The organism is Bacteroidota bacterium, from assembly GCA_030706745.1.
In the GTDB taxonomy this organism is placed as follows: domain Bacteria; phylum Bacteroidota; class Ignavibacteria; order Palsa-1295; family Palsa-1295; genus PALSA-1295.
Map to the genome: position 1 here is coordinate 1 of JAUZNX010000014.1, position 57,671 is coordinate 57,671.

At 53.1% G+C, this 57,671-nt stretch carries 50 protein-coding genes and 1 tRNA gene (1 of these 51 running past the window's edge); 29 read left to right on the forward strand and 22 right to left on the reverse strand.

Features of this window, described 5'->3' with window-relative positions:
• The coding region (locus tag Q8902_13185) for a hypothetical protein (GenBank protein MDP4200511.1) at nt 1–289 on the reverse strand (289 nt) is incomplete at its 3' end.
• Nucleotides 290–304: 15 nt separating this feature from the next.
• On the opposite strand from Q8902_13185, the gene Q8902_13190 reads away from it, so the two are divergent.
• The 6 genes from Q8902_13190 to Q8902_13215 all read left to right on the forward strand — a co-directional run bounded on the left by Q8902_13190 (nt 305) and on the right by Q8902_13215 (nt 4,137).
• Entirely contained in the window at nt 305–571 is a 267-nt protein-coding gene (locus tag Q8902_13190) for a GlsB/YeaQ/YmgE family stress response membrane protein (GenBank protein MDP4200512.1), read from the forward strand.
• A complete protein-coding gene (locus tag Q8902_13195; protein ID MDP4200513.1) occupies nt 549–1,217 on the forward strand; it encodes a hypothetical protein in 669 nt (222 codons plus the stop codon). Before Q8902_13190 ends, Q8902_13195 begins: the two co-directional genes overlap by 23 nt.
• A gap of 4 nt (nt 1,218–1,221) precedes the next feature.
• On the forward strand, nt 1,222–1,569 hold the full coding sequence (locus tag Q8902_13200) for a DUF971 domain-containing protein (protein MDP4200514.1): 348 nt from the start codon (nt 1,222–1,224) through the stop codon (nt 1,567–1,569).
• Nucleotides 1,570–1,622: 53 nt separating this feature from the next.
• Nucleotides 1,623–2,423 carry a hypothetical protein gene (locus tag Q8902_13205; protein MDP4200515.1) on the forward strand — a complete coding sequence of 267 codons (801 nt, stop codon included), beginning with the start codon at nt 1,623–1,625 and terminating at the stop codon, nt 2,421–2,423.
• 86 nt (nt 2,424–2,509) lie between these two features.
• A complete protein-coding gene (locus Q8902_13210) occupies nt 2,510–3,181 on the forward strand; it encodes a peptidylprolyl isomerase (GenBank protein MDP4200516.1) in 672 nt (223 codons plus the stop codon).
• Nucleotides 3,182–3,249: 68 nt separating this feature from the next.
• Nucleotides 3,250–4,137 carry a deoxyribonuclease IV gene (locus Q8902_13215; GenBank protein ID MDP4200517.1) on the forward strand — a complete coding sequence of 296 codons (888 nt, stop codon included), beginning with the start codon at nt 3,250–3,252 and terminating at the stop codon, nt 4,135–4,137.
• 142 nt (nt 4,138–4,279) lie between these two features.
• Here the strand turns inward: Q8902_13215 and Q8902_13220 are convergent, their stop codons facing one another.
• Genes Q8902_13220 through rsmI form a run of 6 tightly spaced genes read right to left on the reverse strand, consistent with a single transcriptional unit; the run spans nt 4,280 to nt 13,208 of the window.
• Complete coding sequence (locus Q8902_13220; GenBank protein ID MDP4200518.1) at nt 4,280–4,624, reverse strand: histidine triad nucleotide-binding protein; 345 nt, start codon at nt 4,622–4,624, stop codon at nt 4,280–4,282.
• 22 nt (nt 4,625–4,646) lie between these two features.
• On the reverse strand, nt 4,647–6,299 hold the full coding sequence (locus Q8902_13225) for a hypothetical protein (protein ID MDP4200519.1): 1,653 nt from the start codon (nt 6,297–6,299) through the stop codon (nt 4,647–4,649).
• 6 nt (nt 6,300–6,305) lie between these two features.
• On the reverse strand, nt 6,306–8,045 hold the full coding sequence (gene hutU / locus Q8902_13230; GenBank protein ID MDP4200520.1) for a urocanate hydratase: 1,740 nt from the start codon (nt 8,043–8,045) through the stop codon (nt 6,306–6,308).
• Nucleotides 8,045–8,776 (reverse strand): SDR family oxidoreductase, encoded by a 732-nt coding sequence (locus Q8902_13235; GenBank protein ID MDP4200521.1) that lies wholly within the window; start codon nt 8,774–8,776, stop codon nt 8,045–8,047. The genes hutU and Q8902_13235 overlap by 1 nt, the downstream gene beginning before the upstream one ends.
• A gap of 21 nt (nt 8,777–8,797) precedes the next feature.
• On the reverse strand, nt 8,798–12,514 hold the full coding sequence (locus tag Q8902_13240) for a hypothetical protein (GenBank protein MDP4200522.1): 3,717 nt from the start codon (nt 12,512–12,514) through the stop codon (nt 8,798–8,800).
• Nucleotides 12,483–13,208: a 16S rRNA (cytidine(1402)-2'-O)-methyltransferase gene (gene rsmI / locus Q8902_13245; protein ID MDP4200523.1), complete on the reverse strand. Its 726-nt coding sequence runs from the start codon at nt 13,206–13,208 to the stop codon at nt 12,483–12,485. Before rsmI ends, Q8902_13240 begins: the two co-directional genes overlap by 32 nt.
• Nucleotides 13,209–13,324: 116 nt before the next feature.
• On the opposite strand from rsmI, the gene Q8902_13250 reads away from it, so the two are divergent.
• A complete protein-coding gene (locus Q8902_13250; GenBank protein MDP4200524.1) occupies nt 13,325–15,127 on the forward strand; it encodes a hypothetical protein in 1,803 nt (600 codons plus the stop codon).
• Between the two features lie 5 nt (nt 15,128–15,132).
• Here Q8902_13250 and Q8902_13255 read toward each other — a convergent pair whose 3' ends face one another.
• Nucleotides 15,133–16,884: an ABC transporter permease subunit gene (locus Q8902_13255; GenBank protein MDP4200525.1), complete on the reverse strand. Its 1,752-nt coding sequence runs from the start codon at nt 16,882–16,884 to the stop codon at nt 15,133–15,135.
• 61 nt (nt 16,885–16,945) lie between these two features.
• Nucleotides 16,946–18,400 (reverse strand): cellulase family glycosylhydrolase, encoded by a 1,455-nt coding sequence (locus Q8902_13260; GenBank protein MDP4200526.1) that lies wholly within the window; start codon nt 18,398–18,400, stop codon nt 16,946–16,948.
• A 300-nt stretch (nt 18,401–18,700) separates the two neighbouring features.
• On the opposite strand from Q8902_13260, the gene Q8902_13265 reads away from it, so the two are divergent.
• The 7 genes from Q8902_13265 (at nt 18,701) to Q8902_13295 (ending at nt 24,959) form a co-directional block, all read left to right on the forward strand.
• A complete protein-coding gene (locus Q8902_13265; protein ID MDP4200527.1) occupies nt 18,701–19,021 on the forward strand; it encodes an MTH1187 family thiamine-binding protein in 321 nt (106 codons plus the stop codon).
• 14 nt (nt 19,022–19,035) lie between these two features.
• The gene (locus Q8902_13270) at nt 19,036–19,713 is read left to right on the forward strand and encodes a phosphoribosyltransferase (GenBank protein MDP4200528.1); all 678 of its coding nucleotides are present in this window, start codon (nt 19,036–19,038) and stop codon (nt 19,711–19,713) included.
• A 23-nt stretch (nt 19,714–19,736) separates the two neighbouring features.
• Nucleotides 19,737–20,390: a dienelactone hydrolase family protein gene (locus tag Q8902_13275; GenBank protein MDP4200529.1), complete on the forward strand. Its 654-nt coding sequence runs from the start codon at nt 19,737–19,739 to the stop codon at nt 20,388–20,390.
• Between the two features lie 28 nt (nt 20,391–20,418).
• Complete coding sequence (gene hprK, locus Q8902_13280) at nt 20,419–21,459, forward strand: HPr(Ser) kinase/phosphatase (GenBank protein ID MDP4200530.1); 1,041 nt, start codon at nt 20,419–20,421, stop codon at nt 21,457–21,459.
• A gap of 55 nt (nt 21,460–21,514) precedes the next feature.
• Complete coding sequence (locus tag Q8902_13285; protein MDP4200531.1) at nt 21,515–21,799, forward strand: rhodanese-like domain-containing protein; 285 nt, start codon at nt 21,515–21,517, stop codon at nt 21,797–21,799.
• Nucleotides 21,800–21,975: 176 nt separating this feature from the next.
• Nucleotides 21,976–24,036 carry a hypothetical protein gene (locus tag Q8902_13290; protein MDP4200532.1) on the forward strand — a complete coding sequence of 687 codons (2,061 nt, stop codon included), beginning with the start codon at nt 21,976–21,978 and terminating at the stop codon, nt 24,034–24,036.
• A 161-nt stretch (nt 24,037–24,197) separates the two neighbouring features.
• A complete protein-coding gene (locus tag Q8902_13295; protein MDP4200533.1) occupies nt 24,198–24,959 on the forward strand; it encodes a DedA family protein in 762 nt (253 codons plus the stop codon).
• Here the strand turns inward: Q8902_13295 and Q8902_13300 are convergent.
• Entirely contained in the window at nt 24,951–26,042 is a 1,092-nt protein-coding gene (locus tag Q8902_13300; protein MDP4200534.1) for a DUF354 domain-containing protein, read from the reverse strand. The genes Q8902_13295 and Q8902_13300 overlap by 9 nt on opposite strands.
• A complete protein-coding gene (locus tag Q8902_13305) occupies nt 26,035–27,030 on the reverse strand; it encodes a hypothetical protein (GenBank protein ID MDP4200535.1) in 996 nt (331 codons plus the stop codon). The genes Q8902_13300 and Q8902_13305 overlap by 8 nt, the downstream gene beginning before the upstream one ends.
• A 284-nt stretch (nt 27,031–27,314) precedes the next feature.
• Between Q8902_13305 and Q8902_13310 the strand changes: the two genes are divergently transcribed.
• A complete protein-coding gene (locus Q8902_13310; protein MDP4200536.1) occupies nt 27,315–30,602 on the forward strand; it encodes a T9SS type A sorting domain-containing protein in 3,288 nt (1,095 codons plus the stop codon).
• Nucleotides 30,603–30,658: 56 nt separating this feature from the next.
• On the opposite strand, the gene Q8902_13315 is transcribed toward Q8902_13310, so the two are convergent.
• Nucleotides 30,659–30,730, reverse strand: a tRNA-Glu gene (locus Q8902_13315).
• Nucleotides 30,731–30,828: 98 nt separating this feature from the next.
• Entirely contained in the window at nt 30,829–32,427 is a 1,599-nt protein-coding gene (locus tag Q8902_13320; GenBank protein MDP4200537.1) for a tetratricopeptide repeat protein, read from the reverse strand.
• A 656-nt stretch (nt 32,428–33,083) separates the two neighbouring features.
• On the opposite strand from Q8902_13320, the gene Q8902_13325 reads away from it, so the two are divergent.
• The 4 genes from Q8902_13325 (at nt 33,084) to Q8902_13340 (ending at nt 36,407) form a co-directional block, all read left to right on the forward strand.
• Nucleotides 33,084–33,644, forward strand: a complete 561-nt coding sequence (locus tag Q8902_13325; protein ID MDP4200538.1) for an AraC family transcriptional regulator — start codon at nt 33,084–33,086, stop codon at nt 33,642–33,644.
• 64 nt (nt 33,645–33,708) lie between these two features.
• The gene (locus Q8902_13330) at nt 33,709–34,317 is read left to right on the forward strand and encodes a YceI family protein (GenBank protein ID MDP4200539.1); all 609 of its coding nucleotides are present in this window, start codon (nt 33,709–33,711) and stop codon (nt 34,315–34,317) included.
• A 189-nt stretch (nt 34,318–34,506) separates the two neighbouring features.
• Nucleotides 34,507–36,150 carry a hypothetical protein gene (locus Q8902_13335; GenBank protein ID MDP4200540.1) on the forward strand — a complete coding sequence of 548 codons (1,644 nt, stop codon included), beginning with the start codon at nt 34,507–34,509 and terminating at the stop codon, nt 36,148–36,150.
• 29 nt (nt 36,151–36,179) lie between these two features.
• Nucleotides 36,180–36,407 carry a hypothetical protein gene (locus Q8902_13340; protein MDP4200541.1) on the forward strand — a complete coding sequence of 76 codons (228 nt, stop codon included), beginning with the start codon at nt 36,180–36,182 and terminating at the stop codon, nt 36,405–36,407.
• Nucleotides 36,408–36,610: 203 nt separating this feature from the next.
• Here the strand turns inward: Q8902_13340 and Q8902_13345 are convergent, their stop codons facing one another.
• Entirely contained in the window at nt 36,611–36,925 is a 315-nt protein-coding gene (locus Q8902_13345) for a hypothetical protein (GenBank protein MDP4200542.1), read from the reverse strand.
• Between the two features lie 462 nt (nt 36,926–37,387).
• On the opposite strand from Q8902_13345, the gene Q8902_13350 reads away from it, so the two are divergent.
• The 9 genes from Q8902_13350 (at nt 37,388) to Q8902_13390 (ending at nt 47,455) form a co-directional block, all read left to right on the forward strand.
• Complete coding sequence (locus Q8902_13350) at nt 37,388–37,693, forward strand: cupin domain-containing protein (protein MDP4200543.1); 306 nt, start codon at nt 37,388–37,390, stop codon at nt 37,691–37,693.
• Between the two features lie 43 nt (nt 37,694–37,736).
• Entirely contained in the window at nt 37,737–37,892 is a 156-nt protein-coding gene (locus Q8902_13355; GenBank protein MDP4200544.1) for a lmo0937 family membrane protein, read from the forward strand.
• A 26-nt stretch (nt 37,893–37,918) separates the two neighbouring features.
• Nucleotides 37,919–38,176 carry a YtxH domain-containing protein gene (locus Q8902_13360; GenBank protein ID MDP4200545.1) on the forward strand — a complete coding sequence of 86 codons (258 nt, stop codon included), beginning with the start codon at nt 37,919–37,921 and terminating at the stop codon, nt 38,174–38,176.
• A 574-nt stretch (nt 38,177–38,750) separates the two neighbouring features.
• A complete protein-coding gene (locus Q8902_13365; protein ID MDP4200546.1) occupies nt 38,751–39,977 on the forward strand; it encodes an OmpA family protein in 1,227 nt (408 codons plus the stop codon).
• Nucleotides 39,978–40,010: 33 nt separating this feature from the next.
• Nucleotides 40,011–42,740 (forward strand): ice-binding family protein, encoded by a 2,730-nt coding sequence (locus tag Q8902_13370; protein ID MDP4200547.1) that lies wholly within the window; start codon nt 40,011–40,013, stop codon nt 42,738–42,740.
• A gap of 278 nt (nt 42,741–43,018) precedes the next feature.
• Nucleotides 43,019–44,299, forward strand: coding sequence for a hypothetical protein (locus Q8902_13375; protein ID MDP4200548.1), 1,281 nt, complete (start codon nt 43,019–43,021; stop codon nt 44,297–44,299).
• A 41-nt stretch (nt 44,300–44,340) separates the two neighbouring features.
• The gene (locus Q8902_13380) at nt 44,341–44,814 is read left to right on the forward strand and encodes a response regulator (protein MDP4200549.1); all 474 of its coding nucleotides are present in this window, start codon (nt 44,341–44,343) and stop codon (nt 44,812–44,814) included.
• Nucleotides 44,811–45,356 carry a response regulator gene (locus Q8902_13385; GenBank protein MDP4200550.1) on the forward strand — a complete coding sequence of 182 codons (546 nt, stop codon included), beginning with the start codon at nt 44,811–44,813 and terminating at the stop codon, nt 45,354–45,356. Before Q8902_13380 ends, Q8902_13385 begins: the two co-directional genes overlap by 4 nt.
• A complete protein-coding gene (locus Q8902_13390; protein MDP4200551.1) occupies nt 45,353–47,455 on the forward strand; it encodes an ATP-binding protein in 2,103 nt (700 codons plus the stop codon). The genes Q8902_13385 and Q8902_13390 overlap by 4 nt, the downstream gene beginning before the upstream one ends.
• A 50-nt stretch (nt 47,456–47,505) precedes the next feature.
• On the opposite strand, the gene Q8902_13395 is transcribed toward Q8902_13390, so the two are convergent.
• The 6 genes from Q8902_13395 to Q8902_13420 all read right to left on the reverse strand — a co-directional run bounded on the left by Q8902_13395 (nt 47,506) and on the right by Q8902_13420 (nt 53,280).
• Complete coding sequence (locus Q8902_13395; protein ID MDP4200552.1) at nt 47,506–47,823, reverse strand: hypothetical protein; 318 nt, start codon at nt 47,821–47,823, stop codon at nt 47,506–47,508.
• Nucleotides 47,824–48,075: 252 nt separating this feature from the next.
• Nucleotides 48,076–48,861 (reverse strand): carboxypeptidase-like regulatory domain-containing protein, encoded by a 786-nt coding sequence (locus Q8902_13400; GenBank protein ID MDP4200553.1) that lies wholly within the window; start codon nt 48,859–48,861, stop codon nt 48,076–48,078.
• Nucleotides 48,862–48,945: 84 nt separating this feature from the next.
• On the reverse strand, nt 48,946–49,917 hold the full coding sequence (locus Q8902_13405; protein MDP4200554.1) for a hypothetical protein: 972 nt from the start codon (nt 49,915–49,917) through the stop codon (nt 48,946–48,948).
• Between the two features lie 38 nt (nt 49,918–49,955).
• Nucleotides 49,956–50,435, reverse strand: coding sequence for a hypothetical protein (locus Q8902_13410; protein MDP4200555.1), 480 nt, complete (start codon nt 50,433–50,435; stop codon nt 49,956–49,958).
• Nucleotides 50,432–52,414 carry a M12 family metallo-peptidase gene (locus tag Q8902_13415; GenBank protein MDP4200556.1) on the reverse strand — a complete coding sequence of 661 codons (1,983 nt, stop codon included), beginning with the start codon at nt 52,412–52,414 and terminating at the stop codon, nt 50,432–50,434. Before Q8902_13415 ends, Q8902_13410 begins: the two co-directional genes overlap by 4 nt.
• A 74-nt stretch (nt 52,415–52,488) precedes the next feature.
• The gene (locus Q8902_13420; protein ID MDP4200557.1) at nt 52,489–53,280 is read right to left on the reverse strand and encodes an arylamine N-acetyltransferase; all 792 of its coding nucleotides are present in this window, start codon (nt 53,278–53,280) and stop codon (nt 52,489–52,491) included.
• Nucleotides 53,281–53,377: 97 nt separating this feature from the next.
• Here Q8902_13420 and miaB point away from each other — a divergent pair, with 97 nt between their 5' ends.
• Nucleotides 53,378–54,910 (forward strand): tRNA (N6-isopentenyl adenosine(37)-C2)-methylthiotransferase MiaB, encoded by a 1,533-nt coding sequence (gene miaB / locus Q8902_13425; protein MDP4200558.1) that lies wholly within the window; start codon nt 53,378–53,380, stop codon nt 54,908–54,910.
• A 24-nt stretch (nt 54,911–54,934) separates the two neighbouring features.
• On the opposite strand, the gene Q8902_13430 is transcribed toward miaB, so the two are convergent.
• Both Q8902_13430 and Q8902_13435 read right to left on the reverse strand, forming a co-directional pair.
• Nucleotides 54,935–57,529, reverse strand: a complete 2,595-nt coding sequence (locus tag Q8902_13430) for a T9SS type A sorting domain-containing protein (protein ID MDP4200559.1) — start codon at nt 57,527–57,529, stop codon at nt 54,935–54,937.
• 104 nt (nt 57,530–57,633) lie between these two features.
• Nucleotides 57,634–57,671: the end of a T9SS type A sorting domain-containing protein gene (locus Q8902_13435; GenBank protein MDP4200560.1), read on the reverse strand. The gene runs 3,154 nt beyond the window's last position; only the last 38 of its 3,192 coding nucleotides appear in the window; its start codon lies beyond the right edge, outside the window; its stop codon occupies nt 57,634–57,636.

Genomic DNA, 57,671 nt, shown 5'->3' on the forward strand with positions numbered 1-57,671 from the left:
TGAATCTTTCCGGTATTCCGAGACAGGACGTGCGCGGCACGTCCCTACGGCTGGACCGGAATGTCTGAGGTATTCCGAGAAAGGACGTGCGTAGCACGTCCCTACGGCTGGACCAGAATGTCTGACCTATTCCGAAACAGGACGTGCGCAGCACGTCCCTACGGCTGGACCGGAATGTCTGAGGTATTCCGAAGACAGGACGTGCGCGGCACGTCCCTACGGTTGCACCCCAGAGCGGCCGGGTGACGATTGCCGGGATGAATACGCTGGATTCGATTGTTAGGATCATCTAACCTAAATTGTAATGGGACTTTTCGGTTACCTTTGGCTTGCATTCATCGGTCTTGTGATCGGTGTCATCGCGAAATTTCTGACTCCGGGCCGCGATCCGGGCGGTTGCATTGTGACCATGCTGATCGGACTCGTCGGCTCCGTGCTCGGCGGCGCGCTCGCCGACGCACTTCACCTCAGCACTTCCGGCGAGACGATGTGGTTTGTCATGTCCGTTATCGGCGCCATAATCTTGTTACTCATTTACCGTTTGATCATTGGACCCCGTAAAACTCCGTAAGTACGCCGCACTCGTTCTGCTTGGACTCGTTGGCCTGGGATGCCACCGTTCCGGCGCTCCGGGTAGCGATGGGTTTCATCCGTATGGCATTCGTCATGCGCATTTGCATTTCGAGTATTTCGGTAATGCCCGTGGCAATGAAGATCTCTGGTTCGATAGCCTCGGGGTGATCGAAGCCCGGTGGACGCATTCCGATTTTGGAACGGATAAAGGCTTTCAGACGTCGAACACGTACACGGTGAAACACCGCGCACAGGTCACGATCGTCGATTCGATGCGCACTATTGAACTGCATATCCTCGATGCGCGACTCGATAGTATGTATCACCTGCAAGGCGGCGACGTTCCGGATCCGGAGCAAGTATTCCGCGAATACTTTTCGAAAGTCGGCTATCATCTAATCGGCGACACGATCGTGTGTGGCCTTCACGCAAAAAAATGGCAACAGGGTGACCAAATGGTCTATCTGTTGGAGTCCGACGGACTCATCGTTGGCAGCCAGCAGGGACCCATCGGCGTTGGAGTCGAATTCCGCCTGATCTCCGCGGATACAGTATCCGCGATCGATCCATCCAGGTTTGTGGCCACCAGCAATTATCCCATACAGAACATTCGGGGCGGCTCAAACCGAACACCGACGCGATAGCACCATGAACGCAAAATCAGTTCGGCGTGAGAGCAGCGGAGCCATCACGGTTATCTGGAGCGATGGCCATAGCTCGAGCTTTCCACTGGCCTATCTGCGACAGGAGTGTCCATGTGCAGTCTGCAAAGGCGAAACGCTCTTTGGGCAAGTCTATCGCGCTCCGAAACTACAAATGTTTACTCCCGGAATGAATGAGCTGGTATCGCTCACGCCCATGGGCCATTACGGCGTCATGGCAAAATGGAAAGACGGACACGATACCGGTATTTATTCCTGGGACTACCTTCGGATGATCTGCCCGTGCGCGGAATGCACGAAACTCCGCGAAGCGATTCAGGAATCATCCTCGTGAAACAAACACTCTGTGCATCAGCGTTTAACTGGCTCACAAAGCTCTCATCTAATATGAAACACACACTTCTCCTATTTCTTGTTTTCGTTGTTGCCTCCTGCGGCAAAAAGACCGAGCAGACCGGCACGGTAGATACCGCCACGGTGCAGAAGGTTGCGATCGAGCCGGCGACTGGCAGCCCGGCTTATCCCAACGCAAAGTTGGTGATCGTTTCGCCGCGCGAAGGCCAAGTCCTGAAAAATGAAAAAGATTCTGTCCTTGTCGTGATGCAGGTCACCGGCACCCAGCTCGCCGTTCCGACCGGCGGTGACAGTACCAAGGGAATCGCATATTCCAAGCAAGGCCAGCACGTCCATGTTATCGTCGACGACAAACCATACATGGCTGATTATAAGAACGGCCAGCCATTCAACGTGGGATTGCTTCCAGCGGGACTTCATACGATCCGAGCGTTCCCATCCTACTCGTGGCACGAGAGCATCAAAGCACCGGAATCCTTCGCTGCGCGAACATTCTATGTTGGCACTGAAGCGAAGGAAAAAACCGCTGCGGCGAACGACCTGAAGGGCCCGCTTCTGACATACTCCCGGCCCAAGGGCGAATACACCGGCAGCGACACCGGACGGGTGCTGCTCGATTTCTTCGTTGCCAACGCTGTGCTCGGGCCGGATGCCTACAAAGTAAAGCTCTGGATCGATGACGCGGCCATGCCGGACATTGTGAAGTGGCAGCCCTATTTCATCACAGGACTTTCGCATGGGAAGCACACCATTAAATTGCAGCTCGTCGATCCGAAAGGCAACGCCGTTCCCGGCAGCTACAACAATCCAAGTCAGGAGATTACTGTTGGTTAATGGTGGCGGACAGATGGGAACTGAAGGGGCCTTCAAGGACTATCTACTCCTTCCATATTCAATCGTTCTTGCCAATTATTTCATCCATGAAGCATAAGACATTCTTTTCGGTCGCGTTAGCCACGCTTGCTATCGCAGCCATCTCCATTGCCTTTGTTACCCATACCACATCCGCTATGACTCCAACGAATGGCTATAAGCCGCCCATCACCGGTACCAATCTCGATAAGTACACGTCGCACCCGAAGCGGCATCTGGTCATCGTGACCAAGCAGGGCACGATCAAGTGCCAGATGTTCGAGAAAGTCGCTCCGAACCACGTGGCCAACTTCATGGATCTCGCGAAGACGCATTTTTACGATTCCACCTACTTCCATCGCTGCATTCCCGGCTTTATGATTCAGGGCGGCGATCCGAATACCAAAGACAACGATTACACCAACGATGGCTCCGGCAATGGCCCACGACGCATCAATGCCGAGTTCAACGAAATTCACCACGCCCGTGGTATTCTTTCGACTGCTCGCACACAGGATCCGAACTCGGCCTCATGCCAGTTCTTCATCATGCACGGCGATGCCGGTTTCCTCGACCGCCAGTATACCGTCTGGGGTCAGGTGATCGAAGGAATGGATGTCGTCGATAAGATCATGGCCCTGCCAGATGTCACGAATCGCCCGAAGGCTCAGATCGATCAGCAGGGACCGAATCCCGGTAAGGCTGCGGAGATCCTCAAGATGTACGTCGAAGGCGAGTAAGCTTAGAGATGATCGATGATAGTGGAGAGTGGATCGTGTATCCACTCTCCACTTCTCGTTTTACGGATATGGCAAAGAAACATCTGGATTCCTCAGAGCCGCTGCTCGGCGTGCACGTCTCCACCGCTGGCGGGCTCGTGACCGCATTCGAGCGAGCCGAAAAGTTGGGCATCAATACCTTCCAGCTCTTTGTCAAAAATAATAAGCAGTGGTTTGCTCCGGCGGAGTTGAGCACAGAAGAGATCAACGCATTCCATGCCCGGCGCAAGGCTTGGAAACAGAAGGGGCCCCTCGTGGCACATGCGTGTTACCTGCTGAATCTTGGCTCATCCAATCCTGAAATTCAGGAGACTTCTCGCAAGAGTTACTTGCAAGAACTAACTCGCGCCAATGCCCTCGGCGTCGATCATTTTGTCTTTCATCCAGGCTCGCACAACTCGCATGGAGAAGAGTCGGCAATCGGAAATATTGCGACGGCGCTCGACTGGATACACGAGCGGACAGTGGGATTTACGACGAAGTCCGTGCTGGAGATTACGGCGGGCCAAGGCTCTTCGGTCGGCAATCGCTTCGAGCATCTGGAGCAGATTATCGCGCGTGTTGAGCAGCCCGAGCGTGTCGCTGTCTGTCTCGACACGTGCCATCTCTTCGCCGCAGGCTACGACCTTCGCGATCAGGAGGTGTGGGACAAGACCTTCGCGGAATTCGAGTCGCGCATTGGGTTTGACAAACTCGTCTGCATCCACACCAACGATTCGAAGAAAGGTCTCGCGAGCCGTGTGGACCGGCACGAGCACATTGGCAAAGGCACGATCGGCATCGAAGCCTTTCGCTTGCTAATGAACGATAAGCGTTTCAAGCTCGTCCCGAAAATCCTCGAAACCCCGAAGGATGAGAAGATGACGGAGGACTATACGAATCTGGCGCTACTGAGAGGACTCATAGGGAAATCCTGAATAAGTCATTGCGAGGCGTGCGAAGCACGACGAAGCAATCCCGAACACGAAGTCCCAGCCTATCCTGCAAGGGATTGCTTCGTCGCTCCTCCCAATGACGACCATCTGGTAGACTTAATCAGGGTTAACTCGCAGTGCTTAATCACCCCGGTGGCCATCTCATCGCGCGCCCACCGAGCAGATGCAGGTGAAGGTGATCCACAGTCTGTCCCCCATCTGGCCCGCAGTTAAAGACCAGCCGGTAGCCGGACTCCGCAACTCCAAGCTCCTTCGCTACTTCCTTCGCAACCAACACGAGCTTGCCAATCAACTCGGCATCCATCGTCGTAATATCGTTGACCGATGGAATCGCGCGCCGAGGAATGATGACCACGTGCGCCGGCGCTTGCGGGCTAATGTCGTAAAACGCGACGATCTCTTCATCCTCATGGACGATCTTCGCCGGGATTTCATGATTTGCGATCTGCTCGAAGAGTGTCATAGCCAACTGACAATGAGTTAAGCTGAATTTATCGCGCAACAGCCATCTCGATCGGATGACCGGCCTTCAGTTTGCCAATCATCAGTCGATAATTTGCTTCGCCTTTATCGATCATCATACCGGCATCTTCCGTCAGATAAAGACTAAATGGTCCGAAACTTGGGCTGATGTGCGAGCTGTCATTCATCGCAGCCAATATCCGCATGGTCGAATCCACATATCGGTCTTCCGATCCGAGCTGCATCGGAAACACTGGGCTGGCATTCGCTGCCGCAGTGTTGGTGCGGACCATCCCGCCGCGCGGCTGGAAAGCCGAGGGCTGCGCGAGCAAGTCGTGCTCACCAAACAAATACATGGGTGCGGTGCTCGAATATGAAAGACGCCCCACGAGGCCGGATTCCTGCGTTGCCACCAACGCCGAATCGAGTACGAACCGGATTCGGATATTATCGAGATGCTCGTCTTCAAGCGCTTGCTGCCGCTCCTGCGCGATGAGCATTCGCGATGATTTCAAGACATCACTCGCCGCCGAACTTCCGACCGCAATGGAAAAGGCGTTCAATCCGAGGCTGGCGATAATGGCAATGAGTGCGCCGGTATAGAGTAAGCGATCTGCCGGTGTCCTTCGAACCGCCGGGCCACCTGAGTAGGAGCCCGCCAGCACAAGCACCGTTGCCAGAATAAGACCCGACGAGGTTTCAATCCCGGATGAAGCGAACAGTGGACCAAGGAGCGCAAGGACAAGCAAAACATACCCCGCGGTACGCAGAGCACGCGATTGCCATGTCACCTCTTCGATGGCCAGCAAATACGCGCGAGCGAAGCAGCCCAGGACAACGATCCCGAATAGAACTGTAAGGAGCAGGTGAACTATATTCTCATACCGAAAAGTCGCTTCGATGACATCTGGCGCGGGTGTTAGAAGAAACAGCGATCGACGCAACCCATCCGGAAGCAAATGACTGCTCGATAACTGCAGAATCGGCTCACCGCCAATGAAGCCAAGCACGACCAATACCACACCCGGCAGCAATAGGCTCATGACTGCGCGAGGCTCCGAGAGCCAACCCTGCGAAAGATGGACACTCCGCGATTGCTCGCGCATGACCATCAGGATCACGACTACAAGTAAAAGAAACACCAACGCATGAAACCATGCGACGAGGAGTAATCCCAGACTAATGATCCAGAAGGCCACGCTATGCGGATGCTCTTGCGAAAGAAAGAATGCCAGGACCCAGAACGCAGCGGTCTCCGCGAGCAATAATGGCAATGCGCCGCTAAACCATACGCCGCTCATGACCAAAATCGGTACCAACAGATACACTGCGATATCGCGGACATGCAGCACCCGGAACAGCATCACAATACCCAGACCTCGCAGGAAAATGCCGCCAAATGTTAGCAATATCCGGGTGGCAATCTCACCGGACATGATCGAGGTCATCAATGCGCCAAGAAACGGTGCACCCATATTCGCAACAGGAAATGGAATGACCCTCAGCGCATCGTGCGAACTTCCAGAAAGATGAGTTCGTACCAACTCGGACTGCAATGCCCAAAGGCCGGCATCGAGTGGAAGATATTTGAACAGAAACGCCCACACGGCTTGCGCGAAGAGGATCACGATCACGACCGTCCGCGCGCGGCGCTCGCCAAGGCCAGTTGATTCGTCCAGCATGCGTTTTTAATCTGACGACATTGGAATATGCAGGCGATGCGCCTTTGCTTCGGCGGTTGCCGTTTCATAACCTGCATCTGCATGCCGGAACAGCCCCATCGCTGGATCGTAGTTCAGTACGCGCTCCAACCGACGATCTGTATCGGCAGTGCCATCGCAGACGATCACCATACCAGCGTGAATTGAATTGCCGATGCCAACTCCCCCGCCATGATGAAGCGAAACCCAGGTCGCGCCACCAACTGCATTCATCGCGAAATTTAGGATCGGCCAGTCGGCGATCGCATCGCTGCCATCTTTCATTGCTTCGGTCTCACGGTTGGGACTTGCAACGGAGCCCGTGTCAAGATGATCACGCCCAATAACAATGGGTGCCTTCACCCTGCCTTCGCGCACTAACCGATTGAATAGAAGGCCAGCCTTTGCGCGGTCCCCCATGCCCAGCCAGCAGATGCGCGCCGGCAAGCCCTGAAAGTGAATGTGCTTTTGCGCCAGCGGAATCCAGCGATGCAGCGTGGCATCATCCGGAAACAACTTCAATAACTCGCGGTCGGTCGTAAGTATGTCTTCGGGATCGCCGGAGAGCGCCACCCATCGGAACGGCCCTTTGCCTTCGCAAAAAAGTGGACGAATATACTCCGGTACAAAGCCCGGAATCTCGAAGGCATCCTGCACCCCGTTAGCTTCGGCCTCGCCACGAATGTTGTTGCCATAATCGAAAGCAATCGCGCCGCGGCGTTGCATGGTGAGCATTGCCTCGACATGCGTCACGATCGAGCGGCGCGCTTCACTCATATAGCGGTCGGGATCGTTCACGCGAAGTTCGTCGGCGTCCTGCTTCGTGTAACCCGCGGGATAATATCCATTCAGAACATCATGCGCGCTGGTTTGATCGGTCACGATGTCCGGCGTAAAGCCTCGCCGAACCAACTCCGGATGGATCTCCGCCGCATTGCCGACCAACCCGACAGTGACCGCTTCGCCACTCGCTTTTGCCTGCGTGACGATGTCGAGAGCCTCATCAAGATCGAACGCAATTTTGTCGCAATATCCGGTCTCGATTCGCTTGCGGACTCGGGCTTCATCCACTTCGACCGCAAGCATTGCGGCCCCGGCCATCTTTGCCGCGAGTGGCTGCGCTCCACCCATGCCTCCAAGCCCAGCCGTCAGCACAACGCGGCCTTCGAGCGAGCCTCCAAAATGCCTCTTGCCACACGCAGCAAACGTTTCGAACGTGCCTTGTACGATCCCCTGGCTACCGATGTAGATCCAGCTTCCAGCGGTCATCTGACCGTACATCGTGAGACCGAGGGCTTCCAGACGACGGAATTCGTCCCATGTCGCCCAGTGTGGTACAAGCTGTGAATTGCTAATGACGACGCGTGGCGCCTCGGGATATGTGCGAAGAACGCCGACAGGCTTGCCGGATTGAACCAGCAATGTCTCGTCGTTTCCAAGCGATTTGAGTTCTCGGATGATAGCATCATAACATTCCCAGTTGCGTGCCGCTTTGCCGGATCCGCCATAGACGACCAAGTCTTCCGGCCGCTCAGCCACATCCGGATCGAGGTTGTTCATCAGCATCCGCATCGCGGCTTCCTGTTGCCAACCCTTGCAGACAATCTCAGTACCGACAGGCGCGTGGATTGAATTACGAATGACGAATGACGAATGACGAATGTCCTTCACTTCACCATTCGCAATCTTCTTATTCCTAATTCGTAATTTGTCATTCGTAATTTCCATCAAAGGTCTCCAAGCTGCGGGCGCAGCACAAGTTCTTCCATCATTGCGCGAGCTGGCAACTTCAGCGCACTGACGATCGCCTGAGCGATGTCCTCTGGTTGCATCATACGGTCGTGATATTGTTCGCGCGCTTCCGCGTCCCAGATCTCGGTCTCGGTCGCGCCCGGAAAAACAGCGATCACGCGAACTCCGTGCGCCCGCGCTTCCTCGCGAAGCGCATTCGTGAACCCGAGCGCCGCGAATTTGCTCGCGACGTATGCCGCACCGTTCTTGAATGCCTTGATCCCGGCGATAGAAATGAGTTGGACGATGGCGCCAGAACCGCGCTCGTACATCGCCGGGAGGACTTCCCGCGAGGTCAGGAACATCCCGCGTGTGTTCGTCGCGATCACCGAATCGAACTCCGCCAGAGGGGTTTCCGTGAATGTGGTCCAGGGCGAGACCCCGGCGCAATTGAGGAGAAGGTGTGGCGTCGAGCCAAATTCCGCTGCAATCATGTGATACGTCTCCTGGACTCTTGCCTCACTTTGGACATCGCATGGAAACGCTTTGGACGACACACCGCGCTTTGTCAGAGCGAGTTGAGCCGCTTCGAGCGCATCGCGATTGCGTCCGCTGAGCGCGATCTGGTAGCCCTCGCTGCCAAGCGCCTCAGCGCAGGCAAATCCAATTCCGTGCGAGGCGCCGGTGATCCAGGCAATGCCATCGGCCACGATGGGTTGATCATTCATGAGGGCAAAAATACGTCAGCATTAGAAATTCGCCCTGACTTCCGCTCTTGCGTTGTGAACGGTGACCCGCTCCCCTGCCGTGCTAAGGAGACCTCCGGCTTCGTTGCGGCCATCATATGAAAGCGTCGCGATGATGCCGCTGCCGAACTGGTAATCGAGCGCGAGCTTCCAGAGCCAGGTCGTACCCAGTGAGCGGCCATTCGTCAGCGAGTATGGGAGCGTGAGAACATCACTGGGGAGTTCTGATAAGGTCAATTCATCGCGCTCAATCTCCCCTCTCAGGCGCGCGCGCGTTTCGAGCGCATAGCTGGAGCGAAGCGTGACCGCATCCGCAAATGCCGTCAGCTCGGGCGAGAAGCTGTGTTCAATAGCGCGCGAGAGCTCGATGCGGGCGCCATAATCCAACGCCGAACCAACAGGATGGTAACTGATGTCGGACGTAACGGCGAGCTGTGAAGTACTATGGGGCCGGACAACTGAGAGCGTGTCGCTCGTCGCCTCGTCCGTCGTCGATGTCAGCGTGGTTTCGCTGGACAGTTCAAAGAATGGCCGGAACCGCGCCCGAATGGAGCGCTCGGCAAGGAATGTCCGTTCGAGACCCGTGTTGTATTGTGAGGCCGAACGCCGCTCGCGGTAATGGAGACGATACGACTGGCCCGGATCGTTTTCGAGAATGTTAAAGTCCTGCTCTGCTTCCAAAAGTCCGCTGATGGTGGTGGAGTCGTTCTGAAAGTGCGATAGGCGAAAGAAATAGATATCGTTGGGATCTGGATCGCGACTCGTCTCTTCGATGCGAAGATAAGACTCGCTCGAAACAGCGCCGACAAAGCTTGCCCAAAGGCTCGAATCGGTTCGAAGATGAAACATCTCGCGTGGAGCAACCCGCAACCGGAAGCTCGAACGAAGATCGGTCGTCGGAAAGAGCTGCTCGGTAGGAATCGTGATGAGAATGAAATCGCCCTGATCGGTATACCGCGCCGGAGCAAACTCTTCGGGATCGGGCCGGCCGTTATTATTGAGATCGCCAACGTAATAATATCCTCCAAGCCCCTTCTGGACAGGCAGGAATATGCGCTCCATTCGTGCCGTTCGCTCATTCGAAATCTCGTACAATACGTCCGCGCTGAGTCCCTGCGAAGCCATCGCATAGCGAGGCTCGAACCGGAGCAGCAAGGTCGATTGATCGCCGCCGTTCACGACTTTGGCAATAGAATCCGTATACCGCTTATCGCGCCACGTAACGTCAAGGGTGGAGCTGAACCCGGCAAGATTTGCGAGTGAGGCCGTAGCACGCGTCGTCTTTGCGTCGCTGATCGGCACAAACTGACCGAACCGTGCGCTGTCTTCCGTTCGCGTCGTGTATTCGCCTCCAATAGTCAAGAGATTGCCGAGATGCAATTGCGCGAGTGGACCCAACGTCTCGTATCGAAAGCTGCGACCGGTCAGAGAATCGGTTGGAAGTGCTGGCGATTCAAACGGCGTGGCTACTTTCGATTCGCGGCCATAGCGCCCGCCCAGGGTGAGGGCATTCGATCCGATTCGCAGAGTCTTCGAAAGCTCACCGCTCAGCCGATTCCAGAGTGCCTGCTCGTGCTGCGACGAATCGTATGTTGGCAGATGCTCGATGCTCGCCGAGATGTGCGGCAGAAAGCCGGTATCTTCGTATACCTCCGCATGACCGTAGAGCCGCGTTGAAGCAAATTCGAGTTCGCGGTGCTTGAGCGCCCCATATCCTCCTTCCAGTAGCAATGGCCGCAGCGGATGCATTCGCAAGCTTGCTTCGCGGTTGAGTTCGCTGGTCGGTGCCAGTTGCGTGAACGTTGTCGCACTCGCAGCATCATCGCCGTATCGCCGCTCAAACTCGACATCCTGAATGCGGTCGATTGGGGTGAATTGCCTGCCGATGAATCGTTGTGTTCCCTTTAGCTCCGTGTAGCCGAGAAGTGGCAATGTGTCGGCGAAGAGCGCACCCGCGCGATAGGCATTGTCGGTAATCGAGGGTAGTGCCGCAAACCGATTGGGGTCGAGCGCGCTCGTGGCGAACTCGCCCGTGAGTCCGAAGTTTTTGGACACACGGAGATTCCCGCTCATCGCCATGACCTGATGCAACTCCGGCAGCGGCAAGAACGAAAGCGTATCATAATCGCCATGACCGTGACCAACATACTGATACTGTCCGATCGAAAGCCGCGAGTACGCACCCTGATTCGTGCCTGCATATCCAAAGCTGACATTGTACACCGCTTTCACGGTGTCGAACGGATCGTACCGATACATGATGGCACGACCGCTATCGGTCACGGTATCGACTCGCACATAGCTGCCGAGCGCGTGACCGGTTGGACTCACGCCGGCAAGTGTCACTGCAGATTTCGCGGCAAGGTCCAGATTTGTCCCGGCCCTCGCCAGCAGCGCTCGGTCGCTATCCGAAAGCGTTAGATCGAGTGGAGCATCCGGATTGTCACCTTCGCGAAGATAGGTCGCGGAAAGCTGAAATGCACCATCGAACAACTCTCCCTTCCCATTTGCAGCCAACAGAGACCGGCTGTATTGCTGCGTCGAGTATTCGAAGTCGATCGTAATACGCGAGTCCGATGTGATTAGCCGTCGCGGCTGAAAGCGGATCTCACCCAGCGCATAATCAATGATGTAATCATTCTTCTCGCCGCGCGTCTGAAGCGTGCCATCCACATAGACATGTTCGGTGCCGGCAACGATGATGATCGCGCGTTCGCCAGCCTTGCCGGCAAGGCGATAGGGTCCCTGATACGCTTCCTGACCCTGAAACGTGTTGCTTGTGAATTGCCCGCGCGGCGATGCACCGGCGACGGTGACAGACCCCGGATCGAACATCGCGGACGCCTCGGCACCAATTAGCTTCCGCGAAACGACATCAAAGGTACTCTGACTGAACACTTTGAATGCGTCATCCGGACCACTTGTGACTCCGAGGGGCGAATTCGATTGGAACAGACGTGCCGGATCCGTTGGCGAATTCATGTCGAGCACAAAATCACCAAGCGTCGATGTAAAATGATCGGTCGCCTTGATCTTGATAAAGACTTTGTCGATCTCATTCAGCGTCTGCGTCGTGCCTTCCGGCTGGATGGGCGTTTGCTCCTCCGTCAGCGCGCCAGTGATGTTAACATCTTTTGCTACGTCACCGGAGAACTGCAGATTGAATCCACTGGTCAGCCCGAGATCGCGATTCGATCCGGCCTGGAAGCCCCGGCTGATCGAGCCGGACTTCTGGAAATTGTTGAGTATGTCGGCGTGACTCTCGGCAGGTTCGACTGTTGTGATGCGCCGTGGTGCCCGGCCCGTTGTATCGAAGAGTGCTCGCAGGCTGTCGCTGGCACGAGTCTGATCAAGCCCGTGACGCGAAAAATCGAGCGGTAGCTCAATCGGTAACGCGTAATAGCTGACCGTGAGATTGACTGTCGCACTCGACTGTGAATTAGCCGGAAACAGGACACTTCGAAATGACTGGGCAAGAAACAGCGACCGGTGCAGGGTGTCGATTCGATAGTCCTCCCCGCTTCTGAGCTGCGACGCGTCGAGGCGGACATGGAGCGACGAGAAATCGGGAAAGTTATCCGGCAGAACGAGGGCAGAATCGGCAGCCGAATGGAGCGTGACCGTCAGCGTTCGCTCTTGTGCGTAAACCGAGGAGCCAATGGCAAGATAAAGCGAAACAACAAATATGCTAACGCTCGCGATGAGGAGTCCGCGCAGCAACTCGGCGTGCCGCACCCGGGCGCTGCGCGCCCTGGATAACGACGGCGAACTCCCCTTTGAATGGCCGGGCGCGAAACTGGTCACGCAGTGCTAAGAGCGTCCCGCGGTCAACGCGTTCCTGATCCGTGGTCAATTCTGAGGCCACACACGCTTCGCGCGCCTCTCCAAAGCCCGCAACGAGATCATCCAGAAGCTGCGCGAGCCGATACGGCGCTTCCAGCAGGACAATCGTCTCCTCGCGCGCGGCGAGCTTACGGGCCGCCTGCTTTCTCTCTTCCCGCTCGCGTGGCAGGAAGCCGGCAAAATTAAATCGGCTCGACTCGAAGCCACTCACCGCAAGCGCCGCAAGTATGCTCGACGCTCCGGGCACAGCGGTCACGCGCATACCATTCGCAATCGCGAGCCGCACCAGATGCTGTCCCGGATCGGCGACGAGCGGGGTGCCGGCGTCCGAGATCAGCGCAAGGTCCTTGCCAGCGCGAAGCAGTTCGAGCGCCTCGGCGCTGGCCGTCTTCTCCGTATGCTCGTTGAGCGGCAGAAGTTCTTTCTCGATCTTTAAGTCATGCAGCAACCGGCGCGCGGGCTTCAGGTCCTCGCAAAGGATGATGGTTGCGTTGCGGAGCGTTTCGATCGCGCGAAGCGTAATGTCGCCACTGTTCCCGATGGGGACGGAGATGATGGAAAGTGTTGCCACAGGGCGGACTAATTAGATTGGATGGAATTTCGTTCGGCAGCTGAGTGGCATATTGTTCGAGCCATTCCGAAGCATCACGCGTTTTGAAGTATTACTAAACAAGAAACCGCTCGCTCGTGGCAGGTATATTCGGAATTCGCTCCTCAAATCACGTTCGAGACCTGCATGAGGATAGCTCGAAGCTCTTGCACGCGGCGCAGCAGGGATTCAATCATCCTCACACCATACACTTCTTCGAGGATTCGGCGATTGGGTGTGCCACGCCTCATCATTACTCACAAACGAAGTGGCCGATCCTCTCGTCCGATCGCCGCTATGCGCTGGCGGTCTTTGGCGAAATCTATTTGCCGGATGGATCGCCGCTTCGGAGCGAGAATTTCGAAGTGGGCTTCCTTAGACCATTTCTGAAGTCGAAGCAAGAATTCCTTCGGAAGCTCGATGGCGCGTTTGTCTTTGCGCTGATGAACGAGGATGAATGCACGATCGCGAATGATCCATTCGGTAACTTCGCACTCCATTACGCGCTGCTGCCCGACGGCTTCGTATTTGCATCGCAAATGGAAGGGCTCCGTTCCCTTCTGGCAAACAGAGTCCTCGATAAGACTGGGATTCAACAGTATCTCGGTCTTGGGGTGACGCTTGGCGGGAGGACTACCTTTGAAGGTATCACCCGACTAGCCGGAGGTTCGTACCTCGTCATATCCCGAAATGGTATCGAGCGATGCCGGTATTTCAAGCCAACATATCGCGAAGAACCGAGCGATGCCACTAACACTAATCTCGCTACCATCGAGGAAGCTCTCCAAACTGCTGTCAAGAAGCGAACGGCATATTCCAAGGTCGTGGCTGGCTTTACCGGAGGGTTCGATAGCCGTGCAACCTGGAGCATCATATTGAACCAGAAGCGGCAGGTTGCCGCTCATACGCATGGTTTGCCCGATTGCACCGACCTTCAGCTCGCGAATCGGATAACGACTGAACTCGGAATACCGCTCGACCGGATCCCGTTCGATCGCGAGTTTCTTCGAGCGGTACCAGACCGCTGGAATGAGATTGTGCGGCTGACCGAGGGAGGTATTTCCATCGCACACGCGCCGACAATCCAAGTATGGCACGAGTTGGGCAGCCGGTATTCCGTTGAGATCGATAGCTATGGCGGCGCATTCTATCGGCGGCAGCGTATGAAAGTCGCGGAACGGCTCATTGATGCCAAAAAAGATCTCATTTTGGAACTCCTTCGCTTCGAGCAGTCTCCCCTGCTCTCATCATCTTTGTTGAAACCGGATGCCCGCCACGCCGTGCACGAGTCAGCGATGGATGCTTTGCGCGAATATTACGACTCGATTGCGGACACGATGCTGCTTGGCGACAAACTCGATCGTTTCCACTTCGAGCAAGTAGATGCGATGAAGGACTCGCTCGGCGGGAATGCACAGATGAACTTCATTGGTCTCGCACATCCTTTTCTGAATCTGACTGCTATCGAAGCTGTAGGCAAAATACCACTCGCGCTTCGCCGTCGTGATGCTATTCATAAGCACATAGTACACTCGCAGTACCCATGCCTCGAAGATTTCCCGGTGGATAGTTCCGGTTTCGTCCTGCCCTACCGGGGATTTACGACACTCCGGTATGCGCCAATAATCTCAGAACGTGCGCTCCAGACTGCGGCGAGGCTGCTTCCTTCGGTCTTTGGGAATCTCAGTCTTCGACGGCCGACGATGGATACCGAACACATGCTAAGACCGGGCCTTTCCAAGCTCCGTGAGAGACTGCTGGCACCACACCCGGAATATGATACATACGTGGACCGGCGAGCGGTAGAGACAATGATTGACCGATTCAATGTTGGAAGCGACGTGGGAAGTCCTCTCGTGCAACTCCTGACATTCCGATTATTCCTCGACCTCTTTGGCTGAGCAAGTCACACATTCAGCGCGAAGCGGTCCTGCGCCAGCGTATAGAGCCTGCGCCAGACGAACTTGTTCAGCAACACGACCATCAGGCATAGCGTGAAGATGCCAGCGCCGAGCAATGCGAACTGGCCCTTATTGTATGCAATCGAGAGAAGTGCACCAACACCGTGCGCGGCATACGTCTTATCTTTGAACTGGACGAACTCGCTGACGATACTAGCATTCCAAGCACCACCTGCGGCGGTGATTGCCCCGGTTACGATGGCGGGAAAGATCGCCGGAAGCGCAAGCTTCCACCACCACATTTTGCGCGGAATCCGGTAGCTTGCAAACATCTCCTGCAGATCGGTCGGCACCGCGCTGGCACCGGCGATCACGTTAAACAGCATGTACCATTGTGTCCCGAGCAGCATGAGAAAGATCGAGCCGTACTCGATCGAAACACCCCAGGCTTCGAAGAAGAAGATAAAGATTGGAAAGAACATCGGGGCGGGAAAGGACGAGATGAACTGTACGATCGGCTGCATCCTCTGTGCATATCGCGGATTCATCCCGATAATTACACCGACTGGGATCGTCCATGCGGCACCGAGAAGAACGGCCGCGAGGGTGCGTAACAATGTGAGTCCAGAATCGCCAACAACGACAAGCCATTGGTGCGCGGTAACATCGCGGGTAAAGACCCGGAAGAGTTCAAATACGCCATACGCGAGCAGCAACCCCATGACTCCAACGAGCGCCAAGCTCAGCCCCTTTCGCACATGCGACTCTTCTTCGATCTTTTGTTCGAACGCTTCGCGATCGAGTTCTTGGCGCGTCGCGCGAAATTCCTGCTCGGTATGCTCCTGTGCATGCGCACGCCGGCGGGCCACCCACGTGCGCATCGTCGCAACGAACGCAGAGCGGCCGAGAATATCGAGTACGAACGACTTCCCTTCCGGCTCGGAGCTCAATTCTTCGACACGGAACTTGCGGCTCCAAATGACGAGGGGTCGCCACAGCAGGCGATCAAGGAGCAAGATCATCACTCCCATCGCCACAATCGCGCCGATCATCGCCGGCACATTCCCCTGCGATAGTGCCGCGGACATGTAACTTCCAATCCCCGGAAGTTTGAAGTCCTTCCCGCCGAATGCAATCGCCTCGCTGATCGACAAGAAGAACCAGCCCCCTGCCATGGACATCATGGAATTCCAGACCAGCGGAATTGCACTCGCCGGAAGCTCCAACTTCCAAAGTTGCTCACGTTTGCTGAGATAAAAACTTCGCGACGCGTCACGCAGATCGTTTGGAATTGCCTTCAGTGAGTGATAAAATGCAAACGTCATGTTCCAGACCTGACCGGTAAAGACAGTCAGTACGCTGGCAATCTCAAGTCCGACATAGGAATGCGGAAACAGGTACACCCCGACAACTACGAGTTCCGGCAGGAAGCTAACCACTGGTACGCTCTGCAGGATGTCGAGGATTGCGAGCATCGTCTTCTCTAATCTGGGCGAGTGCGCCATGGTGTAACCATAGCCAATGGTGAAGAGCAGCGAAATCACATAAGCCGAGAGTCCTCGCGAAAGTGAATAGAGCGTATAGATCGGAAGATAGGCGAACTCCGTATGGATCACCGAATGTGGCTGCAATGCCGAGGACCACTCACGGCTCACGAGAATCAGCCAGTAGAGCACTCCGCCGAGCGCGGCAAACACGACCAGATCGGCAAGGCCGATCCGTCTCGGGATGCTCAGAATGTCGCGGACGAAGCTCACAGATCTCTAACGGGTAAGGAATGATGAGTAACGAGTAACGAGTGAGAGGCCTCAGAAGTCCCTAAGATTTTGGCCGGATAAAGATTCTGTGCATATCCAGTTCCGGGTCAAGGGTAATCGAAAGCTCGTTCAAAATCATTGACTGGGAGTGACGTCCACTATATTCCAACTCAAAACCGCCCGGATAATGCACGGGCTGCAACGGATGTAATTTCTCAACCGGCACGTAAATCACCGTTGGGCCGGCCATCGGGCGACCTCGGAGAAGAAGCTCAAACTCCTTTGAGCGAATATTGAATTGCATATGCACGGGTTCCGCGCTCGCCGCCATGACGTAGGGCCGACACGCGATGTCGAGATTGCGCGGCTCCTGGTTCACACCCAGCAGCGAAAAATCCTCGCGCATAAATCCGTCGAACGTTTCCGGTGTGTTATAGAGATTCACATTCCAATATGTCGCGCTGACGAGCGCTTGCTCGATCGCTTCGTATTGCCAGTTCATTTGGCGGCGCACAACGGGCCGCATCCAGTTCTGCCTCGCACCAAACTCGGTCAGGAAGGGCGCCATCCCCTTGCTCCGAGCACTCGCCACTCCTGCCCGTTGCGCCGCAACGTACTCATCCCGCTTGGAATCGTGGAAGATATAGCCGCCGAAGCCAGTCAGTAGCGAATCATAATAATGATAGGCAAATACGGCGCGATGGTCCCTCGATGCCATGCGAAGATATGATTCCTGCTCTTTTCCACCGACATTGACATTCCAGTCACTTTGCGGTGCGAGGAGTGCAAAGGTTTGCTGAGAGTGCCTGCGAATGCGCTCGGTAGCACCCTCATAAAATTTGGGCAGGATCTCTTCTTCGAATTCCCGGCTCTCGATGGTAGCTGGGTGCGGCTCATTGAAGATTTCGATACCAAAGACTCCGGGACGTGTAGCCGCTTCTTCGGCAACACGCTCGACCATATCGAGATAGCGATCGCGCACAGCAAAGTGAACGAGCGGCGGCGTGACCGCAGAGTTCGTCAGATCGTTGGACCAGAAATCGGTGAACGTCCGGCGCAAGTGACGATTGAACAGGTAGTTTAATCCCCAGAGCGCCGTATTCGGCAGCAGCGTTTGATCGGCGGCTTTATCCGACCGCACCCAGTCGGGCATGCCGCTACCACCATAGGCCTTGCCGACAAGATCCTGGTGAAGATCGAGAATAATCAGGAAGCCCTTTTCGATTAAGAGATCGACGTATTCGAAAAAGCTTGCCATGTAACTTTCATCGTATTCCGGCGATTCCGGATTACACGTTGGCTCGAGTGCCGACCAAATGAACGCAAGTCGTAACACTCGCCACCCGCATGCCCACAGGAGATCGACGTATGTTTCGAAGCGCGGCCAGTCCTCCCGCGAACGGAGTGGCGTATGAGGAGGCTCCTTTGCGGATGGGCCAAAGCAAATCCCACGCAGGAGCGCATAGCGCCCATCCGTGAGCCGAAACCACGCCCCATCACTGTAGATATCTTCCACGTGCCACGTCATTGCGCGGCCAGAACGTATTGCAGGCCTTGCGCACTCCCTCGTGCCCACCTGAAGATCATTGCTTTTCTCGCAAGATCGGCCGCATAATTACCCGGCAAGAAGATTACGCACCGCTATAAGCTATTCTTACGCCGGAGATGCGCTTACATGAATTTCCGGCGTCTGCCTCAGGGAACGGCTGGAATCTACCCTGTGGTGGCCGAATATTTCCAGCGGCTGATCAGATCTGGTGTACCCTCGGCACGGTACGAGGTTTGAGGTCGATAAGTCAGAAAGGGGCACTCTGCCATGTTAGTCGATTATACACTCGTACCATTGGGCTCAGGAACGCACCTGAGTTCTCACATTTCAAAGATCGTGGATATCATCGATGCCTCCGGTCTGCCATATCGCTTGACTCCGTCCGGAACGTGCATCGAAGGGGAATGGGATGATATCATGAACGTACTTCGTGACTGCCAGGATGAAGCACGGAAGCGATCATCGCATATCATGTCGTTTATTCAGATCGAGGACGAAGTCGGCGAGCACTCAAAGCTTACTCGCAATATCGCTTCGATCGAAGAGAGCCTGGGCCGCGCCGTAAAGCACGACTTAATAGAAGCATGAGGAAGGAAACCTCAATGTTCTCTCGCCACAGACCTGCACTCTACCACGATCGCAGAGAGGCCGGACGCAAGCTCGCACAACTTCTATCCGCATACAAGGATCGGCCGGACGTAATTGTTCTGGGGTTGACGCGCGGTGGCGTGCCCGTTGCCCATGAGGTGAGCGAAAGTTTACATGCCGCATTCGACGCACTTATCGTTCGAAAACTGGGAGTACCGGCTCAGTCTGAACTTGCGATGGGCGCAATTGCATCAGGCAATGTGACTGTTTTGAACGATGATATCATTGCCGACCTCAATATCTCCATCGCGGAAATCGAACGTGTGCGAGCATGCGAAGCCAAAGAAATCTCGCGGCGTGAAGCCCTTTATCGCAATAATCGCCCCTTCCCCGTACTCAAAGGCAAAGCAGTCATCGTAGTTGATGATGGAGTTGCCACAGGCTCTACGATGCGGGCCGCACTGCGAGCGGTCCGCCTGCAAAAGCCGGCACGGATAATTATGGCAGTCCCCGTGGCATCCAGGCAAGCGTGCGATGAACTCCGAACGGACGCCGACGAAGTCATTTGCCCGAACAAACCTGAACCCTTCTTCGCCGTCGGGATCTGGTATGAGGAGTTCTCGCCGGTCGCCGATCGTGAAGTTCGCGAGATGCTCTCAGAAGCCATAGAGGCAGAACCCGCAGCAGCATAACGAACATGCGACGAAACATCAACATGGTAATCGGTGCCACAACCCACGCCGGATTTCTCGATCTGCCGGCAGGCCTACCAAAGGGCATCATTATCTTCGCACATGGCAGTGGCAGCAGCCGATTGAGCAAACGCAATCAATTCGTTGCTGAGACTCTCGTAAATGAAGGCTTTGCGACGCTGCTCTTCGATCTGCTAACTGAGGATGAGGATCAAACGTACGAGAACCGCTTCGATATTCCGTTGCTCGCGGCACGTCTCACTCAAACAGCAAAGTGGGTGATGCAACAAGACGATCTGCACGATCTTCCGATCGGCTACTTTGGGGCAAGCACTGGTGCGGCGGCTGCACTTATTTCCGCCGCTAATAATCCGGAGCCCATCGGCGCGGTCGTCTCGCGTGGCGGTCGACCGGATCTCGCCCTCGAGAGCCTGCCGCGAGTGAAGGCACCAACGCTCCTCATCGTAGGCGGCAGGGACGAGCCGGTGATCGGGATGAATCAGGTCGCACTCCGGGCATTACAATGCGAGAAGAAACTCGTCACCATCCCCGGCGCGACACATCTCTTCGAAGAACCAGGGACCCTGGAACAAGTTGCGGGACTAGCGCAAGACTGGTTCACCTCTTTCTTAACCCGGCAAATCAGCCACATGAGGGCCAAAACTTTTATTGCATGAATTAGCTGGCTCGTGCGTTTACTGTCCAATGGCGAACGAGCAACGAGCAGGCTGGCGGAATACGCAGCCGATCCAGCGTGAATCAATTACAGTCCAGCGGTTCTACGACGCGATGAAGGACCGATTCCGGCTGACCCTGGTGGCCGGTCAGGAGGGACTGCCAAATCTTATCACCGATAAGAATCTGCATCGACCCGGTTTGGCCCTGGCCGGCTATGTCGGACTTTTTACTTATCATCGAATTCAGGTCTTCGGAAATACGGAGATCTTTTATCTGCGGAGTCTGAAACTCGACGAGCGAGTGAAGGCATTCTCGACACTTGCATCATTCGCAATCCCGTGCATCATTGTTACAGGTGGCAACACGATCGATCGCGAACTTCTCGAAATCTGTAACCAGCAAAAGATCCCGCTGTTCGAGACGCCGTTCGAGACAACAAAGGCCGTCTTCCTCCTGGGCGATTATCTGGAAGATCAATTCAACCCGCAGACAGTCATCCATGGCGCGTTCGTCGATGTCTACGGCGTCGGAGTCTTATTCGTGGGGCGGAGCGGGATCGGGAAATCCGAGGTCGCTCTCGATCTCATCGAGAGAGGACACCGGCTCGTCGCCGATGATGTCGTCATGGTCACTCAAAAAGGTGAGAACATCCTGATGGGAGCCGGGACCGATTTGGTCCGTCACTTCATGGAGATTCGAGGTCTCGGTTTGATCAATGTCCGAGAAATGTTTGGCATTCGTGCGATCCGATTCCAAAAGCGTGTCGAAGTCGTCGTCGAATTAGAAGAATGGCGCCCGGATGGTGAATATACCCGGACCGGTCTTGACGAAAAGACGGCGTCGATCTTAGGGGTCGACTTGCTACATGTGAAACTCCCGATCATTACCGGCAAGAACATCACGGTCATTGCCGAAGTCATCGCGTTGAATTACCTTTTGAAGCACTACGGCTACGACGCCAGCAAGGAGTTTGCGTCAAAGCTCGAGCAGGTATTATTGCAGCGAGGCAACCAGCGGCTTGCGGGCGGCGACAGAGTCATTCCTTATTTTGAGCACGATTTCGAGTAGTTCTCTCGGAATCACAGGCGTCCGTTGGCGCAATGATTGCGCGCGTGATGGCTACATGCTGTCACAAGTTACTATGGATGAGCTTCGGCGGTCGCTTTCCGGCCCACGCCCGCCAAAACTGATTGATGTTCGGGAGGCGGAAGAATTTGCCAAAGGCCACCTGAAAGGTGCGGAATTGATACCACTCTCCGATCTTGCCCGCGAAATCAAGAATCGACTGCCAAACCCTCAGGAGCCGGTCGTTCTCTATGATGATCTCGGTGTTCGATCGCATCATGCTGCACGTTTGCTCCGAGCAATGGGTTACCGGAATGTCAAAGAAGCGATTGGGATGATTTAGGCGTTGAAAGTCCACCACCTCCCAGAGGCTGGCGCTTCTGAATTTCTGGCGCTTTTTGACAATTGCGGACGAAAAGTTTCGTATATTTACAGTCTGAACTATGCACATTTTCCGTGATGTGCGCGTGTTCTGAGGCCGCGACTTTTCAAAGTCCTTTAATTTCAATGAAGTATATCATGATGAAGAGAGTACTATCGCTGAGCGCAGTAGCGCTTGTTGTCTGGTCTGTGATGGTCGTCGTGCCATCTGGAAAGGCCATCGCACAGAACAAAGTATTAATTGAAGAATTTACGAGTTCGACTTGCCCGCCGTGTGCGGCGACAGATCCGATGGTTCGCCAAGTGGTATCGGATCTCCATGACAGTGTCGTCATCATTCGATGGCACCAAAATTATCCAGAGCCAGGTGATCCGAGCAACCTGATGTTCCCGGCAGGAAGAAGCCGTGGCGATTACTACGGTGTGCAGGGAATTCCCGCGGCATCAGTGAATGGCGGCATCAATTTCAATCCTGGAATTGGAGTCGCGGCATTCGAAGATAATGTTAATACTGCGCTCAGTGAGATGCAAAATTATTTCACCATGTCAGTCAGTCAAAGCACGACTCCGGATAGCGTCATCGTGTTAGTGACGGTGAAAACAGGTCCAACAGTACCAACTGACCCAGCCATGCGCTTAGCTGTTGTTGTTTGCGAGCGCTTTGCTGTTTATGCGGGATCTAATGGATTGCCGATGCATGACTATATGGCCCGAGCGGCGATTCCTGCGCTCGCAACGAACGGCAGCATTCCAGTATCAGCGGCATTCAACCAGGCTGCGAATACCACTCAAACCTACCGTTACGCGGCACAGATTAAGTCAACCTGGAATCCTGCCATGCTCGAAGCGGTAGCCTTTATTCAAAGTGAACAAGCCGCAGGAGCTATTGTCAAGCCTGTATATCAAGCTGCTTGGACTGAGAATGTAAATTTGGATATTTCACCAAACGCTACGACCGGCATTCTAATGGGTGATGGCAATACCCTCGATTACACCGTTACGAACAATTCTTCGACTCAGCAAAAAGTCTTTTTGTCCATCGCTCCTTCGGCCTCGGTGGCGCCAAATGTTCTGACACTTAAAGGCGATAACCTGAATGCAGATGGCTCGATCACGCTCGCGCCAATGACATCTGCCCAGGTTTCGGTCGTTGCTCCAACCTCCGGCCCATATACTGGTTGGGGTTTCTTCGGACTGATGGCCCGCACTGCTGACAGCATCGGAATTGGTGGAACGTACGGATTAGCAGTGGGTAAAGATGTAAAGACGCTCATCCTCGATAACGGAGCTGGTTTTGAAGGCATGGGGGCCGCACAGCTTTCACCCCCAAATACTCTAAAGTCGCTGAACAATATCGGTATTCCAGCGGCATTGATTCGTTATGAGAACATGACCGCTGCATTTAGCGATGATTGGTCTAATTTCAACAATGTGATTATTGACGGTGGTCCATATTATACAGGTGTGTTCACCAACGATGGCAGCATGGACCGGATTACTCAGCACTTAGCCGGCGGAGGCAATTTGATCCTCGAGGACGCGCCATTTGCCGCCGTTTATTCTCGACCGAGTGTTGGCATGATTGATTTTGTCGAAGGTACATTCCATTGTGATTCTGTCAAAAACAATAGTACCACTTGGACTTCGATCAATGGTGTAGCAGGCGATCCCATTGGCGATGGCTTGTCATCAGTAAGCGTGTCCTCTGTTACGGGCACTCAGTCCTTGAAATCATTCGATGCAGGTGGTCATGCGATTTTCACGACCAACCGAGGGGATACTGTCGGAATTCGCTCTGAGAGTGGTCCGGGCAAGGCGGTCTATACGACATTTGAGCTTGGCAATATCTCTAGCGGCGGTGGGAAACGAGACACCGTTTTCAAGCGCATTTTTAATTGGTTTAATTCAGCGCCATCGGCAGTCGCGACTGCTCCGGACGTTCCGAGTAATTTCGTTGCGGCGCCGAATCCATTCCACGGTATCACGCAGATCGCCTACACCCCGTCCAAGGACGAGCATGACGTATCATTCTCTGCTTATGATCTATTGGGCCGCGAGGTTGCGAAACTGTCAGCAAAGCCGACCGGTGCATCGTATGAAGCAACGTTCGATGCAAACAGCCTTTCTGCTGGCTCGTATGTGATCGTCGTTCATTCGTCCACTGGCTCCAGGGAGCTGAAAGTACTTAATCAAGAGTAACGCCTATCCAAAGTAATTATTCATGGCCGGAGCGGAAACGCTCCGGCTTTTTGTTTGAAATACCGGCACTTATGACTCGCAACGCAACTCCTCCCGCGTCCGTTAAGATAACCGTGAGTCCCCAAACCGATTTCCAAAACCCACCCGAGCTCCATTAGCAGATGATCCTCACTCCTGATGTATTTGTGAGCACTGGGCTGCTTGGTTGGCTTCCCCTCGCACATCCGCTTCTCCATTCGCTCGGACACCCAGAGACTGCGAAGCTCTTCGACGGCGTTTTGACCTTTCTTCAGGGCGCTCTCGAAAGGTACGGGTATATCATTGTGTTCATGGCCATCATGATCGAAAGCATGGGCGTGCCGTTCCCGGGCGAGACCATGCTGCTAATCGCTGCGGCCTATGCTGCGTCATCAAGCGAACTCTCCATTTTCGGCGTTATCGGCAGCGCTGCAGGTGGTGCGATCCTTGGCGATAGTCTTGGTTACTGGATTGGCCGCGAAGGTGGCCGCAAACTCATCCGCAAGTATGGTAAGTTCGTCGGACTGACCGATGATCGCTACCAAAAGGCACAGGATTACCTAAAAAAGCACGGTGGCAAAGCGGTATTTTTTGGCCGGTTCGTATCGATTGCCCGCACCTGGATTGCCGTGCTTGTGGGGGCACACCATTTCAACTATCCGCAATTTCTTGTTTATAATGTGCTCGGCGGAATCGTATGGGCGACACTTTATGGGACGATCGGCTATGTCTTCGGCACAAATTTGCCGCTCGTCGAGAAGTGGGTCAGCCGCGCCGGGATTACACTGACCATTATTGCTGCGGCGGTCCTCGTGTATCTGTGGTATCTTCGAAAGAAGCGCAAGGAAGCGAAGGAGTTGGCAGAGCCGACTGCGATAGTAGACGGCTCAGACGAATCACTGTGATTGCTTCAGCAGCTTCTCCGAGTGCTCTTCGACAAGTTTGAGGATTGTATTGACGATCGTAGCCAGCCCTTTTCTCGAGACATAGCGCGACGGACTATCCCTCTCTCGTTTGTGAACGAGTGGGAGAATTTCCGCAGCCTGTTTCACTTCGAGCATCCGGCGCTCAGAGATCAACCAGCGATCGACAGCACCTTCAGGTCCTTTGAAAATGGTAACAACCGGTACCCCGAGCGCGGCAGCCTCACGATTCACTGTGCCGCCTCCACCGATGACCAAATCAGAGGCAGCGAGCAGGTCGAGACCCTCAACCGCCGCTCGGGGGATAATGATGGTCTCGGATGTCCCCCATTTTTCAATGAGTTCGGCTCGTTGCTTGCGAGTGCGTGGCAGTAGCACGCTCAGAACGTCACTGCGGTTGGACAGCAGCGACAGAATATCGTTAAACAACTTAAAGGATTCCTCACTACGATAGTGCGCAGAATGTGAAGGCGGTCGGATGGTCACGACAATTTTGGAAAAGTCCCACTGTTGGCCCATCCCCCTCTCGGTATCTATGATTGGACTTGGCGTGGTCGGTTCGAATTCGCACGCGTATATCTCCTCTTTCAAACCCGGATAGGTTAAATGTTTGGAACGCGCGAGACCAAGGGCGGCTAGAGATTCGAACGGTATGACTTCCGGAGTCATCACCCAGGTACTGAGGCGATTGAATAACCGCACCGAAGCCCCCTCATAATCATAGAGCGTCAGCGAAGGAACACGCATAAGCTTTGCGGCCAGGACGAGGCCACGAGATCCATGACCGACCGCAAGCGTGGGTTTCACCCGTTTCAGGTGCAATGCAAGTCGAATTGCGCGCAGGAGAATACCCATGACTTTCGGCAGAGTTGTATTGCCGTATTCATGGCCAATGAAGGTCGCTCGCAAGCGTGACTTCTCGATCAGCTCGCGGGTTTGAGCAAAATCGCGGGCGGTGATAACGACGTTACAGCCGGCATGTTCGAGATCGCGAATGATCGGCATGAAGAACGGCACATGTGGTGTGTTCTCGAGGTCGATCCAGATCCTTGGCGTATTACTCATGCGATAGAACCTCGCATAATCCACGAAACATCCATGCATTCGACCAGCGCATATACCCGATTCGATTCGTGAGAAGGCGGCGCCGCTGATAATAGAAATATCCCGTTTCAGAACGCATGTGCTCGCAAGACCATCGTGCAACGTTCCGGGCCGTGTCGACATCACCGAACACGCACAGCGTCACCATAGCCTGTCCAAGTGCGTGGGAGTCAATCGGGTAACGACCATTTGGAAAATATCGAACCGCGAAATCCGGTTCGATAAAATTATTGCGATAATACTCGAATCCCTGAACTGCTGAGTCATGCAGGACATCATCACCCACAACGTCCGCTATCGTCTTCAAGGAGAGTACGGTGTATCCGGTGTGAAACGAGTCAATCCAGTGCTGCGATGGCTCGAGTCCATAGGGCCATGAACCATCGGTGCGTTGATGGTTTACAACAAATCTAGCGGCGCGGTGTGCAAGTTCTATATAATCGGTGCGTTCCAGCAATCGACCGGCCTGAACCAGAAACTCCGCACCAAGCAGGGAGGCATTGAACACGATTTGGGGATCACTCTCGGCATATCCGAATGCGACGCCGTCCTGGTCCAATCTTGGGATTCGATTCACGATATACTCTGCAGCCCGACCGATCGGGACTCTGCCATCGGGCATCAAGCTCAGACGTTGCCACTCTAGTAACGCCATCCCGGCGAATGAAGTCGTTACGATATTCGGCGTATTGGATCCGAGGAAATGCGTTCGTGACTGCCAGGGAAATGGATAGCCCCAACCGCCCGAATCTAGGCTGACATCCGCCAAGCGCATCGCTAGTCTTGAACTCTCCGTGGCCCAATTGGCAGATACCCGCTCGTTCGCTCGGATGAGTCCCATCAAAAATAGGGCAAGCGCCTTCGGATTTTCCGATTTCGGTACGTGGAGTAGCGTTCGAAGATTAAGCACCGATCGGCGGCCCAATTGAAGCAACAGCAGTCGAGCCATCGGGCTTTCAATTCCGGACAAAATTGGTGAACTCAGCAAGTCATGCGGATCATGCCCCGCGAATTTCGTCTCCACAGCCCATTTCAGGACTCCCCGGGCAGCATCTGCGATATCACTCATTCCCATTCTTGGCAAAATACGGAAATTTGACGACGGCCTTGTTGAATCCGTCGGCGCCATTCTCACGCGAGAATCTATTTTTGGTGTTATATTGCAGGGTATTAATGTGCTCGAAACTGACCGGTCACCAGCACAAGTCGTTCGATAATCGAAATTTCCACAATATGAAAGCAATTGTTACGGGCTTTTGGATTCTTCTAATTCTGGCTTCGTCGCTTACAGCCCAAACGCGGTACCGTCGTGGTAACCCGACCTCCACATCCGCAAGATTAGAGTACTATGTGGTGGATTCGGATGATGACTCCCCATTGAAACCCACATATCATTGGGTTGACACCTCTTGGGTGCGAAGTCAGAAATTTCAATGGCATCGGGTCACAGGATTCTCAAACAACGATGATGCTTCGGTATTCTTGCCGAAGACTTACGACTCTGCCTCAATATTCTATTTTCGAACGTGGGACACTATTCTGCCACCGCCATCAAGCTATGTCGTCTCCACACCGAATGGAAACATAACGGTCAATTTGCCCGGCGGATCAATTTGTACGAATGGGACGATCTGCCTGTCTGGCAAGGATAGCTCTGCGTACAACGTCCCGATGGATGATTTCGGCGATGTCGGCAACGAACTTGTCGCGGCGCTTTGGAGTGACTGGGAATTGCTGCCTTCGGGTACCAACGCATCGAGCGTTTGGGTCCGGCCGGCAGCGGACACATTTATCGTAAGCTACTATAACCTTGGCCTGAAAGGGACCAACGGCCAGGTGCGCGCGACGTTCCAAACACTGTTCAACGCTACTGATAGCACTATCACCTTCGAATACAAGTCATTCGACGGCTCATGGAACGGCGTTCCAGCCGCGACAATCATTCAGCGGGTCGCCACGATCGGTCTTAGTAGCGCAGGCCCGACTGGTACCAATATGGCCGTCACGTATCTTCATCGCGGCTACTACAATGCAACAAACCCAAGCAGCACGTATGCGCTTAACCTTCACAATGGGCTGGGCGTCAGGTTCGTGCACGTCCCGGTCGATGCATTCCTAGTTTCCAGCATCCTGACTCCGCCCAAGGACCATTACGAACTCACACCCGGATCTTCGTCATTCACACCGCAGTGCTCGATCCTGAATATGACGGACACGACCATTAATTTTTATGTGCGGACCGTGATCACAAATATAACGACAGGATCGGTCTTCTATCTTAAGAATGACAGCATCCTGATTACGCAAACCCAGGCCAGCACCTACACTGCCCCTCCAACGGGCACAGTGCCGTGTGGAAACTACAAGCTTACATTTACAATAGGTTACCCAAGTGGCGTGAGTGATGCTTGGCCTTCGAATAACACAATGACTCGGTATTTCTCGGCTCTCAATGGCCAGACGGTGCCCTTCCGCGAGGAGTTCGATGCTGGAATTTCGCCGTGCACCTGGACCAATGTTGGCGTTCAGGCCCTGAATGCGGATTCAATCATGACCGTCCCCATGCCACCGATTGCCACGGGATTGGGACCGAAGGCCGCAGTTCTCAATCGGCTCGATGGTAGTGGAAATTACTATCTGCAGATTGGCACGGGCGGGGATACGCTAATATCCGCGCCGATCGATCTTAGTACTGCGGGAAACAACGTGTATCTCAGTTTCCATTATCAGCGTGGGCTTTCGACCGATAGCTCGAAAGCCGGGATTTTGAGCCGGCTTCGCTCAGGGCCGGAAGTTCAAGTCCGTGGCGCGCTCGGCGGGCTCCCGACACCCGGAGATTCCCTTGTGTTGGAAGGACTCCTGAAGGCCGGCAGTACCAAATGGAATCCACCGGATTCCGCGTGGAAGCTTATCACTACAATCCCCGGTGGATTTGATGTGAAAACTCAAACCTTCATGGTCAAGCTGGATGCGGGATTTCTTAGCGATCACTTCCGGCTGCGGTTCCGTGTCAAGGCGTACAACTCGGCATCACCGGTGAACCTGCTCGAAGACGCCGATAATTGGGCCATCGATGGACTGCATGTTGAGCCATTCGTCTTTGGCAAAACAGAACTGGAACCAGTCGATGTCGATCTTGGAAATGGAAACTTCACCCATATTCCACGAGACCTATCGGACAATCTCGTCCCAAAAGTTCGCATTTTGAATCGAGGTGATGGCGTGCCGCTCGGAGCAGGTATTATTCGCCTCGTTGTAAAAGATGCGCTTGGACGCTATGTCTACGATAAGACTCGCACATTCGATTTCAGCTACCCACTTCGCGATTCTGTATTCTCCATGCCAAACTGGGACCTTCACGGTACGCAGGGCGGAGTCCTGACCGCGATCGCGCAGCTCGAAGGTATCTATTTCGATAGCTATAACAAGAACGATACAAACGTCTTCTATAAGACGATGTACATTGACGATTCCTATGCTATCGATGACGGCGGTATCGATACGACCGGTACAGTAACGACAGCCCCATCGGAGTGGTACTACAAATTCACCCCCGTCAGCGATGATACGCTGAAGGGTGTCTCCATGTACTACGTAAGCGGAGGCGCCTCGACGAATTGGAGTCTTACAATCTCTGGCGGAGGGCTGAACCCGGTTACGAAGAGTCTGACGTATAATCCAACTGCTGCGAACTGGTTCACGGTGACACTTACGACTCCTGTAGCCCTTGCGAAGGACTCGACCTACACGATGCACTTTGTTTGGAATTACGGTCCAAAAACACTCGGCGGTGATGGCTCCCAGGGACTCGCATATTATACTGTTGTGGATTCCAGCGGCACGAGCAGCCAGTATGGCGTGCTCCATCCGGAAATCCTGAGCACGTTCTACTATCCGGGAGGTACTCTCCCGTATACCATACCTTATAAGACAGATGTCGATCAAGGCGGATTTCTCCTACCAATGGTCCGCCTCAAATATAGCGGCGCCTTGAACTACTTGCCGGTCGAGTTGGCCTCGCTGTCTGCGAATCGAAATACAGACGGATCGGTCTCTATCACATGGAAGACTACCAACGAAGTGAATGCCGCGCGATACGAAGTCATCCGGAGTGCGTCGACTCCTGTCGGGTCGCTATTGGCAAAAAATGAATTGACCGGAGCGAATTATGCCGTGATCGATCGTCTTGCGCCAGCGCTTCTTAGCACCTATCACCTCGATGAGATTGACCTGAACGGTGAGCGCCGCACATTAGGGACGGTTGAAGTTGGACCGACCGGCTTCGACGGACTTACTCTTTCCTACTTTCCCAATCCGGCATCCAATACGCTTTCAGTCGCTGGAAGCCAGATGATGGATGTCGTCGAGTTGGTCGATATGCTTGGTCGCACGGTCCAGGAGTTGAATCCTAGGTCGCAGACCGTCGACATTAACCTCACCGATGTTCCGAATGGAAGCTATTGGCTCATCGCCTCGTCCGGAGGTAAATTCGTAAGGTCGCAGATATCGGTGATCCACTGACGGACCTTTTGATCGTTAATTGAAATCCCCGCCTGACAACAGGCGGGGATTTTTTGTAGCGCGTACGGGAATCGAACCCGTGTACCCGCCTTGAGAGGGCGGTATCCTAGCCGCTAGATGAACGCGCCGGATTTACTTCTGAGTCGATGAGTCGCGGGTAACCCGTCCCTCTGCCCTCATCGAGCGGCCATAGTACACTATGAACAGTAACTGGGTTCCAGAACGATTATCCTTGCGACGAAAAGTCCCCATCGTCTTCACGCATCAGTCGCGCGACTTCCGACCGGACAAGTTGGTCCAACTCTTCGAATGTCGCCTTGCCGGCCAAAGGAGGAAATTCCGTTTCGTACTGATGGAGCTGGGAAGGATCGAGCCGTAGCGCAACCAGCACTTCGACCGCCGCCTCATCCCGATTTCCTTCGCGGAAAAAGAGTTTGGCCCGGCCCATATGTGCGTCCGGAAACGCCGGCTCGAACGCGATCGCCGTCTCATAGGCGTTCATTGCTTCGCGATACCGTTTCGTCTCGACGAGCGTCTCGGCATAATCATACCATGCCTCGAAATCTTTCGGTGCAAGCTCGAGGACCATTCGATATGCCAGAATTGCCTCTTCGTGCCGGCCAAGATTATAGAGCGCATCCGCCTTGGCGTACCACAATTCCGAATACTTGTTGTTGATCGCCAGCGCCAGATCGTAATCCTCGAGCGCCTTGGCATGCTGGTCCATTGCATCGTAGCAGGACCCGCGGCCAAAGTAGCTCTCAGCGTGGCGTGGATCGTATTTTACGGCCTGTGAAAAACACCGGATTGCATCACGCCACCGGCGTTGCTCCTCGTAGGCATTTGCCAGGTTGTGCCAGGCGTTCACGTCCTCGGCCTCGTATTTCAGGCATTCCTTGTAGGACTCGATCGCATCATTCAGCTTGCCGATATTCGCGCAGGCATTGCCTCGGTTATACCACGCCGATGCAAAATCTTCTTTGATGGCCAGCGCCATCTCATAGCTCTCGATCGCCTTATGGTACATTCCCATTTGGTTGAGAATGATCCCATGGTTATACCAGCCGTTATGGTTGAAAGGATCGAGGTCCAGATGACTCTCATAGGCCTGAAGCGACTTCTCATACTGGTTCGTCGAGTCATAGCAGAAGCCAAGCTCGTAGAACGCGTCCTTCGCAAGCTCTTTCGTATCCTTAAGGTAGAGGAAGATTGCAATGGCATCATCGTACTTCTCGGCCTTCTCGAAGCAGATGCCCTTATTGAACAGCGCCTCATCGTTAGAGGGATCGGTTGACAGCGTTCGGTCGAAGATTTCCAGGGCCTCGCGTGTACGGCCAACGGCGTCCAGGGCGATACCGTAGTTGATGAGCAATTCGTTGTCTGTCGGGTTCAACGCCAGAGCTCGCTCGTAGCTCGCCAGCGCTTGTTCGAATTTCCCGTGATGCGCCTCGAGCATGCCGCGACGATGCCAGCCATCGCCATTGAACGGCGCGCGCTCGGTAAGCAACAAAACGAAATCCAAAGCCTCGTCGAATTTCTCGTTCTCGACGCAGTAATCGACAAGCTCTTCCAGAATATCGGGGTGCAAGAATTGCCGGGTCGGACGCTCGCTGTCGTTCGTATCATCCGAATGTCCCGCATCGCTCGATAGCTTCCGGCGCTTCTCCTCGCGATAACGCTTCAGTTCTTCCTCAAAATATTTTCTGCGGCGCTCGGCAGCGGACGAGGCTTCATCGCGAGACCCGGAGCTTCCACCGCTTCCCTCGCCGCCAAACTCGTCCTCGCCTTCAAACGGGAAGGCTCCGAAATCGTCGAATACGTTCATTTATCAAGTCCTAGCAAACCACTGCGCCGCGAGGCGCGACCTCACCAAAAGCAACACAGGTGTGGATGGAATGCTCCCTGTTGCCCATAGTATACTCTCAAATTGCCCTAAAGTCAAGCCTTCGAATTCGATTGTGGATAACTCTCGAATCCATTGAAATGGGAATTGACTAATACGAATACCATTTCTGTCGTACGTTTCTTTTGGCATGGTAGGATAATGGGAGCGCAAGCGTTTGTGCTTCATGAAGAATGTCCTCCCAATTCTCTAATCGCCATTCCTTCAATTCTTCAAATCTAGTCTTGAGCCTGACATTTTGTCATTCCACCACCTCAATTTGGGAGCCAAGCGCTTTCCGTTAGCTTGGTGCCTATCAATCTCAGGGTTAATATACGATACGATGATGGGATTTGCTACGCACATTCCTCAAGAATGCGATTTTGTTGATCGTATCTCTCGGCGTTTCTGCCCTAATCAGCAATGCCCGATGTGGTCATGGCTTCCCCCATCGGCGGAGTCACCGTCGGATAATATGCCTAGCCGCACTGGGGCCGACCCCCGGCAGGAGATTATTCGGTAATCACCTTTCGCTATCCCGTGAACCGGACTTTTTATCCGTCGTAGCCAGTTGGTACGAATACACCCTACTGATCCTGATGAAGCTCTACATAAAATATATGGTCAGCATCCGCTGCAAACTTATGGTAAAGGCCGAGTTAGAACGACTCGGCCTTCATCATACGATTGTGGAATTGGGCGAAGTTGAAATCAGCGACATCATTACCCAGCCACAGCGCGTGGATCTGGCGCTTGCCCTCAAACGCTCCGGGCTGGAATTAATGGACGACAAGAAGGCAATTCTTATCGAGCGGATCAAGAATGTCATAATCGAGTCAATCCATTATGCGGATGAGGCCCTGAAGGTGAATTTTTCCGAGCACTTGACGCAAAAACTGAATTACGACTACACCTACCTCGCCAATTTGTTTTCTGAAGTCGAAGGCACGACGATCGAACACTTCATCATCAAACATAAGATCGAACGCGTTAAGGAGTTGCTCGTCTATGATGAACTCTCACTCACCGAAATCGCATACAAGCTCCATTATAGCAGCGTTGCACATCTTTCGAATCAATTCAAGAAAGTGACCGGCCTGACACCGACCTTTTTCAAGAAAATCAAGCATAAACGATTGGGTGGTCTCGAGAATGTGTGAATGATGTAATAGATTGCTGAAGTTATGTAATGCTTTTTGATTTTGTTTGTCGTAGATTTGCCCTATGATAAGCGCCCGACAAAGAAAGCTTGGACAACACATCGCATTTAGCCTCATCCTGACGCTTTCGCTTGCATTTCCACATGTTTTATTCTCGCAGTCAAGCTACAAAGTCGATGGTGTATCCGAGATCGATTTGAAAGGGACATCGACCCTCCGCGATTGGACAATGATGGCGCATTCTTTCACCGGTTCCGCCCTCTTTACGTTTGCCCCAGATCATCAGTTGAGTTCAGTCACAGAGTTTTCGCTGCGCCTGCCAGTCCACAATCTTCGAAGCGAGAGTGCTGAAACGCAAAAGAACGCATACAAAGCCTTGAAGGATGATCGATACAAAGACATTGTATTCGATCTCACGTCTGCTCAATTCATCCAAAGTGGGCTCGCAAATTACCTGATTCTGCTGCACGGACACTTGACGATTGCTGGAGTCACACAGCCCACAACGCTCAAACTTTCTGCGGCGATCAATGAGGACGGCACCATCCTTTGCAGCGGATCGATGCCGGTTTTGTTGTCCGACTATGACATCGCACGGCCATCCTTTCTCCTTGGAGCGATGAAGATTGGAGATGTTCTGACGCTCACCTATCGGCTCCTGCTGGTACAATGATGCCCGTAACGACATGATAGCGGTATTCCAACGGTAATGTGTGAATGATGTAACATATTGTAGGATTTGTGTAACGCATTTACCATTCGCATTCCGTACCTTTGTAAGCTCTTCGAATCGTTCGCCGCGAACATGTTGTAGTATTGAATATTTGTTGTGGGCGGATGGATTGCCGAAGAAGCACACACAATGACCAGAAGAACCATCATCCGGCGACTGCTTTATACACTCGGCTCACTCGCGATCATTCTTTCGCTTGCCACTTGGATTTTTCTCTCATTCTATTTCGAGAAAACACTCAACACTGTCGTCGTCCCCAAACTCGAACAAGCGACATTCAAGGCGACGCATGGCCGGTTTACCCTGACACTCGATAAGATTTCCTACGCCCATGGGCGGCTGGTCTGCAATACATTCATCCTCACGCGAGTGGCGTACGCAGGCGGCGAGCATGGATTGGTACTCGGTCATATGACGCTCGATAGCGCTCGATTCGAAGGAATCAGTTGGTGGGACGTGCTATGGGGAAATGATTTGGCGCTGACGAGTCTGCAACTCGACGCTCCCCGCGCGTACATGACCAATGCCGATTCCGATATCGTTCTTCCACGCATACAGCCTGCAGCTTCGGCTCCTTCCATCTCGAAGATTTCACTCATTTCCTTTGATAGCGTTGTCTTGCGAAATGCCGACGTGTATCTTCCTCAACGTGCCGGTAACGCCAGCGAACCAGCCTATCGCAACATCACAGTCTGGCTCACAGATTTTTCGCTCGATCCAAGTCACAAGGTGGTCATTCCCAGTTTATTTTCCGGCCACGTCGAGTTTAACTTCCCAGGAGGAGACTATCCTATCGGCGATAGCACTTACTCGATCCATGTTCGTGGGATTCACGGGAGTCTGACCGATTCTCTCGTCACGATCGATAGCCTGTCCTATCTGCCGAATTACAACGAGCAGGCATTCGCCGATTTACACAAGTACTTTCAGGACCGGTTAGAGTATCGGTGCAATGGGATTCGCGTTCGCGGAATAGATTTCAGCAAGCTCATGGGATCGGCTGGCCTGTTTGTTCGATTGTTCGAAGTAACCTCCTGGTCGGTTGACTACTACGGAGACATGCGAAAAGCGCACAACCCACATCCTGTCGTTGCAGTATTGCCTCACACGATCGTGAATGGAATCACGTCTGCTATCACAATCGACTCAATTGTGATGAACAATGGCCACATTCAACATCGAGAGCGCATCGCCGGAAGCACGCACGCAAGTCTGCTGACATTCACGCACGCGCGAGTAACCGCGCATCCATTCAGTACGGATCACTCCAGCACCTACTATAAGGCGCCGCTGCAAATCAGCGTAAGTGCCCTGTTTCTCGATCAGGCGCGCGTACTGGGTACGATCATCTACCCTATTCACGATAGATCATTTAATCTTCATGTCGATGCGACAGTCAGTGCATTCGATTTGACTCGATTAAACTCATACCTGATCTCCAACGAGCGCAAAGAGATTACCAGTGGGAAGTGTCTTGCCAGCACGCTTTCCATGGATGTTCGATCTGGAACCGCAACCACCACGGTCTGCCCGCGGTATTCGGATGTCTCGATGAGAGTGCTGGCAACGAATGTGAAAGAGAAACGGGGCTTCATGGAGGGACTAAAGTCCTTCATCGCCAATACCTTTGTGCTTCGAACAAACAATGTGGACGACGGGAGTTCGAAGGCATTCTCGGGCACCACTACCTACGTTCGGCAGAATACACAAGAGTTTTTCGAGTTTATTTGGCTTGCATTGCGCAAGTCTATTCAGAAGGTTGTTGGCTTCTAACGTCCTAAACTACCCTTCGAAAGGATCCAATGGAAACATACCAAAAAACTACCGCGAGCGATGCCGCTGAGCAAGTGCTTCTCGATGACGAGCCGTATGCAAAACGAAATGCATTCTCCACGTATCGAAGCCGGGCGTTTGAAACCCGCTATGGCATGGAAGTCCCACGGCCCGGCGAGCGTGAGGATCGCCCGCTCCTGCCTGGTGCAATCGAGTGCGCAGATCCATCCATTAATGATGCCGAACTGAATTGGTGATGTCGCACTACCAACATTCGATCAGCCAGAAAGAGCAATGTGTGAATGATGTAACACCTTCCTAAAGTTATGTAATAGTTTTCGACGAATAGTTTCATATCTTTGCAGCGTAGACGAGACTCCGGGTTTAACGGCATACATTTATGTCGAACCCATCTCACTGCATCGTCACTTAGAATGCATAATAATGTGTGTTCTTCTATTTATAGAAATATCACAATGAGTAATTCAACGTCAACCCCAATTGTCGATTCCGCATCAGGATTATCCGGCCAGGCCTCTTCAACACCGGGCAGCACGCCGGCCAAATCACCGATAGGCAGCTCGACATCCACGCCTTCCAGCAGCTCGACATCCACACCTGCCAGCACCTCGACGTCCATGCCTGTCGGCAGCTCACCATCGAAGTCGGTCAGCACGTCCCAGAGCCAGCCCTCCGGCAATTCGAATTCACAGCATTCCAGTACTTCGACCTCGAAGCCGGTCAGTACCTCTTCGACAACTTCAGATTCGCGCACACAGTCTGGCTTTCAGACGGGCTCCGATTCGCGTCCGACGACAACACCATCTGCAGTTGGCGGCGACCAGCGCAGTGAGTCATCGAGCAATGACGTCGTAAAGCACAATAAAGTTATTACTGCCGCCTAAGCTCCACGTACCGAGCGACCCATGGATGATGTGACCTCTTCTCAAAGCCATGTTGCACATTCATATACGTATATACGTATTTCGTTCGCTCGGACCTTGACAGGGCTGTCACGGTTAGGCTATATCGCCTAACCGTGACACAATGCCCGTCTCGGTCATTGCCGAGGCGGGTTGCCTGCCAATAGATTGGAGTATTGGATAGATATGCTAATAATAACAATCATACTGTAATGACACAACACTCTCGGAGCGATAGACATACAACTCCTCAAGCGCCATCGTCGAATGGCATTCCGAGAGTTGAACGCGAACAATTAGAGCCGTCAAAGGGAATGATCATGGTGGAAATCATCGAATATGTACCGAATGCAATCCTGAGTAAAACAATTATTAAGAAATCGACGGGCAATATCAGCATCATGTCGTTCGATACGGGCGAGGGCTTGACAGAGAAGACATCTCCGTTCGATACCTTTGCGCAAATCATCGATGGAAAGGCGGAAATTGTTATCGACGGTGTTTCGACCTTACTCGAAACTGGCCACGGCATCATTCTGCCGGCGCATCTGCCGAACATATTCCGAGCGAACGAACGGTTTAAAATGATCCTGACCGTTATCAAAAGCGGCTATGAATAGGCCGCGCATAATCTTTTCAACAATCACTTTTTACTAACAGCATATGGGAAGTCTTTTATATCTTGTTGCCGTAATCCTGATCCTCGCCTGGGCGATCGGATTCATTGGCTTCGGTGCCGGTGGGCTGATTCACATCCTGCTCGTCATCGCAATCATTGCCATTCTGATGCGCATCATCAGTGGCCGTCGGGTTCTCTGATGGCCATTCCATTTGATACTAAGAATATGTCACACAATAACAACAGCCATCTATTATTCGGACTCATCGCTGGTGCAACGCTCGGCGCGGTTGCAGGCATGTTGTTCTCCCCACACAAGGGAAGCGTGTCGCGAAGAATTATTCTCCGCAAGGGAGAAGACCTCGCCGATGTGGCACTCGAGACGATCGAGGACCGCATCGAAAAGCTTGGCGACGCACTGAACAAGCATCTTGAGACATTCACGTCCGATCTGAAATCCCGTTATCGCGAAGTGTGCGGGTGAAAGCCGCTTCTCGTAAACAGAGCCAATGTCACCATTCGATAGCCCCATTGGGGCTATCATGCGTTTTGCCGAATCTACGAAGCATTCATATTCCACAACGCTCTCTCCTCTAATGGTCTAATACTCGCAAGAGCGTCGAGAATGCGATCCCTGGTCGAGAATGCATTCCCTGATGTAACAGGCCCTAATAAACCACAGTATTTGCATTAGGCACGACTATTGCCTCATCACCGAACATGAAGAGCAGCATCACGACCGTAATTGGTCATTTCTGGGTCCGCAGCCGCGAATGTGTGAATGATGTAACATATACCCAGAGGAGTGTAACACTTTTTGTCTGCCCACTTCGTAGCTTTGTATCAGAGAGCAGCAACAGTATCTGCTTCTTACACGAAAGACATTGTTCGAGTAGAACCGACGTGAATTAACTGGATGATCAGTCATTCAGCGTCCAGTCCCTTCGACTTCCGCGAGGCCTTATTTGTAAGCCGCCGTCCTCTGTGAGTGACGGGTAACTCACCTGCACGATTATTTGCCGTGCATGTACTACACTTTTTTTTTACACAATCTAATCATGAAGAATCTAATAAATCGCAGCCTCGCGCTGCTCACTTTGGGTATTATCGGAATCGCAGGATTGAGCCAAACGACTCGTGCACAGGATGTCGCTGGCAGAATTGCATTTGGTATCGATGCCGGCGGCAATAAATACTATGGCAACTATACAGATAATCAATTTGCCTTTCATGGTGATGCGTTTATCCGCTGGAATATCTTCGATTGGTTGTCGTTGCATGCAGCATATAACGGCGGACAGTTGAAGTACAAAGCATCGACGGCGTCGATTGCGAATGAGGCCGCCCTCTTCCCGAACAGCACTGCCAGCACTGGTACGCTGGGCACCGTCAACCACACTCGGGTCGGAGGATGGGACATCATGGCATCGTACAATGTCTTCCCGGATCAGACATTCGTACCCTACGTCATTGCCGGTGTCGAAGCACTGAACTTCGAGCCGAATGATGCGAATGATGCCAACCTGAGAGGCAACGCCTCAGCCGCATACAGCAAGAATGTAATTGGTGGCGTGATGGGCGTTGGATTCGAAATGTTCATTTCGCCCAAGGTTACGTTCAACGGCAAGGGCTTGCTTCATCTAACGGGCACCGATTGGATCGACGACTATTCCAATCCGAATGATTACCGTCAGGATGCATTCGTGACCATGGGTCTCGGATTCAGTTATTACATTTTCGCACCTGATGTGGAAGCCGCTCCGGCCCAGGCGGAAGTATCAGAGCGGACGATCATCCATGATATCACAGAAAAGACCGTCTATCACACCGATACGATCTTCGTCAAGGACCCGACCGATACCGTCTACATCTCGAATCCAAAGATCAACACGGTCTTCAATTTCCCGGGCACGCTCTTTATCGTGAATACCGATCAATTCAATACCGCCGAGCCGAACAATATGGCCAATCTTTACCAGATCAAGCGACTGGTCGAGCAATGCCCAAATCTGAAAGTGGAGATTCAAGGCTTTGCGAGTGAAGAAGGTACCACGCAGCACAATCAAGAGCTTTCCGAGCGCCGCGCCGCTCGCATCAAGAGCTGGCTCATCGAGCAAGGTGTCAACTCGAATAAGGTGACACGAACGGTGGGATTCGGAGAGACCAACAATGCAGTCCGCGAACGCTCTGATGTTTCCGCAAAGACCCTTGAAGCCGAGCGTACACAGAACCGACGAATTGCAGTGAAGGTCGTTCAGGCCTGCAGCGACGAATCGTCGCGCTAAGAACAACAACTCATCATACAAGGAATTATGAACATGAAAGACTATACAACGTTACGAATGAGAGGGGTATGCGCTATCGCATGCCTCTCCATTCTCTTCTACTTTAGTACGCAAGCCATTGGGCAATTGCGTCCGAATCTTGGCACAGCATCGACCTACGCCATATTCACGGGCGGCGGAGCGATTAACGTCGCCACTGGCGACACAGCTGTTCTGACGGGCGATGTCGGTCAGGATGGCGCGTATGCCTTCAATGGGTTTCCTCCGAGTACTTATACCGGCACGTTGAATCAAAACAACAGCGCATCGGCACTCGCGAAACAAGATCTGATTAGCGCTCAGACGGCCGACGGTCTCGTGGCCTGCGGTACGGTGCTCAGCACCACTGTCGTGGACGGACAATCGTTCGATCCTGGCGTCTATTGCTCTGGAGGTGCTACGACGACCGTCGGGAACATAACATTCAATGCGCATGGCGATGGGACCGCCATCTTTATCGTCAAGATCGGCGGTGCGTTGACCGCGCACTCGACCACGCATATCTTGCTGTCGAACAACGCGCGCGCGGCCAACATCTATTGGTTCGTCAATGGCCAGGTAACGGTAGCCGATAGCTCGAGCTTCACGGGGACGATTATCGCGAACGGCGCAATTTCGTTCGCTGGTAAGTCCTCACTCAATGGCAGGGCACTCGTTGCTCCCTTGGGCGCGATTAACTTAGCGGCAAACCACATGTCGATCTCGACCGATACGGGTTCGACGGTGAACAATCTTACCGTTGTAAAACCCGCCTCGGGAGATTCAATCCTAAGAAACACGCTCAACGATACGATCCGTTGGACGGGAACAGGCATCGCACGGGTGAAGACGCTGCAATACTCACTCGACAGCGGGCGAACCTGGAGCACGATTGCTACCATCACGACCGATTCGTTGATGTATCTTTGGCACGTTCCAGATACGACCTCGACGAAAGCAATGGTTCGCGTCACCGACACGAACAACTTAAGAGGTGAGAGCAGAATTTTTAAGATCATATCGAATCAGATCACCGTCACCCATCCTGCGCTTGCGGAAGTGATCACGGGCGGTACACAAAACTACCAAGTAACCTGGACCGGCACGGGACTTACCAAAAAGAAGATCTTCGAATATTCGCTCGATAGCGGTCTGACATGGAAGACCATCGGCACCATCTCCGCTGATACATTCGCGTATCGCTGGAATGTTCCGGATACGGCCTCGAAGCGTGCGATGGTACGCATCACCGATTCGCTTGGGGTTACCGGCAAGAGTGGCCTCTTTACGATCGGATCGAGCAGAATCACCGTGCTGCATCCTGCTTCCGGAGAGATACTCGCAAGTGGAACACTGAATTACCAGATCACCTGGAGCGGCACGGGACTGACCGCTCGAAAGACGTTTGAGCTATCGCTCGATGGCGGCCTCACGTGGAAATTGATCGGCACGCTAACGGCGGATGTGTTCAACTACTATTGGCGCGTTCCGGACACGGCATCGACAATGGCTGTGATTCGCATTACCGATTCAAATGGTATCTCAGGAAAGAGCAGCATATTTGCGATTCAATCCACCAAGACTCTCATAGTCGTCCGTCCCGTCGCTGGCGAGGTAGTCGCCTCGGGAATGCAAGGATATCAGATTACTTGGGCCGGCAACGGACTCACGGCGCAGAAGTCGTTCGAGCTATCGCTCGATGGCGGACTGACCTGGGTATCGATTGGCAGCATCTCGGCGGATGTCTTTACCTATTCCTGGAATGTTCCGGATACAGTCTCTTCACAGGCCGTAATCCGTATCACGAACAATAACGGCACAACGTCCGTCTCCGGTGTGAGCGGGGTCTTTTCGATCCGTCGCAATGTCGGTAGTATTGTCGTCACACATCCAGTTGCCGGAGAAGTCGTCGATGGCGGCTATGTGAACTTCCCGATTAACTTCACCGCGACGAACGTCACAGCACAAAAGACCTTCGAGTATTCACTCAATGGTGGTGCAACGTGGAGTTTGATTGGCATCATGAACTCGGACGGACAGAGCTACGCATGGGCGAGCGTGCCTAATGTCGCCACGACGCAAGCACTCGTTCGCATTCGGGATGCCAATGGCATCACCGGAATCAGTGGCCTCTTCACAATTTCCGTAAAACCGAATATTGGCACGATCAACGAAGTTATTTTGAGTGGGCTCGACAACGCACAAAACATCGGCAACCGTCGTCAGTTGGGAATTTCCTGGACCTATACGCCCGATATCGGGACATCCGTCGAGGTCGAATACTCGCTCGATTATATGGTCACCTGGAGCCACATTGCAACAGTACCGGTTACGGAATCTCCGAACTCCACCGCATGGCTGACCACCGCGTCTGGATATTACAATCCAGTGTTCATTCGCGTCACCAGTTCACTGGGTATGACGAGACTTTCATCTGCATTCTCGATCGGATCGAGTGCTTCGGTCGCTTCCGAGGCTTCCAAGAATGGATACTCTGTTTCGAACTACCCCAACCCGGCCAGCAGCCAGACGACGATCAAGTTGATCCTTCCGGTGCCCAGCGACGTCACGTTGACATTGCTTGACGCACTCGGAAGAGAAGTCGATATGATTGCTTCGGGGCATTTGGGTGCCGGTTCGGTTGAGATTCCTTTCATTACCGATAAGCTGCTCGCAGGCAACTACATCTATGTATTGCAGGCTGGAGCGACAAGACTCGTCGGTCATCTTACTTTAATCAAGTGAGCGCTTGCGAAGTGCAACAAGCATTATGAACGCCTATTAGGCGACGCATCACTACTTGTTGCTGTTATCCCGCTGCAGAAGGACTGGGAAGCTACTCTTCATCAGCCAGTCATAGTCGCCCGATAACCTCAACAGGATGATATCGAACGCTCCGCACACAACGCGGAGCGTTCCCCGGTGATGGCAAGCCTGCGTTTTCAGAATACGTCTTCGGGCAGAGGTCCGGACAAACCAGTAACATTCGATTCATTATCTTACGCGCTTTGCCTCAGTATTTTATGTCACCATCATGGCAGGCTGCCCCGCTTCCAATTCTACCTGAAGGCAAACGCCACAGCCTCTTCACGATTGCGTTCAAGTTTTTCCCGACGACCTTCCTGGTCAAGGCGATCGGTATTACACTGACGTCTTCGCTGTTCATCTACAATTACCTACTAAATAATCACGTTGATTCCATCGTGACCCGCGCGCTGCTCACTGCGGCGATTGTTGTGGCGGCTCCGACGATTGCGCTCTACCTCATCACCCTGGCGCGCGCCCCGCGAATCCGAAAACGCGAAGAACGTGAAGCGCTACACTTGCAACACATCGCACATGGCGACTTAGAGGCCCTCCAGGCGAAGGAGCAAAAGGAGGCGAACGAGATCGTGCGACTCGAACAGGTCGCTTCCAGGGTCTTAAAGGCAAGTACGGTCAAGGACCAGAAGGAGAACGATCGGTGGGATTTGTTAAACGAATCCCTCCGCCTGCAGAAAGAAACGGTCGAGTTGGCGACAGAAGAAAGACTTCTCGTTGCACAGCAGGTCAAAGAAATCAAAGAGGAAGGTGAAGTAATCCGGAAGGGATTGGTCTCGGATGATTTGGAAGCGCGGCACAAGAAGGACTTAAAAGAAGATAAGCGCTGGGATGTGCTCACCGAATCGCTCCGCATTCAACGGGAGACTGTGGAATTAGCATCAGAAGAGAGGCTTTTGGTTGCCCAGCAAGTTAAGGATGTCAAGGATGAGCGAGAGATTGTACGTATTGGCTTAGCCCTGGACGACCTGAAAGCCAGAGACGTGAAGGATCGCAAAGAAGACGAACGGTGGGAGTTGTTGAACGAGTCACTCCGGCTGCAGAAGAAGACTGTTGATTTGGCCTCGGAGGAGCGACTCCTTGTCGCCAAGCAGGTCAAAGACATCAAGGACGAGGGCGAGGTCATGAGAAAGGGATTAGTGTCCGATGACTTGGAGGCCCGACACATCAAGGAGGAAAAAGAAGAGAAGCGTTGGAACGCGCTCTACGAACGCCTGCGGATTCAGGACGAACGAAATGAGGAACGGGAACAACGGCAACTACGCCGAGATGAAGAACAGACTCGGATTCGGCATGAGGAAGAACTCAAGGACAAATATCGAACGCTCTTCGACCGATACCTGAGAAATTCTTCGGGGGACACTTTGAATCGGGACGTTGCCGATGGGTTGGCGCCGATCCCGGACGATTGGCTCAACAAGCAGCCGGAAATACTCAAGAATCCGGCGCTGCTGCGATTACTTGATCCCTACAATGGACAGTAACCCTCCTGTACATTTATACACGACAATTTTAGACGCTAACAATGATGCCGAACCCTCTGATTCTTATCCTGGCCGACGATGACAAAGACGATTGCCTCTTCTTCACAGACGCGTTAGGAGAGTTGCCGGTAACGGCGAACCTCACGACTGTGCATAATGGCGAGCAGCTCATGCAGCTTCTTGCCGATGAGACGGTCGCGCCTCCGCCCCCACACGTTCTGTTCCTCGATCTGAATATGCCCCGCAAGAATGGCTTTGAATGCCTGGCGGAGATCAAAAGCGACGAACGATTGAGGCAACTTCCCGTCATTATCTTTTCAACCTCATTTGAGCAGGACGTCGTGAATTTGCTCTATAAGAAGGGTGCGCACTACTATATCCGAAAGCCAGCCGAATTTGCATTACTTAAAAAAGTAATTTATCAGGCGCTGCTTCTGGCAACGGAAAATACATCGTTGCAGCCGGCGCAAGAGCACTTTGTTCTCAAAGGAGATTCGGAGGCCGTTCAAATATGAATAAAACACCAAGTATGATGCTCACTACACAAGTTTCTGTTGCCAAGAGTGGCGCGTCGGCCATACCGGGGGCCGCGAACCGAAGTTCGATTCTTCTTGCCGATGACGACAGGGACGATTGCAACTTTTTTAAGGATGCGTTGGACGAACTGCCGGTAACAGCAGCCCTGACAACCGTGCGTGATGGCGAGCAACTCATGAAGGTACTTGCAGAAGTAGCCATCGCGCCGCCGTCGCCTTATGTGTTGTTTTTGGATCTTAACATGCCACGGAAGAATGGCTATGACTGTCTGGCGGAGATAAAGCTTGACGAACGATTACGGCGCATTCCGGTCATTATTTTTTCCACATCCTATGATCCGCGTGTCGTCGACTTGCTCTACACCGTGGGAGCCGACTATTACATTCGGAAACCCGCCGACTTTGCGGAACTCAAGAAGGTCATTTATCAAGCGCTGGTGCTTGCGACAAAGGGATACTCTTCGCAGCCGCTGAAAGAGGATTTCGTTCTCAAGGGAGAATTAGGAACGATACAACAATGAATACCGAACGACCAACCCAAACCGCGAACCGATTCCCCTCAGGCGATGCCGCCACCGCTGCAGTCACTTCGGCGGCTCTCGCATCCGCGGCCGTCGCCAAAGCCGCTGTTGCCACGGTAGAGATGGCTAAGTCCGCCGTTGCAAAAGCTGGTGTTGCCCAAGCAGCGGTCACCGAAGCAGCAGTTACGACGATGGGCAACGGAGCCTTCCAACGTGATCGCTTCCGAAGCAAAAAGTCGGATAAGTTAATCATTGCGAACAAGGAGCTTGCGTTTCAGAATGATGAGAAGGAGAAGCGGGCGGCAGAGCTGATCATTGCAAACAAAGAGCTTGCATTCCAAAACAAGGAAAAGGCGAAACGGGCAGCCGAGTTGCGGATCGCGAACAAGGAGCTTGCATTCCAGAACGATGAAAAGGAAAAGCGTGCGGCCGAGTTGGGGATTGCGAACAAAGAGCTTGCCTATCAGGATGAGGAGAAGGAGAAGCGAGCGGCCGAACTCAATATCGCGAACAAAGAGCTTGCCTTCCAAAATAAAGAGAAGGAGAAGCGGGCCGCCGAGCTGAGCATTGCGAACAAGGAACTCGCATTTCAGAACGATCAAAAGGAAAAACGCGCGGAAGAGCTCGTCGTTGCAAATAAGGAACTTGCTTACCAAAATCAGGTCAAGGAAAAACGAGCCGCAGAGTTAGTGGTTGCCAACGATGAGCTTGCATTCCAGAATAAGGAAAAGGAGAAGCGAGCCGCGGAACTCGCCATTGCCAATATTGAACTCGCATTTCAAAATGACGAGAAGGAGAAGAGGGCAGCGGAATTAGGTGTTGCCAACCAGGAGCTCGCATTCCAAAATGAAGAGAAAGAAAAGCGAGCGGCTGAGTTACGGATTGCGAACAAGGAGCTCGCCTTCCAAAACAAAGAAAAGGAAAAGCGTGCGGCGGAATTGAGTATTGCGAATAAAGAGCTGGCGTTTCAAAACGATCAGAAGGAGAAGCGAGCCGGGGAGTTGGTAGTTGCGAATAAGGAACTCGCCGTACAAAATCAGGTGAAGGAAAAGCGCGCGGCAGAGCTCAACGTCGCCAATATCGAGCTCGCCTTCCAAAACCATGAGAAGGAAAAACGGGCGGCAGAGCTTAATATTGCGAATATTGAGCTTGCCTACCAAAACGATGAAAAAGAAAAGCGGGCGGCGGAGCTAAGCGTTGCAAACGAGGAACTTGCTTTCCAGAACAATGAAAAGGAGAAGCGAGCGGAAGAGCTGAGCATAGCCAATAAGGAGCTGGCCTTTCAAAACGACGAGAAAGAAAAACGCGCGGCGGAGCTCATTGTCGCCAATAAGGAACTGGCCTTCCAAAACGACGAAAAAGAGAAGCGCGCCGAAGAATTGAGCATCGCAAACAAAGAGTTGCTGGCTTTTACATACGTGTCGAGCCATGACTTGCAGGAGCCGCTACGGAAGATACAGACCTTCGTGAGCCGGATCAGCGACAACGAGGATGCGAACCTTACTGATAAAGGTCGTGACTATTTCCACCGAATCCAAGAAGCCGCGAAGCGGATGCAAACCCTGATTGAAGACCTGCTTGCATTTTCTCGCGTCAATACAGCTGAACGAATATTCGTCAACACCGATCTTAACATTATTATCGAAGAAGTAAAGACCGAACTGAAGGACACCATAGATGAAAAGCGGGCGACCATTGATGTCACAGAAGTGTGCCCGGCTAATGTCATTCGGTTTCAGTTTCGTCAGTTGATGCTCAATCTCGTCGGCAACGCGCTTAAATTCTCAGATCCTCAGATCCCACCCCACATCATTATCACGAGCAAGATTGAAACCGGCAGTCAGTTGAACAACGAGAAGCTCTCTTCTGAAAAACAATATTGTCACATCACAGTCACCGACAACGGGATCGGCTTTGAGCCCAAGTTCAACGATCGCATTTTTGAGGTATTCCAAAAACTTCACGACAAAGAAGAATATGCCGGTACCGGCATTGGGCTGGCTATTGTGAAGAAAATCGTTGAGAACCATAATGGGATCATCACCGCAACGAGCGAACTCAACAAGGGCGCGCGATTCGATATTTATATACCGGCATAATCCGTTGTCCCATCGGGGCCGGTGAGGGTCAGAGAGCGGAAGAGAGAGTATTAACCCGCCACTTTCTCCTCAGCCTCTTCGCCTTCGTGGACAATATCGCCGGTGGTGAAGAGGATTCCCTGCATAATCTCCCGCCACTGGGGCGTGCGACGAAGCAAGAATTCGAGGTCCATGCCGAAGTGCTTGAATTCCTCTTTCTGGGCATTCCGCATGATTGCTTTGGCAGTCGCGTCCGACTCCACCGAGATGCGTTGTTGGTACCAACCGATGGCCTCAGCTTCTTCGGTGAGCGAAGTGATCATGCGCGCGAATGTGCGCGTCTCTTTCGAAAGTTCGTTCGGCGGTTCGTGGTATTGGGTAGTGGCCATGATTTTGGTAAAAGCGTGCAGTATGGTCACAATACAAATATTGGGCTAATCCCAACGAACGATCTCCGAAATCGCAAGCGAACTCGGGTTTGGTTGGAAGAACATGCCTTCGGCTCACGGAGAGCACTCCGCTATGCCCCGAGCGGGCATGTCAAATCCTGCACAATGATTTTACAAAAGTGAGAATCCCCGGAACATACGATGCGAAGGGGCTTCAACTCTTTCTATATTAGAGAATCGCTCTCGATGCGCCTATGGCACCTTCGCGCCAATGACGGGCGACGGAGTTTGGTTGATTGCAGTAAGCACATACTGCTTGATGGCAGGATCGTAGTAGTCCCACCCTTCATAATAGGGCACGCCATACGCAACGACATATACTGAATCCCCAGACTGAAAGGTAGAGCCTAAGGGACTTACCATGTCCATTGGATACCCAAAAGTACTCTTAGCCGTATCGATATGACGCCCGTCAGGATCGTCATAGGTCGTATAATAATAGGCTGAATAGTGGCCCGGTACCGCCGATACGTCCGAAGTATGTGAAACATAGAGAACGACTGCGTCTTCCTTCTGGGGTCGCGCGGAATCCGGCAATATGTCTCCGGATGCGATGAGGTAACCGCCGCCAAGCCGATCGCTTACAGAGCGCAAGGTTACAACTTCATCAGAGTATTTGTACAGGATTGCGACGGTGTAGTCACTATACCACTTGACGGTCGTTCCATCTGTATCCGTGACCACGATTGAAACCCATCGCACATCTCCATAACCAGGCTTAGAGAAGTGAGCCGTATACGTTCCGACTGGAACATTCCTGAATGTGAAGTAGCCACTGTCGTCAGTCACCGCGGAGAATGATGTTCCCTCGATCGTTGCAGTAACACCGCTAAACGGTGGAAGCTTTATACCCAATGCCTTTGCGAGGACGACCCGTCCGAGGATCGTTGCTGGCTTATGTGGTACAATGACAGGAGGATCGATTGGCGGCTGGGTACTGCTGCAGCCGGCCAAAACAAGAACTGCAGTAATGGTCAAGGCCCGCCGCCAAACACCAGATGTATGATTTCGACACATCGAACGCTCGCTAACTGCTAATTTTTACCGACTGCAATTTGGACATCACTGCTTGACAGCCGCCAGTTCCACTGTCGCCTTCTTCACCATCTCGTAAAGATAGATCTTCCCGCCATCACTGTAAACCAGCATCGTTTCCTTCGGAGCGATGGCGAGTGGTCGCGCGGCGGCGGGCAGCGAGAGGTCCGTGTTCGTCGCTATATCATGCACGCGCCACTTGTCGCCGTCATCGAAGATTTGGTACTTGCCATTCGGTGAGTAATCGGTCCATGCGCTGGCACTCATCACTAAGTTTCCGGCGGGATCGAGTAAGGCGCCCATGAAGCTCCCGGTATTGCCCGGATCGCCAAGTCGCGTGCGTTCTGTCGATTCGATATCGTACAGCATCAGTGCGGCTCCGGGGTTGGGACGCGCAATCAAAATCTTCTTTTGATCGCGAGTCCAGGAGAGGACGCGCCAATTGCGATCATTAGGAAGGATCAGATCACTCGTGTATTGCTGGGTATCGTAGCGGTAGCAATCGACTTTGTCCTTGTGGACTTTGTTCGCCGTGTAATAGACGTAGCGGCCGTTATACGATAGACCTATGATCTCCGCGTTGGCGTCGCCGGACAAATCCTGCGGTTGATCGGAGCCATCATCTTTTTGTTTGTAGATGTGATAATCCTTGCCATTCTCACCAAGCCGCATAAATATGATTTCGGGCCGATTGGTCAGATGCACAAAGCGAACGATTGGACGATCGGTGAACTTGGTAACCTGCGTTGGCGTCATCCCCGGAGTCGCCGTGATACGGCTGTATTTATCGGCGATGACGAGGCTAAAAACATTTCCACCTGAGAGATAGAAGACCCGTTTCTCGTCGTTCGAGAAGGTGGCGTCCCCCACGTTGCCAATACCATTTCTCGTGCTGGAATCAATGGCTGGCAGCGCATGCCAGAACTGCGCGTGCGCCGAGGAATCCGTGATTATAGAATAAAGCGCGAAGAGAGCGAAAATAATGATCGTGCGTTTCATAGATCATCATTCATCATTCTTCATTCATCATTAGTTCTCTAATGCCCGAGAGAGCAGGCTTCTAAAGCACTTTGATCTTCAAATTCAAGGAGGCGGACGGTCCCCTTGCCGTATCCCAGCATATAATGGATTTCCTCATTATCCCAGATCCAGTAGACGCCTTGCTCGTCTCTGGCTCTGGCAGGTGGAGCGCCCAGAGACTTGCCAAGATCCTTTGCGATACTATCGACCCGAAACTTTTCGACCGGCATGTAGGTAAGCCAATCGACTTTGGTCAGGCGTTGGCTGGTGTCAATATGATAAACCATATGGCCGTCCAAATCCCAGAAGCGGACGCCGAGACACGATGAATCGCCGTGATCGGCAGGGAGTGGCTTAGCATCCCAGTGTTCCAGGCAGGAATCAACACTCGTTGCAGGTGCTCCAATCGCCAAAGGTTGGGCGCGAAGTTGCGCTGCGCCTGCCAGAATGATAGCGGCGATGAAGAAAGAGAAACGACAATTGGCGAGCACTTTCACTTAATGTGAACAAATGGAAAGACGTGTATCTCACCGGACGAAATGCGCAAGAAATAGGTTCCGGCAGGGAGCCCTTCCAGTCCTATTTGAGCAATCCCGCCGTCCGATAGAAGCGCGACTCCTCGCCGGACCGCAACTCCCTTTGCGTCAAGAATTTCATACGGCGCAGCACCCGAAATAGGACTCGTTAATGTCAGAATCTCTCCGGCGGGCTCTGGTGCAATTGAAAAGCTTGCGAAGGTAGCTGCGGGCTGCACACCACTGGGACTGGGGATGACGGAAAAGAAGAGCAAGCTTGTATCCGCAATTGCGGGGTCCAACTCATCCATTACACGAACCATCATCCTGTCCGATTTGACATTCGGCACAGGCCACGTATACTGTCCATCCGTGGCGGGCACCGCGGATGCAATCGGCATCCACGATGACCCGCCATCCGGTGAGTATTCGAGAGCCACCGTTGCGACATGCGCAAAACTCCAATTGATCGAGACCAGCGAATCTGCTCGATACGATTCGCTCCCTCGTGGTGATATTAGAATCAGCGTCGTATCCTTTGGCGGCTGGATGCACTGCGCCAATCCTGCAAATTTTCGAAGCGAATCATCGCCGCGCGCACTGAAGGTCATCTGAACGCGATATTGGCTAAAATCACCGGAAATGGCATAGTTGGCATTCTGGCAATAGCTCATGATCGTACCTGGAGACCGGCGTGGTGTAACTGGCAGGCCCCAACATGCATCGCCGAGTCTCAGGCCAAGCTTCGATGTATCATCGTTGGTGAAGCAAGTGTCGAGCGGCGGATTCCACCAACAGCTATGCGAGTGTTGCAGGCTGAAGTTATGCCCGATTTCATGCGCGACAATGTAGGCGTCATACGTAAATGCAAATGTCGGGTACTGATGCTTTGTTTGCGGGGAGCTTACACTATAGGACGAAGCCGGATCGCAGAGCGAGTACCATCCATAGCCACCGCCTCCATTACCAATGGACGTCATGACGTGCGCGAGATCGCGCGGGACGTTTGCGTAATGGGTCTGCCAGTAGCTTGGCACGAGCGGTTCCAGAGCATAGGCATTCCCGGCCACCTTGTACGGATCGCCACTCGTCCAAACTTTCACCCATGTTAAATGCCAGGTAATGTTTGCCTCGTCTTCGTAGATGCTGCTTGCCATCCCAAAGAGCGAAGATATATAACCGAGAACCGCGGGCATGGCGTTGCCAGCCGCCGCGAAGAAACACGAATCGGCTTCGACCGCAATGTCCGTCTGCAGCAGCGTGGAACTTGAAGTCATGGTCTTCTGCGCACGGTCATCGCCCGGAGATAGTTCGCCGTTTGGAGCGTGTTTTGCGGGCTGCGCAATGTCATCAGCGATGCAATTGAGGCGGGCAAATCCGCTCAGAGCAAGTAAATCGGTTTCGCGTGTCAGGATGTGCAGACCGCCATCTGCTTGTGTCTTCGCGGGTCCGAGTACTAGCACCTCACCCGATTCACGCGTGATTGAACAGAGCATCTTCCCCGAGAAGATCGTCAGAAACACCCGCGAGTTCGGCTCACCAAGGACCTTCCCGCGGTACGCGACAAACAGCGGAGCCGAAATGCGAACATCGCCCTTAGCCGTCCCTTCTACAAACTGGGTAGTGGCATCGATTGGCGAGTGCGCCGGCTTGAGATCGAGTGTAATGGCACCGGTCAGGCATGGAAAATTAGCAATCTGAATTTGCTCGTGCGAAGTGAGCAACACGGCAAGCTCCGTGCTGTCCACGAAGAAGTATTTGGACGAAACAGAAGCGGACTTATCTGCCGCCGGGCGGGCCATCATTAGTTTCGAGGCATCAATCGTATGCCCTGTTGCAGAGTCGAGACCACCAAATGTAAATACAAGGACCAGCGCGACAATCGGTAGAAGTGAATGCTTCGCTTTCAGCATGTAGAGTAAATGATGCAGGATGGAAGAACACAGTGGATTATCGGCCATTTACAGTTGCCAATGAACACTCGCAAGGTTACCTTCCGTTTGCCTTCGCGCATTTCAGCCGTCCAAGTAATTTATTAGCCCTCGGCTTCGAGGGACTCCGCGATCCGTCGGAACGGCTCGCACAACTCATGCATATAGCCCCAAAACTCTTCCATCGAGTGTACTGCGGTCCGCGAGACTTCCGTGCCGGATCGTCGGATGAGCTCATGTTCTTTCAACTCGATCGTCTCTTCGGGCTTACCTACAATACAAAAGTATTTGGAGTTGAAGCTCGGAATACCTTCGATATAGGCGCAGATCTCGTTGAACTCATGCAATTGGCGCGGCGTAGGATCGAACCGAAATTCCGGCACCCACTCCCCTTTCCGTTCGGCTTCTACGAAGTATTCTTCGCCATCTCTCCGCACTCGGTATGTCCCTTTCGGATGTACGTAGGGAGTACCATCGAGGCTCATCACCCGCGGAAATGACTTTGCGAAACCAACCTCGGCGAGATATGGCTGATCCAGATGGACGACGGTCGTCAAATGTTCATCCGGAGTGCCGTAGCTTCCGTCGCCACGACGCACGCGCCCTGAGAGTGTATCGACTTTATAGCCGAGCGCGCGCAGCAACATCGCGAACAAGCCATTCAGCTCATAGCAGAATCCTCCACGATTATGGATGACGATCTTGGAATACAAATCGTCTTCATTGAGGCTGAGCGGCTTCCGCCGCATGATATCGATGTTCTCAAAGGGCACAGACCAGAGATGAGCGTCCAGCAACCGTTGGAGCAACGCGAGATCGGGCAGTTCCCGACCGGGAACGACGTCATAAATTCCGATCCGCGCCAGATATTGGGTGGCATCGAATAATTGCGCCATGCGAAGGCTAACATTCGCCATTTAGGAGGCGTGCCGATTATAGCCCATCTCTGCTGGTGGAACCCGACGTGCCGTGCTCGGATTCTACGGCTTGCCCATGAAGAAGGTCTATATCGAAACATACGGTTGCCAGATGAATGTCGCCGACACGGAGGTTGTACTCTCCGTGCTGAACAAGGCTGGCTATCAACCAACGACTGAGCTGGAAGGCGCTGATCTCGCCCTAATGAACACCTGTGCCATCCGCGAAAATGCGGAGGAAAAAGTCTGGAATCGGCTCACGCACTGGAAGAATCTTAGAAAAAGGAATCCAGAAGTAGTCGTTGGCGTGCTCGGATGCATGGCGGAGCATCTGCGAAAGGATTTGCTCAAGAACTCTGGTGCGATTGTCGATCTTGTTGTTGGACCAGATGAATACCGCAAATTGCCCTCCCTGCTGGAGTCTATTCGTCCCGAAGACGCGACCCAAATGGCGGTCAGACTTTCCCGGACCGAGACATATGACGATATCCTTCCTTTCCGAAGCGAAGGCATCAGCGCGTTCATTTCGGTCATGCGTGGTTGCGACAAGTTTTGTACATACTGCGTCGTGCCCTATACTCGCGGCCGCGAACGTTCACGCAGCATGCAATCCATAGTCGATGAGTGCAAGGAATTGGAGCAACAGGGATTCCGAGAGATCACGCTACTGGGACAGAATGTAAATTCATACAGGGATCAAATCCCCCTCCAACCTTCCCCCAACCCCCGCCTTGAAAAGGTAGCGGAGCTTGATTTCTCTGATTTGCTCGCAGCTTGTGCCAGCGCCGTGCCGAGTGTTCGCATCCGTTACACCACCAGCCATCCGCAGGACTTTGACCAGAAGTTGGTCGATACTATGGCCGAGCACGACAACATCTGCAAGTACATTCACTTGCCGCTGCAATCGGGCTCGGATCGCATCCTCAAGCTGATGAACCGGACTTATACCCGCGAGCACTATCTGTCGATTATCGAGATGATTCGCCGCGCAATGCCGAATGTCGCGCTTTCAACCGATCTCATCGTTGGGTTCTGCACCGAGACGCTCGAGGACCATGAGATGACCATGCAAGTCATGCGGGATGTCGAATATGATGGCGCGTACACGTTCAATTATTCCGAGCGTCCAAATACTCGCGCGGCAAGCACGCTTCCGGATGATATTCCACTTGAGGAGAAGACACGGCGCTTGCAAGAGATAATCGCGCTCCAAAACGAACACGCGACGCGGCGCAATCTTTTGGATGTTGGCTGCGAACACACCGTCCTTGTCGAGGGCCGCTCGAAGAAGAACGCCGGTGAATGGAAGGGCCGTACTGATACGAACAAGACTGTCATCTTCCCACGCGCGGATGCTGAGGTCGGCGAGTACCGTCAAGTGAGCATCACCCGCTCGAATAGCGCAACCTTGTTTGGTGAGCTTTCTGGCCGTGAGCTTCAAGCTGCGGTGTCGCTGGACGATGCGACACACCGTGGGCTCAAGCCCACGGCTCCAAATCGCGGCGATGTCCTCTATGATCTGACCCCGCTCGTCATCTCGACTATCGAACGCGGGGAGCATTCGGGAATCCAGCAACCGATGGCCCTGCAATTGCCTGTGATGCCCTAAGTTGCGGCCATGAATCGAACCCGATTATCGATGAATTACCAGCATCCGACTGATCCGTAGTCTGCCGGTGTGCAATTCCACAAAGTAGACTCCTTGAGCGAGACTCGAAACGTCGATCAATTTCTCGTTAGCCTGGAAATCTATTCTTCTCCCGAGCGCATCCCATACAGAAATGGATGCATCGGCATCTAACACACCCTTCGTTTCAATTTCCATTCGATCTGACGCCGGATTCGGTCGAATTGAAAGCAATGGCATCTGCCCATAGTGAAGGTACGTCGTCAGCATGGAGGAAACACAAAACACTGGACCGGAAATGTGCGAAGCAATCGCACTTTCTGATAATATAAGACAAGCTGCCGGTGTGACCTGAACCGAGTCAAAATACACGGTGTCTTGCCCCTGGACATTTGGATACCAACGGAACAGCGCATACACTGTGTCGGGGTTGTCACCATTGCGAGCGGCAACATGAATATGCGCGGAATTCAACCCGGTGGCATAGCTACCACTCACCCACGTGCCATCGGACCAGACGACGGAATCAAATTCCATTATAGACGTATCGAATCGGATTCGAAAATCGATGGTCTTCAGCGCGTGATTGTGTTGGATTATGATCGGCACCCTAACTGCTCCACCAATAGTATCTCCCATCGTAACATCGAGCGTACTCAGACTCACGATTGGTGCTGGCAATCCCTCACCTCGTAGTGGAATAGTGACCGAGGAGCCATCATCGTAGGTTACCAGCAATGATCCAATCGAAGCACCTGCCTGATTCGTCAGGAAGTGCAACGCAATCGAATCCAGGTCTTTGATCGTATCATAGACAAGCGTGTCGATCGTGTAATTTGCGGAGTTAGGACCGGAAATGGCAAGGGAGCGGATTTGTCGCAACGCACAAGCCCGGTCGATAAAGAAATGCTGAAAGACCGGAGCATCGCAAGGGGAAAGAGTATCACGCGCAAACATCGTATCCGGCAATGGCAGGAGACGAGGCTGTAATGCTTTGCGTCCTATGCCAGCGAGCGGTATGCTGACGGTACTACCATCGTCATAGACCACTTGCAGCATGCCATGGGCCAATATCGAATCGTCGGAAGAGAATCGGATGATAATCGAATCCGATCCTAACGATTCGACAAAGAACGATGTGTCAACTACGTAATTAGTCGAATTCGCTCCGGTGACGTGAATGGATTGGATCTGTCGCGAATCGCAAATACGGTCGATCCGCAACCCCTCGATCGCCGGGCCGCCACATGGGAAGACGCTATCGCGCTTGAAGATGGTATCCGAACTCGCGAAGAGGCGGGGCGCCCCGCGAGGAATGCAGAAGCCGCTTAGCGGCACGCTTAACGTCGTATCGCCGCTATAATGCAAGAGCAAACTGCCACTATCCTTCCCGGCGACACTTGGAATATATCGGATGTAGATCGAGTCGATCGCAGGCTCGCCACTGGTGTGGACCGCCGCAATTTGGTACGCGGAAGAATCACCTCCACCTCGTTGGACAGACAGCAACGATACCGCTCCACAGGTCCTCGCAACTGCGATGGACCTCATGACTGTATCCCGGCAGAGTGAAACAGTATCGTCAGCGAATAGAGTATCCGTATTGAGGAGAACGGGCACCGAGACGATTCTTGTCACCGGAAATTCGCCGTCGTTCGAAGTGCGCCACATGTTGCCAAACGAATCGATCACCAGCAATATGCTATCAGCCACGACGGAAAGCGATTGATTATCCGGCGGACCCGTCGGTCCACCGATTGTAGTCCAAGTGATGCCGTGATCGGTCGAGCGGATGATCCCATCTTGCGTCTGAGTGTAGACTGCTGCTTTGGATGTGGCAATATTGCCACAATAATAATCGATACCATGCGGATTTTGCGATGTCCATGTCCAGCCATTATCCCGGGATACAAAGATGGAGGTTACGGTATCGATCAAACCGAACTGTTGAATCTTCTCGTTGACCGCATACACAGTCGAGGCATCACAGGAATCGAGCGATAGTTGGTTGCAGTCGAGTTGAAGTGTGCCCCGCGCTTGCCACGTTGATCCGGCACCATCCGACACAACAATGGAGGAATTGTTCATATAATACACTGTACCATTTCGTGCGACAATAGGATCGATCGCATCGGCAACTGGCTGTTGCCTCGCAATCGTCCCGTTTATGTTTATCTCGATTGCGCCGCCCGAGCTGTAATAAATCGTATCCGCCGTCATGCCATAAGCCACCCATCGCTTGACAATTGATGGAAGCAGTTGCCAGGACGCACAGCCGTCACTGGTGACATACGCGCTGTATGGCGTGCTACCGGCTATCACGACCCCGTGGAGACGATCGAAGAAGGCAATCGCCGCAATGGTCGTTGGCGTTCCGGGAAAATAAATCTTCGACCACGTAAGTCCAAGATCGCTGGAGCGCCAGAGAGAATTGCCACCGGCCCAGACAATACCGTCACTGAAATTGATCGCACATCCCTCCCTCGCGTTCATGGAAAGAAACGCGGGACCGGTCACACGCTGCCATTGCGCTTGCGAGGTTGACCCCAGTGCGGATAGCGGGAGCAGTACGAATAAGAACTTGAACGAGAATCGAAGCATAGATCGCCTCTCAGTATGAGAGACAAATATAGTCAATTTCAAGCGCTTAGCCTCTCAAATTGCCAAAATGCAAGTGGCGGGGAGTTACCTCCATCGCTTTGCGATTATCGCTCGATGATGAGCGTGCGGCCAGTCTGCCAAG

What these genes read in the sequence shown, in the direction of transcription:
- Q8902_13190 (MDP4200512.1), top strand. Translation starts at nt 305, where the DNA reads ATGGGACTTTTCGGTTACCTTTGGCTTGCATTCATCGGTCTTGTGATC.
- Q8902_13200 (MDP4200514.1), top strand. Translation starts at nt 1,222, where the DNA reads ATGAACGCAAAATCAGTTCGGCGTGAGAGCAGCGGAGCCATCACGGTT.
- Q8902_13205 (MDP4200515.1), top strand. Translation starts at nt 1,623, where the DNA reads ATGAAACACACACTTCTCCTATTTCTTGTTTTCGTTGTTGCCTCCTGC.
- Q8902_13210 (MDP4200516.1), top strand. Translation starts at nt 2,510, where the DNA reads ATGAAGCATAAGACATTCTTTTCGGTCGCGTTAGCCACGCTTGCTATC.
- Q8902_13215 (MDP4200517.1), top strand. Translation starts at nt 3,250, where the DNA reads ATGGCAAAGAAACATCTGGATTCCTCAGAGCCGCTGCTCGGCGTGCAC.
- Q8902_13225 (MDP4200519.1), bottom strand. Translation starts at nt 6,299, where the DNA reads ATGCTGGACGAATCAACTGGCCTTGGCGAGCGCCGCGCGCGGACGGTC.
- hutU (MDP4200520.1), bottom strand. Translation starts at nt 8,045, where the DNA reads ATGGAAATTACGAATGACAAATTACGAATTAGGAATAAGAAGATTGCG.
- Q8902_13235 (MDP4200521.1), bottom strand. Translation starts at nt 8,776, where the DNA reads ATGAATGATCAACCCATCGTGGCCGATGGCATTGCCTGGATCACCGGC.
- Q8902_13265 (MDP4200527.1), top strand. Translation starts at nt 18,701, where the DNA reads ATGTTAGTCGATTATACACTCGTACCATTGGGCTCAGGAACGCACCTG.
- Q8902_13270 (MDP4200528.1), top strand. Translation starts at nt 19,036, where the DNA reads ATGTTCTCTCGCCACAGACCTGCACTCTACCACGATCGCAGAGAGGCC.
- Q8902_13275 (MDP4200529.1), top strand. Translation starts at nt 19,737, where the DNA reads ATGGTAATCGGTGCCACAACCCACGCCGGATTTCTCGATCTGCCGGCA.
- hprK (MDP4200530.1), top strand. Translation starts at nt 20,419, where the DNA reads ATGGCGAACGAGCAACGAGCAGGCTGGCGGAATACGCAGCCGATCCAG.
- Q8902_13285 (MDP4200531.1), top strand. Translation starts at nt 21,515, where the DNA reads ATGCTGTCACAAGTTACTATGGATGAGCTTCGGCGGTCGCTTTCCGGC.
- Q8902_13290 (MDP4200532.1), top strand. Translation starts at nt 21,976, where the DNA reads ATGATGAAGAGAGTACTATCGCTGAGCGCAGTAGCGCTTGTTGTCTGG.
- Q8902_13295 (MDP4200533.1), top strand. Translation starts at nt 24,198, where the DNA reads ATGATCCTCACTCCTGATGTATTTGTGAGCACTGGGCTGCTTGGTTGG.
- Q8902_13300 (MDP4200534.1), bottom strand. Translation starts at nt 26,042, where the DNA reads ATGAGTAATACGCCAAGGATCTGGATCGACCTCGAGAACACACCACAT.
- Q8902_13305 (MDP4200535.1), bottom strand. Translation starts at nt 27,030, where the DNA reads ATGGCTCGACTGCTGTTGCTTCAATTGGGCCGCCGATCGGTGCTTAAT.
- Q8902_13310 (MDP4200536.1), top strand. Translation starts at nt 27,315, where the DNA reads ATGAAAGCAATTGTTACGGGCTTTTGGATTCTTCTAATTCTGGCTTCG.
- Q8902_13320 (MDP4200537.1), bottom strand. Translation starts at nt 32,427, where the DNA reads ATGAACGTATTCGACGATTTCGGAGCCTTCCCGTTTGAAGGCGAGGAC.
- Q8902_13325 (MDP4200538.1), top strand. Translation starts at nt 33,084, where the DNA reads ATGAAGCTCTACATAAAATATATGGTCAGCATCCGCTGCAAACTTATG.
- Q8902_13330 (MDP4200539.1), top strand. Translation starts at nt 33,709, where the DNA reads ATGATAAGCGCCCGACAAAGAAAGCTTGGACAACACATCGCATTTAGC.
- Q8902_13335 (MDP4200540.1), top strand. Translation starts at nt 34,507, where the DNA reads ATGACCAGAAGAACCATCATCCGGCGACTGCTTTATACACTCGGCTCA.
- Q8902_13340 (MDP4200541.1), top strand. Translation starts at nt 36,180, where the DNA reads ATGGAAACATACCAAAAAACTACCGCGAGCGATGCCGCTGAGCAAGTG.
- Q8902_13350 (MDP4200543.1), top strand. Translation starts at nt 37,388, where the DNA reads ATGATCATGGTGGAAATCATCGAATATGTACCGAATGCAATCCTGAGT.
- Q8902_13355 (MDP4200544.1), top strand. Translation starts at nt 37,737, where the DNA reads ATGGGAAGTCTTTTATATCTTGTTGCCGTAATCCTGATCCTCGCCTGG.
- Q8902_13360 (MDP4200545.1), top strand. Translation starts at nt 37,919, where the DNA reads ATGTCACACAATAACAACAGCCATCTATTATTCGGACTCATCGCTGGT.
- Q8902_13365 (MDP4200546.1), top strand. Translation starts at nt 38,751, where the DNA reads ATGAAGAATCTAATAAATCGCAGCCTCGCGCTGCTCACTTTGGGTATT.
- Q8902_13370 (MDP4200547.1), top strand. Translation starts at nt 40,011, where the DNA reads ATGAAAGACTATACAACGTTACGAATGAGAGGGGTATGCGCTATCGCA.
- Q8902_13375 (MDP4200548.1), top strand. Translation starts at nt 43,019, where the DNA reads ATGTCACCATCATGGCAGGCTGCCCCGCTTCCAATTCTACCTGAAGGC.
- Q8902_13380 (MDP4200549.1), top strand. Translation starts at nt 44,341, where the DNA reads ATGATGCCGAACCCTCTGATTCTTATCCTGGCCGACGATGACAAAGAC.
- Q8902_13385 (MDP4200550.1), top strand. Translation starts at nt 44,811, where the DNA reads ATGAATAAAACACCAAGTATGATGCTCACTACACAAGTTTCTGTTGCC.
- Q8902_13390 (MDP4200551.1), top strand. Translation starts at nt 45,353, where the DNA reads ATGAATACCGAACGACCAACCCAAACCGCGAACCGATTCCCCTCAGGC.
- Q8902_13395 (MDP4200552.1), bottom strand. Translation starts at nt 47,823, where the DNA reads ATGGCCACTACCCAATACCACGAACCGCCGAACGAACTTTCGAAAGAG.
- Q8902_13405 (MDP4200554.1), bottom strand. Translation starts at nt 49,917, where the DNA reads ATGAAACGCACGATCATTATTTTCGCTCTCTTCGCGCTTTATTCTATA.
- Q8902_13415 (MDP4200556.1), bottom strand. Translation starts at nt 52,414, where the DNA reads ATGGCCGATAATCCACTGTGTTCTTCCATCCTGCATCATTTACTCTAC.
- Q8902_13420 (MDP4200557.1), bottom strand. Translation starts at nt 53,280, where the DNA reads ATGGCGCAATTATTCGATGCCACCCAATATCTGGCGCGGATCGGAATT.
- miaB (MDP4200558.1), top strand. Translation starts at nt 53,378, where the DNA reads ATGAAGAAGGTCTATATCGAAACATACGGTTGCCAGATGAATGTCGCC.
- Q8902_13430 (MDP4200559.1), bottom strand. Translation starts at nt 57,529, where the DNA reads ATGCTTCGATTCTCGTTCAAGTTCTTATTCGTACTGCTCCCGCTATCC.